The following is a 43165-nucleotide window of genomic DNA, read 5'->3' as shown; positions in this document are numbered from 1 at the left end:
ATCATCGACGTCTTCAATACAGAAGATATCAGTGCGGAATGCGTTGGAAAGTAAACCATTGCCGAGCCCTGGGCATTCTTGGCTGTGTTCGAACAAGCAACCCAACATATATATCTGAATTTGGATGTGAGGGGCGCTTTGTTTTTGGGTGCCCTTACAAGAAAGCGTGACTTGGGGATGGGATGGGCACTTTGCTTTTTAGTGCCCTGAGATGGGGGCGAGACTTTGGAATGAGAGGCTAACTTAGGTGAAGAGGGGCTGTATGGCTGATAGGTAGTCTTTGGCTACGTCGGCTTTGTCTGCTTGGAAGTTGTGCCAGGCCCACCATTGGACCATTCCTACGAAGCTTGAGGCTATGTGGTGTAGTAGGAAACTGCGGTCCATGGTGCCGGCGGGGACTGCGGGGTCGACGGGGACGGTTTCGGCTGCGCGCGACATGATGGTCTTGCGGAGACAGTCGGCGAAGACGCGTGAGCCGGCGCCGGCTACGAGGGCTCGAACGCCCTGGCGGCGTTCCCAGAGATTGTTGAGGATATGCTCGACCTGCACGAGTGGGTCGTCGAGCGGTGTGCCATCGTCGTCAAGAGCGTGGGTGCAGATGTCGCTCACGAGTTCGGACAGTAGGTCGTCTTTGCTCTTAAAGAGACCGTAGAATGTCGCGCGGCCTACGTGAGCGCGAGCGATGATGTCGCCGACGGTGATCTTGCCGTAATCTTCCTCGCGCAGGAGCTCGGAGAACGCCGCAACGATGGCGGCGCGGCTTTTTGCCTTGCGGGCATCCATGGCTATGCGTCCGCGTGAACGAGCAGGCAGCGGAGCGTGCCGGAGCAACCCTCGTAGGGGCGTTTGCCGGCGCCGTAGCCGACAGCTTCGATGCGGTAGCGTGAGGGCAGTTGGTCGGACGTACGCAGGGCGGTGACGATGGCGGCGCCTGTGGGCGTTACGAGCTCGCCAGCGACCGGTGCAGGCGTGAGAGCGATATTGCCCGCCTGGCACAGGTTGACGACAGCGGGGACGGGAATGGGCATGAGGCCGTGTGCACAGCGGATGGTTCCGTGGCCCTCGGAGAGCGACTCGACCACGATGTCCTCAATGCCCAGGTCATCGAGGCAGATGGCGACAGAGCAGACGTCGACGATGGAGTCGATGGCGCCCACCTCGTGGAACATGACGGTCTCGGGCGTTTTGCCGTGAGCCTTGGCCTCGGCAGCGGCGAGTGCGGTAAAGATGGCGAGGGCGCGACGCTTGGCGCCATCGCTTAGCTGCGAGCCATCGATAATGGCGGTGACGTCCGCCAAAGACCGGTGGTGATGGTGGTGGGCGTGATGATGCCCCTCGTGGCCATGGCCGTGGATCTCATGGTCATGGTCGTGTGTGTGCTCGTGCTCATGCTCGTCATGGTCATGATGATGGTGGTGCTCATGCTCATGCATATGCTCGACAGCTGCTTCGTTGCCGTAGAGCCAGGCCATATCGTGGTCGTGGTTCTCGAGCTCCTCTGCCAGCTGAACGTCAAAGTCGCAGGCGTCGATGCCGTGCTTGTTTACGCGCGTGACGGCGATCGAAAAGCCATCGACCGGCAGCGTGGCGAGCTGTTCGCGCAGCTGCTCCTCACTGGCATCCAGGTCGAGCAGGGCCGCAACGGTCATATCGCCGCTGATGCCCGAGGTGCCGTCGATGATAAGCGTGTGCTGATGGTTGGACATGGGATGCTCCTTAGCGGGCGCAGGGCGTGCCGGCGCTCAGATGATTGATAAGACTTGCCTGGTAGGCGGCACCAAAGCCGTTGTCGATATTGACGACCGAGACGCCGCTGGCGCAGGAGTTGAGCATGGCGAGCAGCGCGGCCACGCCACCAAAGTTCGCGCCGTAGCCCACGCTGGTGGGAACGGCGATGACCGGGCAACTCACCAGGCCGCCGATGACGCTCGCCAGGGCGCCTTCCATGCCGGCGATGGCGATGACCACCTGCGCCTGGGCAAGTTCATCGGCATGCGCAAGCAGGCGGTGCAGCCCGGCGACGCCCACGTCGTAAAGGCGATCGACTTCGTTGCCATAGAACTCGGCCGTCAACGCGGCTTCCTCGGCGACGGGCAGGTCGCTCGTGCCGGCGCAGGCGACAACGATGCGTCCGTTGCCGGTAGGGGAGGGCTTGCCGCCCACGAGGGCGAGCTGCGCGTCCGGGACATATCCCAGGTCGATGCCGTTGCCGAGAAGCTCCGAGGTGCGGGCGGCCTTTTTGGCGTCCAGGCGCGTGACCAGGATGCGCTCCTGGCCGGCATCGCGCAGCGCTTTGATAATGGCGGCAATCTGATCGGCGGTTTTACCGGCACCGTAGACAACCTCGCCGGCTCCCTGGCGCACCCCGCGCGAAAGATCGAGCTGCGCAAAGCCCAAATCGGCGGTCGGAGCCGTCTGGATGCGCGTGAGGGCGACGGCCGGGGTGACTGCCCCGCCGGCAACATCGCTCAGTAACTGCTCAAGATCTCGCTTATCCATATATGTTCCCTTCGACGGCGCAAAGTCTAGCACTCAAAGGGTATGTTTCCGAACATTAAGACAAAATTGTTCGGAAACTATAGGACAGACTGATTCAATTGTTAGACGGATCGACTAGTCACGCAGGATGATGTCCATGGCGAGCATCAGATTGCGCTCGTCGATGGCAAACGGGGCGGCCTCGCGCGTCTTGGGCTTGGCACAAAACGCGATGCCCGTGCCCGCGGCCTGAATCATGGGGATGTCGTTGGCACCGTCGCCGATCGCGACGGTGTGGGCCATGTCGACGCCGCACTCAACTGCCCAGTCCAGCAGCTGGATGAGCTTGGACTCCTTGGTCACAATGTCGGCAGCCAACTTACCGGTGAGCTTGCCGCCTACGACCTCCAGACGGTTGGCCAGGCAAAAGTCGATTCCCGCGGCGGCCACGATCTTGTCGGCAACCTCGTGGAAGCCGCCACTTACGACGCCGACCTTCCAGCCCTTGCTGTGCGCCGAGCGCACAAGCTCCAGCGCGCCGGGGGTAAACGTCACGCGCTCAAAGGTGCGCTCGAACACGCTCTCGTCCAAGCCGGCAAGCAGCCCCACGCGCTCCTCGAGCGCTTGCTTAAAGTCAAGCTCGCCGCGCATGGCGCGCTCGGTGATCTGCGCCACTTGCTTGCCCACGCCGGCTTCCTCGCCCAACAGGTCGATGACCTCCTGGTTGATGAGCGTGGAGTCGATATCCATAACGATGAGGCGTGCAGTCATGGCGGGCCTTTCCAAGTGCAGTTGTATTGGGGCACATTGTCGCACGTGACGAGCGCGGGCGGGTGTCACGGCGCGTCAATTGTTTCGTCTCCGTCAAGTCTTTGGGCAGGAGCCACTTTTTCGCGGCACATCGACGCGAGTGCGATAAGATAGAACGCCATGTCTGGCTGCGCGGTTTACGCAGGCTGGGCAAATCTGTACGACGCCGCCCGGAACGACACGGGGCGGCACAGATCCATAAAGGAGGATCACTGGTATGAGCCAGACCCGTCCCATCGATGAGCATTCCATGCACACCCGTACCTGCGGCGAGCTTCGCTTCGAGAACGTGGGCGAAGAGGTCACCCTCACCGGTTGGGTGAGCCGTCGCCGCGACCACGGCGGCCTTATCTTCTGCGACCTTCGCGACCGTGAGGGCATCACGCAGCTCACCTTCGACCCCGAGCACTCCGACGGCGACGCCTTTAAGATCGCCGAGACCATGCGTCCCGAGTGGCCCATCAAGATTCACGGCGTCGTGCGCGCCCGTGGCGAGGAGACCACCAACACCAAGCTCGCGACTGGCGAGATCGAGGTCCTGACCGACCACGCCGAGGTGCTCAACACGTCCGTCACCCCGCCGTTCCAGATCGAGGACGGCATCGAGACCAGCGAGGACACCCGCCTGCGCTATCGCTATCTGGACCTTCGTCGTCCCGAGATGATGGCCAACCTCAAGCTGCGCTCCGACTTTACCTTTGCCATTCGCGAGGCGCTGCACAACCGTGAGTTCATGGAGGTCGAGACGCCCTCCCTGTTCAAGTCCACGCCCGAGGGCGCCCGCGACTTCATCGTCCCCAGCCGCATCCAGCCGGGCAACTTCTACGCCCTGCCGCAGTCCCCGCAGCTCCTGAAGCAGCTGCTTATGGTCGGTGGCGTCGAGCGCTACTATCAGGTTGCCAAGTGCTTCCGCGACGAGGACTTGCGTGCCGACCGTCAGCCCGAGTTCACCCAGGTCGATATCGAGATGTCCTTCGTGGACCAGAACGACGTTATGAGCGCGCTCGAAGAGGTTCTTGCCGATGCCTTCGGCCGCATGGGTGTCGAGATGCCCACGCCGCTGCGTCGCATGAACTACTGGGAGGCCATGGACACCTATGGCTCCGACAAGCCCGATACCCGCTATGGCATGCACTTGGTCGACCTGACCGACATCTTCGCCAACTCCAAGTTCAAGGTCTTTGCGACTGCCGCGAACGAGGAGGGCTCTGTCGTCAAGGCCATCAACGCCAAGGGCGCCGGTGCCTGGGCTCGCGCCAAGATCGATAAGCTTGCCGGCGTGGCTTCCACGTTTGGCGCCAAGGGCCTTGCCTGGATCGCCTTCCGCGAGGACGGCTCCATCAACAGCCCCATCGTCAAGTTCTTCTCGGACGAGGAGATGGCTGCCCTGCGCGAGCGCATGGACGTCGAGCCCGGCGACCTTGTGATGTTCGCCGCCGGCCCGCGCCTGCTCTCCGACGAGATCCTGGGCGGCATGCGTTCCCACATGGCTAACGCGCTCGAGATCAAGCGCGAGGGCCACGACTTCTTGTGGGTCGTCAACTTCCCGCTGTTCCACTGGGACGAGGACCGCAAGGCTTACGCTGCCGAGCACCAGCCCTTCACCCTGCCGACCGAGACCGACATCGCCAAGATCGAGGCCGACCCGCTGGCAGCCGGTTCCTGCACCTACGACTTTGTCATGGACGGCTTTGAGGCCGGCGGCGGCGGTATGCGTATCCACAACGCCGAAATGCAGATGTCCATGCTCAAGCTCCTGGGCTTTACCGAGGAGCGCGCCGAGTCGCAGTTCGGCTTCCTCATGGAGGCTCTCAAGTTTGGTGCGCCCCCGATGGGCGGCTTCGCCCTGGGCCTGGACCGCGTGTGCATGCTGCTCACCGGCTCCGACTCCATCCGCGACGTCATGGCGTTCCCCAAGACGGCCAGCGGCTCCGACCTCATGTCGGGCGCCCCGAGTGCCGTTTCCGGCGCCCAGCTCAAGGACGTCAGCCTGCGCCTGATGTAGGCAAGCGGCTACATATTGCCCGTAACGAGGGAAGGACACGTGCCTTCCCTCGTTTTTTATACGTCGAGATTGTGAGGGCATGGGATGACCGGGCGTTGCGGAAAGTGCGTCCCGGAATCTGCGTCCAGAACGGGTCGCGCTTTCCCAAAGGGGGTCCTCTGGGAAAGCGCGACCCAGAATTCGGCAAAATAATGGGGCACAGTTTCCGCTTGAGCGGTCTAACGGAAACTGTGCCCCAGAATGAGCGCTCAAAACGGGGCAGGCTTTCCGCAACAACTGTCTGGCGAAAAGCCCGGCCCAGTTTCCTACAGCGAGTCTCTCTGAACGAGCTGCATGTGCATCACGGAGGTGGTGGGCTCGGCGCCCTTGATCATGTCGAGCGCAATGTTGGCGGCCATGTGGCCTTCTTCGCGCAGGGGCTGGCGGACGGTCGTGAGTGCGGGGACGCAGCGCGCCGCAATCTCGTGATCGTCGAAGCCGACGACAGAAACGTCCGCCGGAACGGATAGGCCTGCCTCGTTGAGTGCGGTGATGACGCCAGCCGCGATACGGTCCGATCCGCAGAGCACGCCATCGAAAGCAATCTCGCGCGCGAGGATCTGGTGCATGGCCTGATAGCCGTCTCCGCTGTTCCAGCCGGTATAGATAACGTTTGCGTCTGGGAGGTCTTCGCCCAAGACGGCGCGGTAGCCGCGCAGGCGGTCGACAACAGCGGGGTTGTCTTGCGGTCCCAACACGGCGACGATATCTTTGCGCCCGCGCTCCTTCATGGCGAGTGCCGCAAAGCGTCCGCCCTCTTCGTCGTCAGAGTAGACCGTCGAGAACACATCGCGATAGGGGTGACCCTCGAGCTGGCCGCACAACACGGTGGGCACGCCCAGCTCGCGCAGTACCTCGAGCAGTTCGCTGCCCTTGTAGGGGGAGACGTTGATTACGGCGTCGAACGAGCGGCGCTCAAAGTGCTCGCGTGCGCGGTTGCGCTCATGCGTAGAAGACGCCTGCAAGATAACGGGCAGATAGGATGACTCCGACAGTTCTTCGGTAATGCCGCTCAAAAACTCGCTATAGGTGGGGTCGCTGAAGAGTTCACTCAGGGGCTCGGTCACGAGCACGGCGATGATTTCCGTGCGTCCGACAGCGAGCGCTCGGCCACGAGCGTTGGGGACAAAATTGACTTCCTTGGCCGCTGCGCGGACGCGCTTTTTGGTTTCCTCGCTAATGCGGGGCGAATCGTTGAGGGCGCGCGATGCCGTGGAGCGCGACACGCCGGCAGCTGCGGCAACCTCGGCAAGCGTAGGTGCGGTGCGAACTGGTTGGGTCATGGCGTCTCCTGGAAAATGCGGTCGATGTTGTCATTGATACGGGCTGGTGCGGATACAGCTTACTATAGTGCGCCTGAACAGCGTTCATGATATCCGGCCACTGGTGGCATTTCACGTTCAAGCTGCTGTTGAACATGGCTTGCACGGGTGGGGCATAGATGGGCGCGGCCGTTGTCAGCCGCCTGGGAATGCTGTTTTGCGCTGAGTTTCGATACTCAGGGTGACATAAGTGTCGTGGTTGTACAACCGGTTGCACCGTTAATCCGACAAAATCGACCGTTCGGCGGACAACCGGTTGCACAGATTTTTGTACCGCCCGTAAGATAAGGACAACCGGTTGCACAAAGAAGCACTACGATGACGAAGGAGCATCACCATGGACGCCATTAACGATTGGGAAAACCAAGCGCTCACCCACAGGAACCGCCTGGCACCCCATGCGTACTTTATGGGTTATGAGGCCGCCGATCTCGCCGCTACGTACAGCCGCGAGCTGTCGCGCGGATTTGTCCAGCTGTCCGGCTCGTGGCAGTTCCGCCTTTTTGAGGGCCCCGCGGCCGTCTCCAACGAAGCACTTTGCACGTACAAGCCCGAGTGGGATCACGTGGAGGTTCCGCACCTGTGGCAGGTAGACGGCTATGGCAACCTTGCCTACACCGACGAGGGTTTTCCGTTCCCGGTGGATCAGCCGTTCGTTCCCTCCGACGACCCTACGGGCGTCTACCAGCGCATCGTCAAACTTCCCGCCGTGCCTGCCGGCGCTCGCGAGATTATTCGCTTCGACGGTATCGAGAGCTACGGCGAGCTGTATGTCAACGGCAAGTTTATCGGCATGACCAAGGGTTCGCGCCTGTCCGCCGAGTTTGACGTGACCGACGCGCTCGTCGAGGGCGACAACCTGTTTGCGGTCAAGGTTCTGCAGTACAGCGATGGTAGCTACATCGAGGACCAGGACATGTGGTGGGCATCGGGCATCTTCCGCGATGTGTACCTCATGCAGCGTCCCGCCGCGCATCTGGTCGACTTTAGGTTCCGCACGCACCGCGAGGGCGATGCCGCTCTGATCACGCTCGATACGGTTGCCGAGGGCGCAAGTCGCGTCGTGTATACGCTCAGCGATGGCCAGAATGTGGTCGCTACGGGCGAGTGCGTCGACGGCCATGCCGAGTGCAGCGTTGCCGATGCCCACTTCTGGAACCCCGAGGACCCCTTCCTCTATGACCTTACGCTTGAGGTCTACGACGGCGACGAGGTCAGCGAGTACGTTCCGCATCGCCAAGGCCTTGCCGAGGTGACGGTCGAGGGCAATCATATCTACCTCAACGGCACCTACTTTAAGATGCATGGCGTCAACCGCCACGACCACGACGATCACAAGGGCCGCGCCGTGGGTCTCGAGCGCATGCGCCGCGACCTGGAGCTCATGAAGCAGCACAACATCAACGCGGTGCGCACGTCCCACTACGCCAACGATCCGCGCTTCTACGAGCTGTGCGACGAGTACGGCATCATGCTGGTCGCCGAGACAGATATGGAGAGCCACGGCTTCGAGAATATCGGCAATATCGCCCTGGTCACCGACGACCCTGCCTGGGAGCCGGCTTACGTTGACCGTGTTGAGCGCCTGGTGATGCAGGAACGCAACCACGCGTGCATCATCATGTGGTCGATGGGCAACGAGAGCGGCTATGGCTGCAACATCCGCGCGATGTACGCCAAAGCTCACGAGCTCGACGGTCGTCCGGTCCACTACGAGGAGGATCGCAACGCCGATACCGTCGACGTCATTTCCACCATGTACTCCCGCGTGTCGCAGATGAACGACTTTGGCGAGCATCCGTTCCCCAAGCCGCGCATCAACTGCGAGTACGGCCACTCCATGGGTAATGGTCCCGGAGGCCTGTCCGAGTACCAGGAGGTCTTCGATCGCTGGGATTGCATCCAAGGCCAGTTTATTTGGGAATGGTGCGACCACGGTTTGGCTGCTGTGACCGAGGACGGCGTTGCCTACGACATGTATGGCGGCGACAACGGCGATTACCCCAACAACAGCAACTTCTGCATCGACGGCATGGTGTTCCCCTGGCAGCAGCCGAGCCCGGGCCTTACCGAGTACGGCCAGGTCATCTGCCCGGTTCGCATGGCCTACGATGCCGAGGCGGGCGAGCTGACCGTCACCAACAAGCGTTGGTTTACCACCCTCGAGGATGTCTGCCTGTCGGCGGAGACCCTGGTGGACGGCGACGTGGTCTGCCGCAAGACGCTCATGCCCGGTGCGGTTGCCCCCGGCGAGTCCGTCCAGCTTCCGCTGGTGATTCGCGAGGCCGCAGTGGGCGAGACCCTGCTGACCGTGCACGCCTACACCATGGCGGCTCACGCCTGGTGCGAGCCGATGTTCCAACTGGGTGCAAGCCAGTTTGCCATCGCAAACCATCCGGCGCCGGCAATTGCCGCCCCCACTCGTCCTGAGCTTACGGTCGAGGAGACCGAGCAGGAGATTCGTATTCGCTCCCTCAACGGCGAGCTGACCTTCAGCAAGGTCAACGGTACCGTGAGCGAGTGGAAGGCATCCGGTCGCGACGTCATGACCTCCGGTCCCCAGGTTGGTTTTTGGCATCCGCTCGTCGATAACCACGCCCAGGAGTACGACTCCCTGTGGAAGGATAACTTCATCGATGTGATGCAGACGTCTACCCGCAATGTTTCTTGGAAGCAGGACGACAATGCGGTTGTCGTTACCGTGAGCCAGCGTATCGCTCCTCCCGTCCGCGCGTTCGGCATGCGCGTCGAGCTCGTCTATACCGTGCTTCCGAGTGGCCGCGTCGACCTCAAGGTTTCCGGCGAGCCCTACGGCGACTATTCGGACATTATCCCGCGCATCGGCATCTCCTTCGAGGTCCCCGGTTGTGATCGTGCCGTCGAGTGGTATGGCCACGGCCCGGGCGAGAACTATCCGGACTCGCTGCGCGCCAACCCGGTCGGTCATTACCGCACTACGGTCGACGACATGTTCACGCCCTACGTTATGCCCCAGGACTGCGCCAACCGCGAGGGTACCCGCTGGGTCGCCCTGCGCTCCAGCCACGGTGACGGTCTGGTCGTGACGCGTCCGAGCGACGCCGCTTCCAATCCGTTCTCGTTCTCCGCATGGCCCTATAGCTGCGAGGCTATCGATAATGCCAAGCATGTCTACGATCTTGTCCCGGGCGACACGGTTACGGTCAACATCAACGACCAGCTGCTCGGCCTTGGCTCGAACTCTTGGGGTTCCGAGGTGCTCGATTCCTATCGCACCCGTTTTGAGAGCTTCAGCTTTGAGGTGTCCCTGCGACCGCTGACGTCTGCCGATCTGGCTCAGGCGCTGGCACCCATTAAGGAGGCATAAGTCATGCATATCTTTAACTCGCGTGCCGATTTCGACGCCCAGATGAAGTCCGTCAAGAAGTGGATGCGTACCGGTCAGGCACTCGACGGCGTTTCTGAACTGCAGCACGATGTGGCGTACTCTATCGGCGACTCGCTGGTGTATTGGTGGGTGAACGCCCACGAGGCGGCTACTGCCGATCTGGTCGGTCACCGTCGCTACCATGCCGTGCTCGCCCCGCTCGACGGCAATCTGACCGTTGAGGTGGCTTCCAAGGCCGATCTTACCTGTACGCGCGCCTACAGCGATATCGATGATCGCGAGCGCTTTGAGGGTACGGGGGAGACCGTGACGATTCCCACCGGCGGCGTTGCCGTCGTCGAAATTGACGAGGCCTACCGTGTCGTGGCCGATGCCGCGGATCCCCGCGTCGTGGTGCTGCACGTGACAGTCGAAGGTTATTCCTTCCCCAACAAGTAGTATTCGTCCGCCTGGACGTTTGCTTCGCGCCGTTAAGGGGGATGGCTTTGTTGACTCCCTTTTCCCCATTCCCCTTAGCAGGTGCGCCGTCCGTGTTTGCACTTGCAGCTCGGACGGTTTTAGATGACATTTAACAGATGATTGGGAGGGCTTATGAGCTCTGAAAAACGAGGAACGATTGGTTCGTTCGCTCTGCTGGGCATGACGGTCGCCGCCGTGTTCGGTATCAAGAACATCATCAACAACAACGCGGCCATCGGCTTGGCAGCTGCGCCGTCGTTCTTCTTCGCCACGCTTTTGTACTTTGTCCCCTATACCCTGGTTACCGCCGAGTTCGTCGGCCTCAACAAGGACTCCGAGTCTGGCGTGTACGCATGGGTTAAGACCTCGATGGGTGGTCGCTGGGCGTTCCTGACGGCATTTAGCTACTGGTTCGTTAACCTGTTCTTCTTTGCGTCCGTCCTGCCCAACGTCATCATCTACGCGAGCTACGTGTTCTTTGGTGCCAACGCCGAGCTTTCGCAGCTGTGGATCACCATTATCGAGATCGTCGTCTTTGCTATCGCCACGTGGGTTTCGACCAAGGGCGCTAAGTGGATCGGCTCCATTTCCTCCTTCGGTTCGACCGCGGCTCTCGGCCTGACCGCCGTGTTCATCCTGCTGTCCCTGGCTGCTGCCTTTGGCGGCGTTGAGTTCGCTACGGCTCCTACTCCCGCTAACATGGCTCCCGACATGAGCAACTTCGCAACTGCGTGGGGCTTCTTCGGTACGCTTGCCTGGATCATCCAGGGCGTTGGCGGCGCTGAGTCTGTCGGCGTGTTCCTTAACGACCTTAAGGGTGGCGTCAAGGCCTTCGTGCGCACCGTCGTTATCGCCGGCCTGACCATCGGCCTTCTGTATGCAGGCGCTTCGCTGCTGGTTAACCTGTTCATCCCCGAGGGCGGCGTTGCCATCTCCACCGGTATCTTCGACGTATTCGGCGCTGTCTTTGCCCACTTTGGCATTCCCATGGAAGTGTCTACGCGCGCCATCGGCTTGATCCTTCTCGCCGCCACGCTGGGCTCCCTCATGATGTGGACCTCTGCTCCCATCAAGGTTTTCTTCACCGAGATCCCCAAGGGCGTCTTTGGTAGCAAGATCGTCGAGCTCAACGAGCATGGCATTCCTGCCCGCGCTGCTTGGCTGCAGTTCGCCATCGTCGTCCCCATCCTGATCATTCCGGCCCTGGGCTCCGGTAACCTCGACGACCTGCTCATGATCGTTACCAACATGACTGCTGCCACCGCTCTGCTCCCACCGCTGCTGATTTTGCTTGCCTACTTTATGCTGCGCAAGAACTTTGACGCCGCTCCCCGTGGCTTCCGCATGGGTTCGCGCCGCTTTGGCCTGGTCGTTGCCGCATTCCTGCTTGTGGTCTTCTGCTTCGTGCTTATCTGCGGCACCATTCCGCTCGATCAGCCGCTGTGGCTGACGCTGGTCTACAACGTTGGCGGCGTGGTTGTCTTCTTGGGCCTTGCCGTGATGTGGTACAACCGCTACATCAACCGCCTGCGCGAGACCGATCCCGAGGCCGCCGAGAACGAGCTTCGCCCTTCCGTCCTCGATATGATGGAGTAGCGGCTAGGATTAATCTACGGCTGTGGAATAAATCGATTCCCTTTCCTAAGGAGGGGCCTTACGAGGCCCCTCCTTTTGTGTTTTGGGGCATGGTTTTGGCCCCCGTGGTCAAAAAATGCCAAATATGAGTACTGTTGCAAAAGAAGTGCCATATTTTTCGGCCTGCTCTGAGCGAAAATGGGCTCAAAATCGATTTATCTAACTCCCTTTAAAGGGCGTTTGACGGCTTTCAACCTCTTCGAATCGCTCAAGCTAGGCAATTTGCTCTCGATTTTGCTGCTACTAAATTTGTGACAGTACTCATATTTGCCACTTTTTGACCACGGGGTATCCGGAGGGGCCCTCGATAAGCATCTAACGCTACAATAACTACCACGTGGCTGGGTTTGCCGGCCGAATGTGTGATGTCGTGGGAGGGGACATGGTCGAGTTTACAAAGACGATTAAAGATCCGTTGGGACTACACGCCCGCCCGGTTGCGCTGCTCTATGACATCATTGCCAAGCACCGTAGCGACGTGTCGGTCAGCATCGGCGACCGCCATACCGACGGTCGCGATGTCATGGGCCTCATGGCTCTCTACGGCGAGTGCGGCGAGGACATCATCTTTCGCGTTTCGGGCGTAGACGAGGCTTCCTGCGTTACGTCGATCAGAAACCTCTCGCTCTAAGCATGACAGGGCGCGGCAAAGGACAGCTCTTTGCCGCGCCTTTTTGTTTCATATAGGAAACTTTTTCGAAATCTGAATAGGGACCCTTTCCAAAAAGTTAACCACGTGCTAGTTTACTAAAGCGAACATAGACGTGGTTAACTTTTATCGCGTCGATGTTGAGGACGAACTGACGTTAGGAGCCACTCATGTCTTGCGGACCGCAGATGCCGGCCATGCCGCTTTCGATGGTAAAAGCGGGCGAAACCGTGCGCGTGTCTCGTGTAAAGGGCAATGAGGACATGAAGCACCACCTCAAGGACCTCGGCTTTGTCGAGGGCAACGAAATCCACGTGGTGAGCTCGAGTGGCGCCAATATCATCGTCACGGTGCTGGGCGCACGCTTTGGCATCGATTCCAAGGTTGCCATGCACATCATGACCGTCGGTTAGTCCGCAGCATTTCATAAAAACTGAAAGGGGGACAAGAGGATGAAGACGTTGGGTGACGTTAAGGTGGGCGAGAGCTCTACCATCGTCAAGCTTCACGGTGAGGGTGCGCTTCGCCGTCACCTTATGGACCTGGGGCTCATCAAGGGCACTTCGTTCAAGGTCGTGAAGGTTGCACCGCTCGGTGATCCGGTCGAGATCAACGTGCGCGGCTACGAGCTTTCCATCCGCAAGGAGGAGGCTGCCGTCGTCGAGGTCCAGTAAGGGCTCGCGGCGCATATATCTGCAGATAAAGTTAGGTTTTTCTAACTTAATGCAGCATCTTTGAAGCACATTATCCAGCCTGCGCGGAGAAAGCAGCGCAGGCACACAAGGAAGAAGGATTGAATGGCGGATTCTCAGATCCATGTCGCGCTGGCGGGTAACCCCAACTGCGGCAAGACCACGCTTTTCAACCTGATCACCGGCGCCAACGGCTACGTTGGCAACTGGCCCGGCGTCACGGTTGAGAAAAAGGAGGCCAAGCTCCTAAGCGACAAGAACGTTACCATCACGGACCTCCCTGGCATCTACTCGCTTTCCCCCTACAGCCCTGAGGAGCAGTGCTCGCGCGATTACCTCATGAGCGGCGAGCCCGATGTCGTCGTCCAGGTGGTCGACGCCACCAACCTCGAGCGTAACCTGTACCTGGCGCTTCAGGTTATCGAGACCGGCCTGCCCGTGGTCGTTGCCCTCAACATGGCCGACCTGGTCGAGAAGAACGGCGATAAGATCGACACGGACAAGCTCTCCAAGAAGCTCGGTTGTCCGGTCATGATGATCTCGGCCCTTAAGAACAAGGGCATCAAGGAGCTGTTCGAGCAGGTCAAGAAGTCCGCTGCTTCCAAGGGCCAGGTGCCGGAGCACAAGTTCGATTCCTCCATCGAGGACGTTCTGGACCACATCGAGAACAATCTGCCGGCGAGCGTTCCCGCCAACAAGCGCCGCTACTACGCTGTCAAGCTGTTCGAGCGCGATGCGGACGCCTGCAAGCTCATCAACCTCACCAAGGAGAAGGCCGCTCGCGTCGAAGGTCTGGTCGCTCAGTGCGAGCAGGACTGCGACGATGACGCCGAGTCCATCATCACCGGCGAGCGTTACGGCGTGATTGCCCACATCATTGACGAGTGCCTCACCAAGGCTCCGGCAAAGATGAGCACCTCCGAGAAGATCGACCGCGTGGTTACCAACCGTATCCTGGGCCTGCCGATCTTTGTGGTCATCATGTTCTGCGTGTACTACATCGCCGTTTCTACCTTGGGCGGCACGGTGACCGACTTCACCAACGACCAGCTCTTCGGTACCGACGGTTGGTACGTGCTCGGTCAGGGCCGCGACGCCTACGACGCGGCCGTCGAGGCTGCGGGCGACAATGCCGACTCGGTCGACCCGGCACAGTACGGCCCCTATGTTCCTGGTATTACCACCATGGTCCACGACGCCCTTGTGGCGGGCGGCACCGAGGACGGTGGCCTGGTCGATTCGCTGGTCTGCGACGGCATCGTCGGCGGCCTGGGCGCCATCTTCGGCTTTGTCCCGCAGATGTTCCTGCTGTTCGTCATGCTGTCCTTCCTGGAGGACTGCGGCTATATGGCCCGCGTCGCCTTCATCATGGACCGCGTGTTCCGTCGCTTTGGCCTGTCCGGTAAGTCGTTCATCCCCATGCTCGTATCCTCGGGCTGCGGCGTCCCCGGCGTCATGGCCACCAAGACCATCGAGAACGAGAAGGACCGCCGCATGACGGTCATGACCACCACGTTTATTCCCTGTGGCGCTAAGCTGCCGATCATCGCCCTGCTCATGGGTTCCATCATCGGCGATTCTTCCACCACCGCCGCGTGGATCAGCCCGCTCTTCTACTTCCTGGGCGTCTTTGCCGTCATCGCTTCGGGCCTCATGCTCAAGAAGACCAAGCTCTTCGCCGGCCGCCCGACGCCGTTCGTTATGGAGCTTCCCGCCTACCACTTCCCGGCGATCCGCTCTTGGGCGCTGCACGTGTGGGAGCGCTGCTGGGCCTTTATCAAGAAGGCCGGCACGGTCATCTTCGCGTCCACCGTCGTTGTTTGGTTCCTGTCCAACTTTGGTAGCTACAACGGCACGTTTGGCTTCCTGCCTGCTATGGAGGGCATCCCCGAGGAGTTCATGGACTACTCCGTGCTTGCCATGCTGGGCAACCTGGTCGCCTGGATCTTCGCCCCGCTCGGCTTTAGCACCTGGCAGGCAACTGCGCTGACCGTCTCGGGCCTTGTCGCTAAGGAGAACGTCGTCGCCACCGCCGGTTCGCTGCTGTCCGTCGCCGACGCCGGCGAGACCGACCCGAGCCTGTGGACCGCGTTCGCCGGCATGTTCCCGACTATGGGCGCTTGCGTTGCCTTTGGTGCGTTCAACCTGCTGTGCGCTCCGTGCTTTGCCGCCATGGGCACTATCCGCAACCAGATGGATTCCGGCAAGTGGACCGCCATCGCGATCGGTTACGAGTGCGCCTTTGCTTGGGTCATTGGTCTGTTCATCAACCAGTTCTACAACCTGTTCGTTCTTGGACAGTTTGGTATCTGGACGGTTGTGGCCATCGTGCTGCTGGTTGCGATGCTCTTCCAGATCTTCCGTCCCATGCCTAAACATGCTTGGACCGACGAGGACGAGACCAACACTGCTTCCGCCGCAGTTTCCGCTTAAGTCCGAATAAGGATTAGCCCCTTTCCATGAGCCCGGGTGTCCCAGCGACACTCGGGCTTTTTGGTGCAATGGGGGACAGATTGCTTTGCTCCAGAAGTAAGATGTGGCGTTTCCGCAGATAAAACCGACCAAAACAAACCTGTCCCTTTTTGGCAGGTGGAAGATGGGGTAAAGTAAGTGGTGGTTAACTAGAGGAGGCTTACTATGGCACCTATCGATATTGTTGTGTTGGCTGTTATCGGCATTGCGTTTGTCGCCGTGTGCGTGCGTATCTACCGAAAGGGCACCTGCGCCGACTGCGCCCAGGGTGGCGTTTGTACGGGGCATTGCTCCAACAAAAAGACCTGCGCCGCACTTAAGGGCGTAGACAAAATCGCCGAAGACTTGGGCCGCGGTATCAAATAAAGGTCCAGGCACCCAAGCGCCTCGCGAGCATCCGTTCGCGGGGCGCTTTGCACATTTGGGGGAGAGTGTGGCGAGTTGAAGAGTATTTTTGGGTATCGCTAACTATGTGGTCAACGGCCCGCTCACCGTGGTCCATGCCGTAGCGAGCGCCAATCTCGCCGTCGAAGGCATGACCAACTACCTGGGCCTCTAACTCCATCCCGCCCATCAGTTGCGGTGAAATACAGACTGTTTTGGCCGTCAAAGGCCTTATCTACTCCGTATTCCACCGCAACTTTTTTGTGGGGTGGGCTAGAGACGCTGCATGCGGTACCCGACACCCATGTGCGTCTGAATCATCTTGGGGTGAGAGGGGTCTGCCTCGATCTTCTTGCGCAGGGTGCGCATGAACACGCGCAGGCTCGCCAGATCGCTGTCCCAGCTCGTGCCCCATATCTCGCGGGTGATGAAGGTGTGGGTGAGCACCTTGTCGACGTTTTTCGCCAGAAGGACGAGCAATTTGTACTCGGTTGGGGTGAGCGAGAGCTCGCGTCCGTCTTTCGTCGCGTATCCCGCGGCGTAGTCGATATGCAGCGGACCGTTGTCGAACGTGCTCGCTTCTGTCGATTCGCTTGACGCCATCGAGGAGCGCCTCAAATTCGCACGGACGCGCGCGAGCAACTCATCCACAGAAAAGGGCTTGGTGAGGTAGTCGTCTGCCCCTGCGTCAAGTGCTGCAATCTTGTCGGAATCTTCGGTGCGCGCCGAAATGACGATAATGGGGACTGCCGACCAGCTTCGGATCTTCGTGATGACCTCGATACCGTCAATGTCGGGAAGGCCGAGGTCGAGCATGATGAGGCTGGGGCCGTGCGACACCGCATCCATGATGGCGGCCTGGCCGTTGCAAACCTTGCTCACGACATAGCCGTGGAGGTCAAGCGCGGTCGAAACGAGGTTTTGAACGGTCAGGTCATCTTCGACCAGGAGGATGCGTGGCTTAGCGGCATTATTCATGAATCTCGATCTCCTCGGCGGGCAGGGTAAAACGGAAGACGGCCCCATGGGGGTGGTTGTCGCGAGCTTCGATGACGCCGCCATGCGCCTCCACGATGGAGCGGCAGAGCGACAGCCCAAGGCCGATGCTTCGACGCGAATCCACGGGCCGCGTATTGCGTGAGGTGAAGAAGCGCTCAAAGATATGAGGCTTGTCGCAGTCTGCCACACCCGGCCCATCGTCTGCGACGTCCACCACGACGAACGCACCCTCGCGACGTGCGCTGATGGTGACAGTCGAGTCCTCGGGCGTGTATTTGAAGGCGTTCATGATGAGATTCGTAAGCACCTGCATGATGAGATGGACGTCGATGCGTACCAGCAGGATGTCGTCAGTGTGCTCGATGGTGACGGTACGTCCATGCGATGCTTGGGCGACATGGCTGAGGGCGGCCTCGATGACCTCGTCGATGAGCTCGGATGTGAAGTTGAGGCAAATGGTGCCATCCTCGACGCGTGTGATGGCGAGGAGGTTCTCCACGGTATCGATAAGCCAGAGGGAGTCGTCGTAGATGGCATCGGCAAGATCGCAGCGTTGTTCGAGGCTGAGCTTCTCGTCGCTCTTCCGAAGGATTGCCGCAGATCCGGATATAGCCGTGAGTGGTGTCCTCAAATCGTGGCCGATGGAGCGCAAAAGGTTGGCGCGCAGCTGCTCGTTTTTCGCCAAGACCGCAGCCTCTTCGCGCTCTTGCGCCGCCCGGTCGCTTTCGAGCGCCAAGGCGCATTCGCCTACGATAGATAGGACGATCGAATGCTCGAAGGCTTCGATCTCGCGCCCCTCCAGGTCGATGCCGATGACACCGAATACCTTGTCGCCGGTGCGAACCGCGAGGTAGAGGCAGCGCGCCTCGGGCAGGGTCCGCGTGCTTGCGCCCGCGCGTTTGTTGTTGGTGTAGGTCCAGGTTGCAACAGCGCGCTCGTAGTCGGTGAGCAGCGACGCGGATCGGTTTTCGGTGCCAGCGGACTCATAGAGCGTCTTGCCGAGCGTGCCGTGTTCGGCGGTGTAGAAGACCACGTCGAGTTTTAGCAGTTTGATGAGTTGGTTCATGGCGACGCGGGCACACTCCTCCGCGCTATGGGCTTGCTGCAAGAGCTGGTTCGTTTCGAGGAGTACGCGCGTTTTGAATGCGTTCTCGGCGGAGGTACGGGCGTTGTCGGCGATGCGCGCAGTTAACTCGCCGGCGACCATAGCGGTAGCGAACATGATGCCGAACGTGACCAGATAGCTTCGGTCGTAGCTGGCGAGCGAAAACAGAGGCGTTACGAAGCAGAAGTTGTAAAGCACTACAGAGAGCACGCTCGATACGATCGTGCAGATACGCCCCGTCGTGGTGACGGCGGTCAGCAGGGCCGTGAGGATATAGAGGGATATGATGCTGGAATCGGCAAATCCCAGATGGCGGAAAGCCGTGCCGATCGCTGTGGCGACAAGAGAGAGGGCCAGCGTGCGAAGCACGTTTCGGCTGCTGGGCGGCTGCAGGGCGAGCGCATGGCGGCGTCCTTTGGGTCGGGAGGGCGGAGTCGACTGGTCTGGAATGATGTAAATGTCGAGGTTCGGGGCGAATGTTATGAGCTGTTCTACGAGAGATTTGCGGCCAAAGAGGGCCTGACGGACGCTGCTGTGCTCGCCCGTGCGCCCCATGACGATCTTCGAAATACCCGACAGGCGTGCGAACTCGGAGATCTGAAACGCGACGTCGTCGCCATAGACGGTTTCCATATGTGCTCCGAGCTGCTCGGCTAGGGCGATATTGTCTGCAAGCTTGGCGCGCTCATCATCGCTCATGGCTTGCGTGCGCGGGCTCTCTACGAACAGGGCGACGAGCTCGCTGCGAAACGCTTTCGCCATGCGTGCGGCGGCACGGACGATGCGGGGATTGGTCGGCGCCGGGGAGACACAGACTAAGATACGCTCCCTGGTGTAGTAGTCACGGTTTCCCAGCACGCGTGCGGCGTCTGTGAGGTGGCCGGTGCGATCGGCGCAGCGGCGCAGCGCGATTTCTCGGAGTGCGGTGAGGTTCTCGACGGTAAAAAAATGCTGTTGCGCTCGCTCGGCTTGTGCGGGACGGTAGACGAGGCCGGCGCGAAGGCGCTCAAGTAGGTCTTCGGGCTCTATGTCAACGAGCTCGACCTGGTCGGCATCATCGAAGATGCGGTCGGGGATTCGTTCGCTCACGACAACGCCGGTGATGGATGCAACCATGTCGTTTAGGCTCTCGATATGCTGAACGTTCACAGTCGTATAGACGTCGATGCCTGCATGTAGAAGTTCCTCGACGTCTTGATAACGTTTGTCGTGGCGAGACCCCGGCGCATTCGTATGGGCGAGCTCGTCGACAAGGATGAGCTGAGGGGCGCGTTCGATAGCCGCATCTAGATCGAACTCGCTGAGCGCAATGCCGTTGTGCTCAGCGAGTTTACAGGGCACGTTCTCAAGCCCTTGTGCAAGATGGGCAGTTGCCGGACGTTCGTGCGGCTCGATGTATCCCGCGACGACGTCGACACCTCGCCGCTTGGCGGCGTGGGCGGCTTGAAGCATCGCATAGGTTTTGCCTGCACCAGCAGCGTAGCCAAAGAAAATCTTGAGGTGTCCCCGGCTGGTTCGAGCGTCATCGGCGGCCTCGTCTTTCTCAATTGCCTTGAGGATGAGGTCTGGATTGACGCGAGTGTCCGATGCGTCGCGCTGCATAGCGTAGCCTTTCTGAAACGTTGCCCATGCGTGCATACGCGGTGAGGACGCCACTGTATGCTCGCGAGGTCGAGTATAGGCGCACTGCAGCCGCAATAGTGCTTTCTACCTGCATCTTTACGGCATCTTAAGGTCGTGAGCCCCGGCCCTCACGCCTCTTTAATCTCTAGAAGCGTTTACTGTCCCCAGGCGCTTGCGAGAGCAGGCGTCCGAGACATCGGACCGCGCGTGAAAGGGGCGGTAAATGAACATCCTCATTCCCATCATCGGAGTCGTCTGCATTGGACTCCTTATCTATTACATCTACATTCTGATGAGGAGTGATTCGTAAACTATGGACGCTGCGATTCAGTACATCTTGTACTTTGCCGTGCTCGTCGTCCTGGCCGTTCCGCTCGGTCGGTTCATGGCCCATATCATGGATGGTGAGCATACGTTCCTGTCGCCTGTGATTGCTCCTGTGGAGCGTGGCGTCTATCGTCTGCTTCGCATCGACGCGGCAGAGCAGATGGGGTGTAGGCGCTACCTGGCGAGCGTGCTGGTCTTTTCGGGGATCGGCCTCGTGGTCCTTGTGGCACTTCAAGCGCTTCAGTCCTTCTTGCCAGGCAATCCCCAGCACCTGCCGGGTGTGCCATGGGACCTGTCGTTCAATACGGCTGCTTCCTTCATAACCAACACCAACTGGCAGTCCTACTCCGGCGAGACCACCCTGTCCTACCTTGTGCAGTTCATGGGTCTCACCGTGCAGAACTTCGTTTCCGCTGGCACCGGTATCGCGGTCATGTTCGCGCTGATTCGTGGCTTCCGTCAGGTCAAGGAGCAGAGCTTGGGTTCCTTCTGGGTCGACCTCACCCGCACCGTCCTGTATGTGCTCATCCCGCTGAACCTCGTGTTCGGCATCTGCCTGGCTGCCGGTGGCGTCATCTCCAACTTCCAGCCGGCTCAGAAGGCTGAGCTCGTAGAGCCCGTCGCCGTCCAGCCTAATGCAGACGGCGGCTGGAGCGTCCTCGACGGCGCCCAGATCGAGGGCGACACGGTCAAGGTCGACGGCAAGGTTGTCGAGGGCGCGCGCGTGGTCACCGAGCAGTTCCTGCCCCAGGGTCCTGCGGCTCCTCAGGTCGCCATCAAGCAGTCCGGAACCAACGGCGGCGGCTTCTTCGGCGTGAACTCCGCCCATCCGTATGAGAACCCCAGTGCCTTCACCAACATCATCGAGATGACCAGCCTGCTGCTGATCCCGGCTGCCTGCTGCTTCACCTTCGGTATCGGCGTCAAGAACACCAAGCAGGGCAAGGCCATCTTTGCCGCCATGTTCATCCTGCTGGTGATCTTCACCGGCATCATCGCCGTCAACGAGCATGCGGGCACCCCGCAGCTGGCCGATGGCGGAGCGGTCAATATCGAGATGACCGACGGCCAAGCCGGCGGCAACATGGAGGGCAAGGAGAGCCGCTTCGGTATCGTCACCTCCTCCACGTGGTCGGCTTACACCACCGCCGCTTCCAACGGCTCGGTTAACTCCATGCACGACTCCTACACCCCGCTGGGCGGTTTTGTCCAGATGCTCCAGATGGCTCTGGGCGAGGTTGTCTTCGGCGGCGTGGGCTGCGGCCTGTACGGCATGATCGGCTTCGCCATCCTCACAGTGTTCATCGCCGGCCTTATGGTCGGCCGCACGCCCGAGTTCCTGGGCAAGAAGATCGAGCCGGGCGAGATGCGCTGGGCAGTTGTCCTGTGCCTGGCAACTCCGTTTGCCATTCTGGTGTGCTCGGCCATCGCCTGCATGGTGCCCGGTCTTGCCGACCAGCTCAACAATGGTGGCGCGCACGGCTTCTCCGAGGTGCTGTATGCCTTCACCTCATGCGGCGGCAACAACGGCTCGGCGTTTGCAGGTATGAACTGCAACATTCCCTGGATCAACGTCATGCTCGGCCTCGAGATGCTGTTCGCCCGCTTCATGCCCATCATCGGTACGCTGGCTATCGCCGGCTCGCTGGCCAAGAAGGGTAAGGTCGCCGAGAGCGCCGGTACCCTGTCTACCACCAACGGCATGTTCGTATTCCTGCTCGTGTTCATCGTTCTGCTGATCGGTGCCCTGAGCTTCTTCCCGGCCCTGGCGCTTGGCCCCGTTGCCGAGTTCTTCCAGATGATTGCGTAAAGGAGGGCGCAGATTTATGACTATGCAAAAAGACATGATGGGCCGCGCGGTCCGCGACTCGTTTGCCAAGCTGGACCCTCGCGTCCAGATTCAAAACCCGGTCATGTTCCTGGTGTGGCTTTCAGCCGTCATGACCTCCGTCCTGGTCGTCGCTTCCATCTTCGGTGTGCGGGACGCGGGTGTGCCCACCTACTATGTGGTCGCCATCGCGGTCATCCTGTGGCTCACCGACCTGTTCTCGAACTTCGCCGAGGCGCTTGCCGAGGGCCGCGGTAAGGCTCAGGCTGATTCTCTGCGTGCGGCCAAGAAGGATGTCGAGGCCCATCGCATCGAGTCCGTTGAGGACAAGGAGCACTTCACCGTCGTTCCCGGCACCGAGCTCACGCGCGGCGACCTGGTGATCGTACGCGCCGGCGAGCAGATTCCCGGCGACGGCGACGTCATCGAGGGCGCTGCCTCCGTTGACGAGTCCGCCATCACCGGCGAGTCCGCCCCCGTGGTCCGCGAGGCCGGCGGCGACCGCTCTGCCGTTACCGGCGGTACCACGGTGCTGTCCGACTGGATCATCGTCAAGATCTCCAGTGAGCCCGGCCAGAGCTTCCTGGACAAGATGATCGCGATGGTCGAGGGTGCCGCGCGCAAGAAGACCCCTAACGAGATCGCTCTGGAGATCTTCCTGGTGGCCCTTTCCATCGTCTTTATTCTGGTCACGCTGGCCCTGTATTGTTACTCCTGCTTCTCGGTCGGTCTTAACGACATGGTCAACCCCACGGCCGTGACCACGCTCGTGGCGCTGCTCGTGTGCCTGGCTCCCACTACCATCGGCGCCCTTCTGTCCGCCATCGGCATCGCCGGCATGAGCCGTCTGAACGAGGCCAACGTGCTGGCCATGTCCGGCCGCGCCATCGAGGCCGCCGGCGACGTCGACATCCTCATGCTCGACAAGACCGGCACCATCACCCTGGGTAACCGCCAAGCCGCCGAGTTCATCCCGGTCGACGGCGTCGATCCCGCGGAGCTGGCCGATGCCGCCCAGCTTTCCTCGCTGGCCGACGAGACCCCCGAGGGCCGTTCCATCGTCGTGCTCGCCAAGGAGCAGTTCGGTCTGCGCGGCCGCACGCTCGAGGATAAGGGCATGGAGTTCATCCCGTTCACCGCGGCAACGCGTATGTCCGGCGTGAACTACGAGGGCAATGAGATCCGCAAGGGCGCTGCCGATTCCGTGCGCACCTATCTGGAGGCAGCCGGCGGCGTGTTCTCCCAGGAGTGCGAAGAGGCCGTCGAACGCATCGCCAAGGCCGGCGGCACCCCGCTGGTCGTGACCAAGAACTGCCGCGTGCTGGGCGTTGTGTACCTCAAGGACATCATCAAGTCCGGCGTTAAGGAGAAGTTCGCCGACCTGCGCAAGATGGGCATCAAGACCATCATGGTGACGGGCGACAATCCGCTCACCGCCGCGGCAATCGCCGCCGAGGCCGGCGTTGACGACTTCCTGGCCGAGGCCACCCCTGAAGGCAAACTCGAGAAGATCCGCGAGTTCCAGCGTGAGGGTCACCTGGTCGCCATGACCGGCGACGGCACCAACGACGCGCCCGCTCTGGCCCAGGCCGACGTCGCCGTGGCCATGAACACGGGCACCCAGGCTGCCAAGGAGGCCGGCAACATGGTCGACCTCGACTCCAGCCCCACCAAGCTCATCGAGGTCGTGCGTATTGGCAAGCAGCTGCTCATGACCCGCGGCTCGCTCACGACCTTCTCGGTGGCCAACGACGTGGCGAAGTACTTCGCTATCATCCCGGCCCTGTTCTCGCCGATCTATTCGGGACTGGGCGCCCTCAACATCCTGAGCCTCACCAACCCGTTGACGGCCGTGCTGTCCGCCATCATCTACAACGCGCTGGTCATCGTCGCGCTAATTCCGGCGGCTCTCAAGGGCGTCAAGTACCGCGAGGTTCCATCCGGCCAGCTGTTGACCCATAACCTGCTGGTGTGGGGTCTGGGCGGCATCGTGGCGCCGTTCGTATTCATCAAGATTATCGACATGCTGCTGGCCTTGTTCGGCATTGGCATGATGTAGACGGAGGTTTGTATGTTCAAAGGTATCGCATCGCGCGCACTTGGCGTGTTCGCGCTGTTTACCATCGTCTGCGGCCTGGGATACACGCTCGTGGTGACCGGCGTCGTGCAGCTTGCGTTTCCGTACCAGGCGAACGGATCGCTTATTACGGTCGACGGCAAGGTTGTGGGTTCCGAGCTCATCGGCCAGAACTTCGATGACGAAGCCCACATGTGGGGTCGTATCCAGAACGTGTCAATTGTCGAAGGCGAAGACGGCGAGCTCATGGCGTATGGTGCCCCGTCCAACCTGTCCCCGGCGAGTGAGAAGTATCGGCAGCTTGTGGATGCGCGCGTGAAGAAGATTCGCGCCGCCAACTCCGATGCCGATATGGACGCTGTGCCCGTCGACCTGGTGACGTGTTCGGGGTCCGGCCTCGACCCGGAGATCTCTCCGGATGCCGCCGAGTACCAGGTCCCGCGCCTTGCCAAGGCCACGGGCAAGAGCGAAGACGAGGTGCGCGAGATCATCGCCCAGTGCACCAAGGGCCGTTTCCTCGGCGTGTTCGGCGAGCCCACGGTTAACGTGCTCAAGGTGAACCTTATGCTGGACGGCGCGCTGTAAGTGAGGGAGTGGCGGATGAGGGCATGACTGACTATCTGAGCCCTCAATTCCACCCCGCCCATCGGTTGCGGTGAAATACGGACTGTTTTGGCTGTCAAAAGTCTCATCTACTCCGTATTCCACCGCAACTTTTTTGTGAGGGTCGGGATTGAAGGTGGGGAGTGCGAGCGAGTGCGAATGCGGCGGATACTGATACGATAAGTACGTTAGTAACTGCCGCCGAGCGGCTCAAACGAAAGGAAGCCTGCATGGAGTCTTCTGCCTATCCAATGCTCTTTAGCCCGATCAAGGTCGGTACGACCGAGGTCAAGAACCGCGTCTTTATGCCGCCAGTGTCAACCAACCTGGCCGATCATGGCTATGTGACCGACGACTTGGTCGATCATTACCGCGCCCGCGCCAAGGGCGGCGTGGGCCTCATCATCACCGAGGTCGTGACGGTCGAGCCCACCTATACCTATCTGCCGGGTGACATGTGCTGCTACGACGACACGTTTATCCCCGGCTGGGAAAAGCTCGCCGCGGCCGTCCACGAGTACGGCTGCAAGATCATGCCGCAGCTCTTCCACCCCGCCTACATGGCCTTTAACATTCCAGGCACGCCGCGCCTGATCGCCCCGTCCTTTGTGGGCCCGTCCTATGCCCGCGAGGCACCGCGTCCCATCACGGTTGACGAGATCCACGAGCTCACGCATCAGTTCGGCGACGCTGCCGTGCGTATGCAGAAGGCCGGCGTCGATGGCGTCGAGGTCCATGCGGCGCACGCCCACGGTATGCTCGGCGGCTTTTTGACTCCGCTCTACAACAAGCGTACCGACGAGTACGGCGGCTCGCTCGACGCCCGCATGCGCTTCCTGCTCGAGGTCATCGCCGAGATTCGCGAGCGCTGCGGCAAGGACTTCATTATCGACGTCCGTATCTCGGGCGACGAGTACACCGATGGCGGCCTGACCCTCAACGACATGATCTACGTCTCGCGTCGCCTGGAGAAGGCCGGCGTCGACATGATTCATGTGTCGGGCGGCACCACCATCAAGCGTGGCTCCGCAATTCCCGCCGCCGGTACGCAGCAGGCCTCGCATGCCGCCTGCTCGCGCGAGATTAAGAAGCACGTCAACATTCCCGTTGCCACGGTCGGCCGCATCAACGAGGCCTGGATCGCCGAGGAGCTGATCGAGGACGGCGCCGCCGACATCTGCATGATGGGCCGCGCCAATCTGTGCGATGCCGAGTTCTGCAATAAGGCGGCTGCCGGCAACGCCGACGAGATCCGTCCCTGCATCGGCTGCCTGCGCTGCCTGAACGGCATCATGTTTGGCAAGCGCATCTCCTGCACCGTCAACCCGGACGTCGAGCGCGACGAGGCCGGCTACGAGCCTGCCGCCGAGGCCAAGAACGTGCTCGTCGTGGGCGCCGGTCCCGCTGGCATGGAGGCGGCCTACATTGCCGCCAAGCGCGGCCATAACGTGGTGCTCGTGGATAAGCAGGACGAACCGGGCGGCGAGATGCGCATCGCGGCCGTTCCGCCGGCAAAGCAGGAGCTCACTCGTGTGATCAAGTACCAGTACCGTCGCCTGGCCGAGGCCGGCGTCACGTGCGTATTTGGCACTGAGCTTACTGCCGAGGACATTCAGCGTGACTACGCCGGCTACGAGGTCGTCCTAGCTTATGGCGCCGAGCCCATCGCTCCGGCCTTCATGCAGGGCTTTAAGCAGGTTATGACGGCTGACGACCTGTTGGGCGGCAAGGCTTTTCCGGGCAAGAAGATCGTCATCGTGGGCGGCGGCACCGTCGGCTGCGAGACGGCCGATTACCTGGCCCCGTTGGTCAACGACCTGTCGCCGGCCAATCGCGATGTCACCGTCATCGAGATGACCAAGACGCTCGCCGCCAACGAGGGCGGTGCCGGCCGCGCGGTGCTCATCACGCGCATGCTCTCCAAGGGTGTCCACGTGCTGACTGAGGCCAAGGTGACCGAGATTACCGAGGATGCTATCAGCTACGAGAAGGACGGCGAGGTCCACACCATCACCGGTGCCGATACGCTGGTGCTTGCCATGGGCTATCGTCCCAATACCAAGCTGGCAGACGACCTGGCTGCAGCCGGTGTTGCCACCCACGTGCTGGGCGATGCCAACAAGTGCGGTAACATTCGCGACGCCATCGGCGATGGCTACAAGGTTGCCTGTGAGCTCTAGTTAACCCTTTGTTGCGTGGGGGCCAGGTTACTTTGCGCTAAGTTGATGCATGTAAACCTGACCCCATTGCACCATTTGATAAAACGCAAGCGCTCGCTGCCTGCGTTTTATCAAAGAAAGATTATTGTCGAGCCTTAAATGCCTTTTGTTTGTGTGCCTTCCGCAATCATATTGCGGTTGTAGACCAGGTGCAGATACATCGCATCGTGAGCGGCGGTGGGGTTGCGCGTCTCAATGGCGTCGGCCACACCGTGGTGCGTGCGGATGGTCTCCTCGACGAACTTTTTTGCCCGTTACGTCGATAAAGAGGGGAACGGATGCCTTGAGCACACCCATCAGACGGGTAACGGCGAGGTTGCCGCCATCCCAGGGCGGCTTCATGGGGTAGCGCCCGTACGCATCGAATTTTTCCTCTCATAGATGTGCGGCACAAAGAGCCCCGAGTTCATACGAGCTCGGGGCTCTTTTCGTTTGGATTTCAGACGTATTGACAGACGAAAACAGTCTGCGTCCGGTATTGAGCCATACGAAAGCGAAATTATGCGTCTTAATTCCGTACGCAAATCAAGACGAAAACAGTTTGCGTCTTATATAAATCAGTACGCAAACGGTTTTCGTCTTATAATACGGTTATGAATGGTACGAAACGAGGGGGTTGTGCATATGGTTGTTAGAGAGAGCCCTACAGTCGAATACAAGGAAAGCGTTACGCCGACGTTTCTTAAAACGGTGAGCGCCTATGCAAACTATGGGACGGGCAAGATTGAGTTTGGCGTTGATGACGAGGGCGTGGTTGTCGGCCTTGCAGATCCGGTCGCAGAGTGTCTCCGCATCGAGAACATGATTAATGACAGCTTGGACCCCGCTCCCCGTTACACGCTCGAGCCCGATGAGAAACACGGGACCGTAATCCTTACGGTTTATGAGGGACAGGACAAACCCTATCGAAGCAAGGGAAATGCCTACAGGCGAAACGATTCGGCAACGGTGGAGGTCGACCGGTTTGAGTATGGCAGGCTGACGCTCGAAGGCAGCAACGTAACGTTCGACGCGCTCACGTCGGCTCGCCAGGACTTGAGCTTTCATACGCTCGAGCATAAGTGTGTTGAACACCTCGGCATTTCCGAGCTAACGTCGGATATCTTGCGTACGCTCCGCTTGCTCGGCAAGGATGGCTATACCAATGCCGCGGCGATTTTAGCGGATAAGAATGATTTTCCAGGCATCGACTGCGTCCGTTTTGGCGATACCGAGGATGTGATCTTGGATCGCGAGGCGGCGACAAATGTATCCGCAATTGAGCAGGCGGACAGGGCGGTGGCTATGTTTGCACGCTACTACCGTTATGAGCGTATCGAAGGGATGGAGCGCGTCCAAACCGATCGAATTCCTCTTGAGGCATTCCGCGAAGCTGTTGCAAACGCTTTAGTGCATCGGACGTGGGACGTTCGAGCGAACGTTCAAATTGCCCTGTACGATGATCGCGTCGTTGTGACCTCCCCCGGATCGCTGCCCGCCGGTTTGACGACGGAACAATACCTGTATGGGCAGATATCCGTGCTCAGAAACCCCATCGTTGCAGAGGCCTTCTTAAAGCTGGATTACATCGAGAAATTTGGTACGGGAATTGCGCGCATTAGACGTGCCTATCGCGATTCGATCAATCAACCAATTTTTGATGTTCGCGGCGGCATGGTGGCCGTCACATTGCCCGTTACCGATGCCTTTGAAGGGTCCGAGGAAGAGGTCCAGGTTCTCAAGGCCTTGTCGGGCGGGCGAATTATGTCGCGAAGCGAGATTGAAAAACAGACGGGGCTGAGCCGCATGCGGACGTTGGCGGCACTCGAATCTCTGCTTGAACGGAATGCAATCGTAAGGCAGGGAACCGGGCGGGCCACGAAATACGAGCGCTCATAGTCCAAAAGAGCCATGGTACAAGACGGACCCCAAGCCAGCGTTGGCTTGGGGTCCGTTATATCCCGGATGGTAATGGGCCGATTATTGTCAAGTTATAGCAAAGTACAGCGACGTACAGCAAAGTATAGTGAGATATAGCAAGCCGTATAGCGCGCCTTGATTTTCAACCCTTGATTATCAACCGTCCGTATTTCACAGCAACTTATAACAGGCTCGGGGTGCCAATTTGGGGTGCAGTAGTGCTGCGCCACGAAAAGGGCCTATCTACTACGTTTAAGCCGCAGGGGTCAACCATAGTCGGTTTTTTCGAAAATCGACAAGCTGTCTACCTGCGGTTTTGTTTTCACGGTTTTCGGTATGGCCGAGGCTATCCGTGTTAACGTAATAGATGGGCCACTTTTGTGGCAAGGGGGGCCGATCTGCGGGCCAGGGTAGCTAAAAGAGCCCCGTCCCAAAAAGACTGATTGGGAGCTGGGGCGTGTCGATGCGATAGTATTACGTGGTGAAATTCGACAAACCGTGAGCTTCATCCGAGGGCTTTATGGAACAACACCAGCATAATCAGAGCCTGCAAGATCAGGCATACAACGCATTGCGCTCCAAGATCATCTATGCCGAGCTCAAGCCCGGCACGCGCCTTTCGGCGATTGGTCTGGAAAAGGAGACGGGAATCGGGCGCACGCCCATTCGCGAGTCTTTTGTGCGCTTGCGTGAGCAGGAGCTGGTGGAAACGCGTCCCAAAAGCGGCACCTATGTCTCAAAAATCAGCATGGAGCGCGCCGAGAACGCCTGTTTCTTGCGCGAGAAACTCGAGAGAAGCGTGCTCATTAAATGCTGCTCTGCCGTCACGCCCGAGCAAAAGCAGCGGCTCGAGCGGATTCTTGCCGAGTCCGAGTCGCTCGACCATAGCGAAACGCGTCGCTTTTTCGATCTGGACAACCTGTTCCATGAGACGTGTTTTGAGATTGCCGGCCGCCACATGTTGTGGGATTGGATGAAGAGCGTCAACACACATTTTGAGCGATACAACTGGTTGCGTATGGTGTCGCAGGATCTGGATTGGGAGCCGATTCGTCGGCAGCATCGCCGAATTCTCGAGGCCATTAAGAAGGGCGATACCGACGCGGCGAGCTACCTGGCAGAGACGCACCTGCATCTGATGCCCGAGGAACAGGGCCCGGTTATCGCCTTGCATCCCGACTACTTTGAGCTGTCGAAAGACTCGTCAATCTAGCCCATCGCCGCATCTGCTCGAGACACAAAAACGATGCTGCTCACCTACAGCGTTTTGCAACCGAGATTTTTAAAAAATGCCTAAAATGGCTCAGATTGCTGACAATTGGGAAACGGGGTGCGCTATGGCGCAGATGAGGATTAAGGACATTGCCGCCGAGGCGGGCGTGAGCCCGGCCACGGTCTCGCGCTATCTCAATAACCGCCCCGGGCAGATGACCGAGGAGACCCGCGCCCGCATCGCGGCTGTTATCGAGCGCACCGGCTATCGCCCACGTGCCGCCGCACGCAATCTGCGCAGCTCGCGCGCCAACCTCATCGGCGTAATCTTGGCCGACATCGCCAACCCGTTCTCCAGCGCCATGCTCGAAGGGCTTTCCGCCAGCGCCGCCGCGCGCGGCTGCTCGCTCATGACGGCCATTAGCGGCAACGACCCCGCCAAGGAAGCGGAGTCGCTCACCAGACTTATCGATGCCGGCGTGGACGGCCTGGTCGTCAACACCTGCGGAGGCAATGACGAGGCGATCGCCGCGGCAGCGGGACGCCTACCCGTTGTGCTGCTCGACCGCGATGTTGCCGATGGCGGCATCGATCTGGTGACATCTAACAACCGTGAGCTGGTCGCCGGCCTGGTAGACGCCTTGGCTGCTGCGGGCAGCGAGCGTCTGTGCCTGCTTACCGAGGCAAGCGATGACAGCCCCGTGCGTCGTGAGCGCGCTGAGGCGTTTGCCGACGAGCTCTCGCGCCGCGGCCTGGCCGGCGAGGTCGTCACCTTGGCGGACGGTGGTGCCGAGGGTGTCAGTCGCCTGGACGAGACCATCCGCGGCTATGCGGGTAAAAAGCTCGGCCTCATTGCCGTCAACGGCCTGGTCTTCCTGCGCCTGACCGAGGCACTGGCGCAGCTGGGTCCCTCGCTGCCGGCGGGCCTTAAGATCGCAACGTTTGACGATTACCCCTGGAACCACGTGCTCTTTGGCGGTGTGACCACGGCCGCGCAAGACACCCACACCATCGCCGAGCGCGTAATCGAGCGTCTGTCCGAGCGCATCGACGTCGTTACCACTACGGTGGGCGACGCCGCAAAGCTCGCCCCCAAGCGCATCGAGATCCCCGGTCACATCGAACACCGCGCTTCGACCTCGCGCTAGTCTGTGTGATATTATATAGACAATGTCATACAGGAGGTATCCATGGCTGCGTCTGTGCTGAGTGTTCGAGTGGACTCGTCAATTAAAGATTCATTTGCCGAGCTGTGCGAAGAACTCGGCATGACTTCGTCCGTTGCGGTCAATATGTTCATGAGGCAGATGTTGCGCGAGCGCTCGCTGCCGTTTGTGCCTTCACTCGGTAAAAGCTCTGCGAGCGAAAGCGCCGCAGCGGGCATTTTGGATACCGCTCAGATTGAGTCCGCCGTCCGCGAGGCAGCCAGCCCGATTCCCGCCATCAAAACCGTGATCCTATTTGGATCGTATGCCCGTGGCGAGGCGCGTGCAGATAGTGATATCGACTTGCGCCTCGAAGTCGATCGCGAGCAGGGCTTTGGTCTTTTTGCGTTGTCGGCGTTTGGCGAGGCAGTGCGCAAGGAAACCGGAAGGCAGGTGGACCTTGTCTCGAGCGATTATCTTGATGACGATCTTGCCGCGGTAATCGAGCGCGAAGGAGTGATCCTTTATGATCGCGCGTAAGTCAGACGGCCTCCGCGCCCAAGAGGTCTTGGAGGCCATCGCTGAAACGAACGAGCGCATCAAGGCTTTTGATATCACCGAGGACCAGTTTCTGCATGCGAATGACGTGCGGACGAGGGCGTTGGCGGACTCCCTTTTGATGTGCGCGCTTAGGGTGACGGAAGAAGCGGGCAAGTTGTCGGAACGCTCGCAGCGGCTTCATCCCGAAATTGAGTGGCGTGGAATTATCGGCATGAGAAATTACCTCGCGCATGATTACGGCAATGTCGACCGATCGGTTGTTTGGGATGCGGTGACGATGGAGTTTCCGGCGCTGGAACGAGCGTGTAGGCAAATTGTTTCCGAATCCGAGCGATAATCACTTGTCATACCAGCCTGTTCACACACGTTTTTTGAGCGCTTGATACGCTTTAACCCTGCGGAAACATTTTTCTGCGATAGTATCTGCGATATAGACCAGTCGAAACCCGCCCGAAAGAAAGGGGAGCGACATGAACCAGCAGAACATCGATTACGTACTCCGCTCCGTAGAGCAGCGTGATATCCGCTTTGTGCGTCTGTGGTTTGTCGACATTCTCGGCCGCCTCAAAAACTTTGCTATTAGCCCCGAGGACCTCGAGGTCGCATTTGAGGAGGGCATTGGCTTTGACGGCTCGGCCATCGAGGGCTTTGCCACGCCCGAGGAAGCCGATATGCTGGCGTTCCCCGATGCCTCGACCTTCCAGATTCTGCCGTGGCGCCCGAGCCACAACGGCGTCGCCCGCGTGTTCTGCGACGTGTGCACTCCCGATCGCAAGCCGTTTGCCGGCGACCCGCGCGATGCCCTGCGCCGCATGTTCCGCAAGGCCGAGAAGGCTGGCTATCTGCTCAACGTGGGCGCTGAGCTGGAGTATTACTACTTCCCCGACGAGCACACGCCCGAGCCGCTCGACAACGTGGGCTACTTCGATCTTTCGGTGAGCGATGCCGCTCGCGACCTGCGTCGTAACACGGTCCTCACGCTCGAGAAGATGTCCGTGCCCGTGGAGTACACCTTCCACGCCGCCGGTCGCTCACAGCACGGCATGAGCCTGCGCCATGCCGAGGCCCTGAGCATGTCCGACGCCATCACCACGGCAAAGCTCATCATTAAGCAGCAGGCCTACGAGAGCGGTTGCCACGCATCCTTTATGCCCAAGCCGTTGGCAGGCGAGGACGGCAGTGCTATGTTCCTGTGCCAGTCGCTGTTCGACCACGACGGCAACAACGTCTTTTGGGGCGAGGACGACGAGAAGTACCATCTTTCCGACATCGCCAAACACTACATGGCCGGTAGCCTGGCGCACGCGCGCGAGATCAGCGCCATCACCAACCCTACGGTCAACTCGTACAAGCGCATTACTACCGGCGGCGACTCCGTGCCGCAGTACGCCACGTGGGGCCTGCGCAACCGCGCGAGCATGATCCGCATTCCGGTCTACAAGCCCGGCAAGCAGCTGTCCACGCGCATCGAGCTTCGCAGCCCCGACCCCATGGCCAATCCGTACCTGGTCAACGCCGTCACGCTGGCGGCTGGACTCGACGGCATCGAACGCAAGCTGGAGCTCCCGCCCGAGGCCACGGCCGAGACACTCAAGCTCACCGACCGCCAGATGCTCGAGGCCGGCTACACGCCGCTGCCGCGCTCGCTTAAAGAGGCACTCGACGTCTTTGAGGACTCGCAGTTTATGAAGGATGCCCTCGGCGAGCACATCCACGGCTTCTTCCTTAAAAAGAAGCGCGACGAGTGGCATAAGTTTGAGTCCACGATCACCGAGTGGGAGATCAAGCATTATCTGGCGAACTCCTAATCGCGCTGGCTTGTTCCAGTACGATTGAGCTCATTTCTTTGGAGGCCGATATGTCCGAAAAGAGTGCCCTGTTCATGGCGCGCACGACGCGCTTCCACGAGTTTGCCCGCAGCTTGACGACCACCCTGGGCGTCGAGGTGAGTCTGGCCACTCCCGATTCGCCGACTGCGGCGCACGACTTTGACCTGCTGATCCTCGATTCCGATGGCATCCGCAGCGACCGCATCGATCAGATTGCCAAGTGGCTTGACGATCGCGGCGGTGTCCCCATGTTTGTGATCGTCGACGATGAGGCGCTCGGTACCCTGCGCCTGCCGAATCACGCGCATGCCGACTTTGTATGCCCCACGGCGACGCCCAACGAGCTTAAGGCTCGCGCGCAGCGCCTGATGGGCGAGGAGGAGACCGTCACCGCCGACGATGTGCTCAACATCGATAACCTCGAGATTAACCTCGCTACCTACCAGGTGACGCTCGATAACGAGCCCATCGACCTGACGCTGATGGAGTACTCGCTGCTGAGCTTTTTGGCGACGCACCCCAACCGCGCCTACAGCCGCGAGGTGCTGCTGCACCGCGTGTGGGGTTTTGAGTACTGCGGCGGCACCCGTACCGTCGACGTGCACATCCGACGCATCCGCTCCAAGGTGGGCCCGCAGATCGCGGCGCACATCACCACCGTCCGCGGCGTTGGCTATCTGTTTAAGGACTAGCAAGTAAATAGAGGGCAATGTGAGGGTACCGGAGATTTCTCCAGTACCCTTTTCTCGTTTAGGGCGAAAAGAAGATCTTTCACCGATTAAAAGTGTGTCAGTAAAAACAATATCAAACGTATAACACTATCTAGCAAATATCATCTAGTTACCGTATCTCCCTACTACACGGATGGAGGAAGAAATGCGTTATTCGAGAAAGGTGATTGTCGGATTCATAGTGTTGCTTGCCGCCCTGATGTCTCCAAGGTTGGTTTTTGGAGACGACGACTTGGTCCGTGTCACACCGCAAATAGCTGTGGAGCAAGCGCAAGCTTTCTTTGATGATGTATCGGATGAGCCGGTGACCGCTTGTGACCCAGTAAAAATGGTGAATTCCGATGGGGAATCAATCGGGTACATCGTTCGTGCGAAGCGGAATGACGTTAACTATGGCTACGTCGTATTTGATTCAGAGCGATCTTGGTGGATCAGCGAATACTGCTTGGCTCCGAACGCTCTTTTACCTATCGAGCGTGCAAGCGAAGAAATTGCACTCCTCGCATCCTCGGATAACGTCGTTGCGTTAAAGATTGACGAGCTAACTGTTGGCGTTGCCGACTTAGATAAAAACATTGCTTTAGACGTAAGTGGGAAAAAAGTACCAAGCAAATTGTCCTCGGGAGGTAATCGTGGCGGATCGCCGGAACAGTTCGATGACGTTTTTGTATCTGCCAAAGATTTGTATAAACAGGGGTACGTTGTTGATGCGAGCAAAACGATTTCGGGAATGATAACGCCAACACAGACAGAAGTTATCAAAGAGACGAAAACCTACGCATGCGCTGTTTCGGCAATGCTTGCAGTTAGCAGTCACTATGTGACTTTGAACCGCCTTAAATTGCCTGATTTATACTCGGAGCTTTGGAAGCTGTCGGGGACATCGGATAAAGGAACGAAATACGATCAAGCGACTGGTCTGTACTTTACTCAAGGCGGGACTTTGCCTGACAGACCCGCTCCGGCTATAAAGGAGTTTTGTGCAAGACGAGGCAAGGAGCTTGAGACGTCATTCGTTTGGTATCCGTCATGGGATTCCTTTAGGATGAATACCGACTCGGGGAATCTGAGTATTTTCTCTGGAAGGCTCCGGTCAAATGGCAGCGGGCACGCAATGGCAGTTGTGGGCTATGTGGCAATGCATAACACATACTCAAATGCCAAGAAGTACCTGCTTGTGGTTTGGAACGGACGGACAAACCAACTGCAGTTTCTTCCATATGACGTATCAATTTACACGTCTCACGATGGCACATATTGCAAGGGGTGATTGTACTCGTGAACGGCGACAAGTTCATTCGAAGGGCAATGCTCCTATTGGTTCTTTCCCTTGCCTTGGTCACTGCGGTGAGTTTGCCCCTGTTGGGGGCGATTAATGGGGGAGAAAACGACACGGTTGTTGCGATCGAAGTTCGCACTCTATCGGATGTTCATAACGGGCAATTTGAGGCGTTGATGCCAAGTGGTTGCCGCAAAAAGATCGATATGCGTCGCAAGTCAAGTTCCGGATATGTTGCAGGGTTGAAGGCAGGTGAAAAATGGATTCTAGTTTTTGTGGAAGATAAGGAACTTGATGGGACTGTTCTGTATCCCCATTCAGCCGAGAAAGCCAAATCAAGTAGACAAGGGGAATGAAGAATGATTGATAGGAAGCAGTTCTTAGGTCTGATAGCAGGAGTTCCCATTTTGATGCGAGCTGGGATGGCGGAAGCCGTGGAGCTGCCGGACGCTCGGAAGCGATTGACGCTCGTGGTTGACACGGTGGTCAGAGATGAAAATGGCAATGAAAAAACGCGAACAAGAAGCAGAGAGAGTATTTTCACGCCAGAGAGCGAAGCCGTGTCTGCTGGCGCTATGGCCGGTAATGTGATAACAATCCAGAGGGAATCAGATGAAACGTTACCGCTGCTGGCTAAGATTGAGCTTACGGTCGCTTTTTATAGCGATAAAACAGAAATTGAGATTCGTTCAGGAAGGTACTCGATAGTTCAAACCGATCCGCTCGTAATGTATGCAAACGCTTGGTATGCGCTCATGCAGAAAGATAAATATGTGATGAACTACTTCACAGAAAGCGAAGCATCATATGAAACGGGGTGGGGGCCAACGCCATACGACGCGGAGAAAGATAAGTGGACGTGCGGATCAGGCATGGGCGCGACGATTACGGACTTCATTAACGATTCAACATATAGCTTTGCTATCGACTGTTATATCGAATAGACATGACGGCATAAAACGAATTGGCCAAGAAGCATGCCATTACTTAAGCAAAGCTGAAATCTTGGCATCTAGTGCTCGGGACCGCCCAGCTTGGGGTACAACTCAACATGAACAATGATGGCCCGCCACATGTTTGGTGGGCCTTTGGTTATTTGACGAAAGGATCGCAGCTATGAGCGAGAACGATTCCCAGCGTCCCCAGGATGTTGGCAATGCCGGCGAGACTCAGCAGCAGCCGCGCGTGCAGGTGGAGTCGACGCCTGCCGACAGCAACATTCCCTATGTGCAGGCCTACGACACGCAGACCGGCCAGCCGCTGGACGGTCAGCAGGTTGTAAACAAGCACACGGTGGTCAAGACCAAGACCAAAAAGCTGCCGATCTTTATTACGGCGCTTGCCGGTTGTGCCTGCGGTGCCCTGCTGGTCATCGCGCTCATTATGAGCGGCACGCTCAACATTGGCGGCGGCAGGAACGCCGTGACGGCGGGTGCTTCGGGTTCGTCGACGCAAAAGATTTCGATCGACTCCGAGGACACCACGCTGGCCGAGGCCGTTTCTGCCAAGGCCCTGCCCTCCGTCGTTTCCATCACCGCCACTTCGAGCGGCAACCAGAATGGCTCGCTTTCTCAGTCTGCTGATGAGTCGAATAGCTCGGGCAGCGTCGGTTCGGGCGTGGTGCTCGATACCGCAGGCCACATCCTCACCAACAACCACGTGGTCGATGGTTACGATCAGTACGTGGTGACCATGGACGACGGCACCACCTACGAGGCCGAGTTTGTGGGCAACGATGCCTCGAGCGACCTGGCCGTCATCAAGCTCAAGGATGCAGACGCCTCCAAGCTCACGCCGATCGAGATTGGTGACTCCTCCAAGCTCAACGTGGGCGAGTGGGTTATGGCGATCGGTTCGCCGTTCGGCAACGAGCAGTCTGTCTCCACGGGCATCGTCTCGGCGCTGTATCGCTCCACGGCCATGAGCTCTACCAGCGGTAACACCATCTATGCCAACATGATCCAGACCGATGCTGCCATCAACCCGGGCAACTCCGGTGGTGCGCTCGTCAACGACAATGGTGAGCTGGTGGGCATTAACTCGCTTATCGAGAGCTATTCGGGCTCCAGCTCGGGCGTGGGCTTTGCTATTCCCGTTAACTACGCCAAGAACATTGCCGACCAGATCATCGACGGCAAGACGCCGGTGCATCCGTACCTGGGCGCCACGCTTTCGAGCGTCAACGCGCTCAACGCCCGCACCAACAAGCTGAGCACCGATAGTGGCGCGTATGTGGCGAGCGTCGTCGAGGACGGCCCCGCCGCCAAGGCCGGTATCCAGGACGGCGACGTCATCACCAAGCTGGGCGATGACGAGATTACGAGCGCCGATGGCCTGATCATCGCGCTGCGCAGCCACGAGGTGGGTGAGAAGGTCGAGATCACGCTCATGCGCGGCAAGGAAGAGAAAAAGGTTACCGTCGAGCTGGGTTCCGATGAGAAGCTGCAGAATCAGCAGCAGGACGACAGCGCGACCGACACCGGCAACGGCGGTATTACCGACGAGCAGCTGCGCCAGTATCTGGAGGAACTGCTGGGCAAGCAAGGGCAGGGCCAGAGTCAAGGCTACGGCCAGGGTTACTAACGAGCCACTCCACACATACCGATGCCAGAGGGGGCCGTCCCGCCAACGCGGGACGGCCCCCTCTTTTCCTATTGATCCGTTCGGGTTTTGTCAATAAGGATAGAGAAAAAAGTAAATTATTTTTATGAGGTTACAACATCGGATTGAATAAGGCGCAGTACCTTGTCGGTAAAGGTTTCCCGGCTGGTCTGGCTGAAATGGAAATAAATATCAAAGGTCGTACCGCCAACGGTCTTTACCATATCGGGTGGCGGTACGTCCGGGGCGGGTGAAGCGTTGCCGCCCGCCATCACGGGCAGGGGGATGGCCTTGCCCTCTCTGCTGGTGCTGTCGCTCCCCTCCGGGGCGGGGATGGTGCTGGTGATCGTCATGCTGGGGTCGTAGGTCATAGGCTCTCCTTTCATCATTCATCAAAGTTAATCCACGTGAGCGCCATTTTGCCGCCCACGTTGGAGTGGGGGAAGGGGAATGTATTAGTCCCCCTTTGAGGACTGTCCACAAGCCCCCTGATTGCAAGGCTTTTCAGCCTCTAAATGTCCACGCCTGCGGCGTTCCCGTTCGCTGGCAGCTTTCTTTCTCCGGCGCACATTGGCGGCGCACTCGTCACAGTATTTGCCCCGATTGGAGCGCGGCACGAACATCGCCCCGCACTCGGCACAGGGCCGCGCCTGTCCTCGGTGGAGCAAGGCGGCACACAACCCCTTGTCTGTTGGCAGGACGGCGGCGCGGAACCATTTACAGACCAGGGAATAGGTGATACTCTGGACGCAGACACAAGGCTCCCAGCCGTCATCAAGAGCAAGACAGTTGCCGCCGTCATAATTGCAGCAGTCATGCACCAGCCGCCGGACGGCTCGGTACTGCTGGTAGGTCAGTCGGGGAATGCCGTTCACCGCTCCACCTCCCGGCGTTTCTGCTGGGTCTGCTCCTGCTGGTGTATGGCAGCATCGGCGTTCCGCTTCACCTGTTGAAGCCGCCGCAAATCGTCTTGGATAGGCTTGTACTGCTCATACTCGGCTGTGTACTCCTGGTGAAGCCTCGCCTGTTCCTGTTCCCACGCATGAACGGGGATTTTACCAGCAGGGGAACGGTGCTTGTCCAGCTTCCGGCGGGCCATGTGGAACGTCCTCAACTCGTTCTCATGCTCCCTCTCGAATTTTTCCCGCTTGCCCTTCCACTTGATACCCTGCAACTCGTCATAGACGGGCTTGGTGTCTCGGTAGAGGTCAACAAGGCGAAGCAGTTCCTTCAATTCGTTCAGACGGTCACGCTTCGCTTTCATGGATGTGTTGATGGCCTCCGTTCGTTCACTCTGGGCGGCGATATGGGTCTCTAAATCTTCCAGCGTAGCGATGCCCCTCTCGGTCAGAAAATTGATGGCCTCGGCAAAACCTTTAAGATTTCCAATCCTGGCGTTGCGGCTCCATGCTCCGGCGTTCCGGCCCTCATAGTAGTCGGTCAGCAGGGCGGCAAGGGTCGGGGCCTGGGGCTTGCTCAATTCTTCTTTTATGGCCTTAATCCAATCCGTCAGGCCGGCGATTTTCTTCCGAATATCCCACAGAATGTTGTTGGCCTTTTTTATCCAGCGGTTCAGATCGCCCTTGTCGGTGGGGATGCCCTTGGCCTCCATCTGGCGGACGGCCACGCCCTCATGGACGGTGGGCAGCAGGTCAAGGCCCTGACGCTCATAGGAGCGGTGGTCGATGCGGCAGGTCAGCCCCTTTTCCTCAAACTTGGCGTTCACCATAGCGGCCCACGCCTCCCGCCAATGTTCCAGTGTTTCCGGGCTTCCCCAGTCGGTAGTGGGAACAGCGTCAAAGAGGGGCTTGCCGTCCTCTCCCATAATGCGGTTCCCGTCCTCGTCCAGACGGTAGCGGCGGCGCTGCTTGCACCCCCATTTGCCGTCTGGCTCAATGGGCCGGATGGGGCAGAGAACATGAAAGTGCGGGTTAGGAATACCGCCGTCCTCCTTGTCCGGCTGGTGGATGGCAAAGTCGGCAATCATGCCCCGGCCCACAAGCTGCTCCGAAACAAATTGCCTTGCAAGAGCGATGTTTTCCTCCAATGAAAACTCGTTCTGCAAGGCAATGTCAAAGCTATATGCAAGCTGGGCTTTCTTGCCGCGCTCGGCCTTCTCCACGGCGTTCCAGAGGGTGGCGCGGTCTTGGTACTGGTTGGGGGCCTGGGGCGGCAGGAGAATGTCTGTGCAGACCACGCCGCCCTTGTGGGCGTAGTCGCTGACCTCGCCATAGTATTCGCTATACAATTTCTCCCCGGCTCGGTAGGCGGCGGACGTGACAACAGACTGTCCCGCGCTCCGTTTGACCTGGGTAACGTGGAGATGGAACAGGGCCAATTATCCGCTTTCCTGCTGGTCAGTGGCTTGGCTCACCAGGGCGGCAACTTCCGGCAGGGAAAAGACCTTTTCCATCAAAAGAAAAAAGGCCCTTTCGCTCATGCCGCGCACCTCCGGGGCGATACTCTCCACCGCTCCGCCACGGGTGATAAGTCGGTGGTTTCGCTTCTTCCTTTCGCCTTGGGTGTAGTAGCGGATGCGGTTCTCATACCGCTGGCCTCTGTGCTGGTACTGCTCCAACTTAGCGGTGGCCTCAGCATACTCTTTCTCTAATTCTTCGCGTGACTTGTCCATCGTGTTTGACCTCCTTCTTGGCAAAACAAAAGACCGTCTACCTGCTGTGTCGGGTAAACGGTCAAGGGTAACGGTATTCGGTTTTAGCCTCGCTGGAAAGGTGCAGACGCAGAGCGGATGTACCTTTCCAGCGAGGGCGCAGGGATAGCCGCAAAGCGGCGCAAGGGGCGCAGCCCCTTGTACGGAGCGGAGCGACGCAAACGGCCCGGACTTTCGGAAGTCCGGGCCGTTTGCGTCGCAGAGCGCACGATACATGGTCGCAGACCATGTATAGAAGTGCGCCCTTTGTTCCAAAGGGATTTTATAAGTCCATCATTGATGGGAGAATTTTGTTGAACATATGGCGCACCTTATCAATCCGGGTGTTTGGGCGGCGTGGCTGAAAAACTGGTTCGCCGCTGGCGATTTGATACCCCTTCAATTCTGTTAAACAAACGCTTCTCCCGTTTGTATAAAAGGTGAGGTCATTGCGGTACTCTTGCACACAGCGGGCAGGGATTTCGCCAGTAAAAATCACCTCGCTGTTTTTAACCTGGGTCGTTTCAATACTCGCGCAATATTTTGGTGCGTCATGATAAGCTCTGGAGAGATATTCCTGCGGCGCATAGAGTGTAAAAGAAAGATATGGTTCCAATAGCTGCGTCCCCGCCTTTTTCAACACCTGCTCCAATACAATAGGTGCCAATGACCGAAAGTCTGCGGGAGTGCTGACCGGACTATAATAAAGCCCATACTCAAAACAGATTTTACAGTCCGTTACCTTCCATCCATACACGCCTTGTTCCAGACCGTAGCGGATACCATCCAATACAGCGTTTTGAAAACTCTGATTCAAGTATCCAACGGAAACTTTGCTCTCATACTGCACTCCGGTGCCAAGGGGGAGAGGGGTGACGGACAGCCCGATGGACGCCCAGAATGGATTGGGCGGCACTTCGATATGAATGGTGTGACTTACCGCTTTCAATGGCCTCTCCATATAGATGATGGTAGGTTCTTTTGCAGTTGTGTTGAGCTGATATTTTTCCACCAGAAGATCAGAGATAATTTCCAATTGTACCCGGCCCAAAAAGGAGAGAATGATCTCATGGGTCACAGCGTCTATTTCATAGCGCAGAAGCGGGTCGGTATCCGCAATTTCTGTCAAGGCGTTTAACAAGCGTTCCCTCTGTTCTGGTTTCTCTGGTGCAATTGTTGTCCGCAGCAAAGGGAGAGGATTGTCGCTCCACGTTTCACGGGGCAGCAGCAGTTTGTTTCCCAGCACATCATTCAGCCGCAAACTGTCGCAGGGTACAATGACGATCTCGCCCGCATGGGCAATCTCTGTTCGGACAATCTCACCCTTTGAGGGGATACGCATTTCCGTAATTTTCAGTTTTTCTTTCCCTGCCAAGGCTACGGAATCCCGCAAATGAAGCGTACCGCTATACAACCGCAGATAGGCAAGGCGTTGGCTCTGGTTTGCGTACTCAACTTTGAACACAGTTCCGCACAATTCAGAGCTGTTCTGCCCGGCGGGTGATTGGAATGTATCTGTGACCGCTTCAATGAGTTGTCGGATTCCCAAGTTTACCTTGGCACTGCCATGATAGACCGGAAACAGAGAGACGCTTTGGATTCTCCTGTTTTCCTCCCGCAGAAGTTCTTCTTTGTCCATTGGTTCTCCGGCAATATATTTCTCCAACAATTCATCACAGTCCGCAATCACGGTATCCCAATTCTCCAGCCCCATGTTTTCCATGATGGATATATCCGGGGAAAGCTGCACGTTCTGCTTAATAATCATATTTGCGGAGAGCTTATCTCGGATAGACTGATACACACCTGGCAGGTCAATCCCGTCCTGGTCGATTTTGTTAATAAAGATAACAGTTGGGATTTTCATTACTTGCAGAGCATGAAACAGAATACGGGTCTGCGCCTGAACGCCGTCTTTTGCAGAAACAACCAAAATCGCTCCGTCAAGAATGGCAAGGGAGCGATAGACCTCCGCTAAGAAATCCATATGCCCAGGAGTATCCACAATGTTGACCTTACAATCGTGCCACTGAAAGGAAGTGACCGCCGTTTGAATGGTGATTCCACGCTGCCGCTCTAAAAACATGGTGTCCGTTCTCGTTGTTCCCTGATCCACACTGCCGGGCGCCTCGATTGCTCCGCTGGTATATAACAGGCTCTCCGTC

Annotated in this window: 36 protein-coding genes; 24 read left to right on the top strand and 12 right to left on the bottom strand. The window is 58.8% G+C overall.

Going from position 1 to position 43165, the window contains the following annotated elements; translation table 11 throughout:
- Positions 1-243: 243 nt before the first annotated feature.
- The 4 genes from DXC18_RS09005 to serB form a co-directional block, all read right to left on the bottom strand.
- Positions 244-783, bottom strand: a complete 540-nt coding sequence (locus DXC18_RS09005) for a TetR/AcrR family transcriptional regulator (RefSeq protein WP_117716932.1) — start codon at positions 781-783, stop codon at positions 244-246.
- A gap of 2 nt (positions 784-785) precedes the next feature.
- Positions 786-1706 (bottom strand): LarC family nickel insertion protein, encoded by a 921-nt coding sequence (locus DXC18_RS09000; protein WP_117583382.1) that lies wholly within the window; start codon positions 1704-1706, stop codon positions 786-788.
- 10 nt (positions 1707-1716) lie between these two features.
- Positions 1717-2499, bottom strand: coding sequence for a nickel pincer cofactor biosynthesis protein LarB (larB, locus tag DXC18_RS08995; protein WP_117716931.1), 783 nt, complete (start codon positions 2497-2499; stop codon positions 1717-1719).
- Between the two features lie 114 nt (positions 2500-2613).
- Positions 2614-3249 (bottom strand): phosphoserine phosphatase SerB, encoded by a 636-nt coding sequence (gene serB, locus DXC18_RS08990; RefSeq protein WP_117583380.1) that lies wholly within the window; start codon positions 3247-3249, stop codon positions 2614-2616.
- A 256-nt stretch (positions 3250-3505) separates the two neighbouring features.
- On the opposite strand from serB, the gene aspS reads away from it, so the two are divergent.
- Positions 3506-5293, top strand: coding sequence for an aspartate--tRNA ligase (gene aspS, locus DXC18_RS08985; protein ID WP_117583379.1), 1788 nt, complete (start codon positions 3506-3508; stop codon positions 5291-5293).
- Between the two features lie 305 nt (positions 5294-5598).
- Here aspS and DXC18_RS08980 read toward each other — a convergent pair whose 3' ends face one another.
- On the bottom strand, positions 5599-6615 hold the full coding sequence (locus DXC18_RS08980; RefSeq protein ID WP_117583378.1) for a LacI family DNA-binding transcriptional regulator: 1017 nt from the start codon (positions 6613-6615) through the stop codon (positions 5599-5601).
- A gap of 376 nt (positions 6616-6991) precedes the next feature.
- On the opposite strand from DXC18_RS08980, the gene DXC18_RS08975 reads away from it, so the two are divergent.
- The 8 genes from DXC18_RS08975 (at position 6992) to DXC18_RS08940 (ending at position 16294) form a co-directional block, all read left to right on the top strand.
- On the top strand, positions 6992-10000 hold the full coding sequence (locus DXC18_RS08975; protein ID WP_117583377.1) for a glycoside hydrolase family 2 TIM barrel-domain containing protein: 3009 nt from the start codon (positions 6992-6994) through the stop codon (positions 9998-10000).
- A gap of 3 nt (positions 10001-10003) precedes the next feature.
- Positions 10004-10459, top strand: coding sequence for a hypothetical protein (locus DXC18_RS08970; protein WP_117563669.1), 456 nt, complete (start codon positions 10004-10006; stop codon positions 10457-10459).
- 153 nt (positions 10460-10612) lie between these two features.
- Entirely contained in the window at positions 10613-12076 is a 1464-nt protein-coding gene (locus DXC18_RS08965) for an amino acid permease (protein ID WP_117583376.1), read from the top strand.
- Positions 12077-12497: 421 nt separating this feature from the next.
- Complete coding sequence (locus DXC18_RS08960; RefSeq protein ID WP_022094361.1) at positions 12498-12746, top strand: HPr family phosphocarrier protein; 249 nt, start codon at positions 12498-12500, stop codon at positions 12744-12746.
- 188 nt (positions 12747-12934) lie between these two features.
- Positions 12935-13177 (top strand): FeoA family protein, encoded by a 243-nt coding sequence (locus DXC18_RS08955; RefSeq protein ID WP_022094360.1) that lies wholly within the window; start codon positions 12935-12937, stop codon positions 13175-13177.
- A 39-nt stretch (positions 13178-13216) separates the two neighbouring features.
- Positions 13217-13438: a FeoA family protein gene (locus DXC18_RS08950; RefSeq protein WP_006234774.1), complete on the top strand. Its 222-nt coding sequence runs from the start codon at positions 13217-13219 to the stop codon at positions 13436-13438.
- 123 nt (positions 13439-13561) lie between these two features.
- The gene (locus DXC18_RS08945; RefSeq protein ID WP_117628963.1) at positions 13562-15889 is read left to right on the top strand and encodes a ferrous iron transporter B; all 2328 of its coding nucleotides are present in this window, start codon (positions 13562-13564) and stop codon (positions 15887-15889) included.
- Positions 15890-16093: 204 nt separating this feature from the next.
- Positions 16094-16294, top strand: a complete 201-nt coding sequence (locus DXC18_RS08940) for a hypothetical protein (RefSeq protein WP_035136858.1) — start codon at positions 16094-16096, stop codon at positions 16292-16294.
- A 291-nt stretch (positions 16295-16585) separates the two neighbouring features.
- Here the strand turns inward: DXC18_RS08940 and DXC18_RS08935 are convergent, their stop codons facing one another.
- On the bottom strand, positions 16586-17290 hold the full coding sequence (locus tag DXC18_RS08935) for a response regulator (RefSeq protein ID WP_117583373.1): 705 nt from the start codon (positions 17288-17290) through the stop codon (positions 16586-16588).
- Positions 17283-20018 (bottom strand): sensor histidine kinase KdpD, encoded by a 2736-nt coding sequence (locus DXC18_RS08930; RefSeq protein ID WP_117583372.1) that lies wholly within the window; start codon positions 20016-20018, stop codon positions 17283-17285. Before DXC18_RS08930 ends, DXC18_RS08935 begins: the two co-directional genes overlap by 8 nt.
- A 334-nt stretch (positions 20019-20352) precedes the next feature.
- Here DXC18_RS08930 and kdpA point away from each other — a divergent pair, with 334 nt between their 5' ends.
- The 15 genes from kdpA (at position 20353) to DXC18_RS08855 (ending at position 38332) form a co-directional block, all read left to right on the top strand.
- Positions 20353-22176 carry a potassium-transporting ATPase subunit KdpA gene (gene kdpA / locus DXC18_RS08925; protein WP_117628962.1) on the top strand — a complete coding sequence of 608 codons (1824 nt, stop codon included), beginning with the start codon at positions 20353-20355 and terminating at the stop codon, positions 22174-22176.
- 16 nt (positions 22177-22192) lie between these two features.
- The gene (gene kdpB / locus DXC18_RS08920; RefSeq protein WP_117583370.1) at positions 22193-24253 is read left to right on the top strand and encodes a potassium-transporting ATPase subunit KdpB; all 2061 of its coding nucleotides are present in this window, start codon (positions 22193-22195) and stop codon (positions 24251-24253) included.
- A gap of 12 nt (positions 24254-24265) precedes the next feature.
- On the top strand, positions 24266-24856 hold the full coding sequence (kdpC, locus tag DXC18_RS08915) for a potassium-transporting ATPase subunit KdpC (RefSeq protein WP_117583369.1): 591 nt from the start codon (positions 24266-24268) through the stop codon (positions 24854-24856).
- A 248-nt stretch (positions 24857-25104) separates the two neighbouring features.
- Positions 25105-27054, top strand: coding sequence for an NAD(P)/FAD-dependent oxidoreductase (locus tag DXC18_RS08910; protein WP_117583368.1), 1950 nt, complete (start codon positions 25105-25107; stop codon positions 27052-27054).
- A gap of 663 nt (positions 27055-27717) precedes the next feature.
- Positions 27718-28971 carry an ATP-binding protein gene (locus DXC18_RS08905; protein ID WP_117716930.1) on the top strand — a complete coding sequence of 418 codons (1254 nt, stop codon included), beginning with the start codon at positions 27718-27720 and terminating at the stop codon, positions 28969-28971.
- 541 nt (positions 28972-29512) lie between these two features.
- The gene (locus DXC18_RS08900; RefSeq protein ID WP_117583366.1) at positions 29513-30205 is read left to right on the top strand and encodes a GntR family transcriptional regulator; all 693 of its coding nucleotides are present in this window, start codon (positions 29513-29515) and stop codon (positions 30203-30205) included.
- 124 nt (positions 30206-30329) lie between these two features.
- Positions 30330-31352 carry a LacI family DNA-binding transcriptional regulator gene (locus DXC18_RS08895; RefSeq protein WP_158549297.1) on the top strand — a complete coding sequence of 341 codons (1023 nt, stop codon included), beginning with the start codon at positions 30330-30332 and terminating at the stop codon, positions 31350-31352.
- A 42-nt stretch (positions 31353-31394) separates the two neighbouring features.
- Positions 31395-31889 (top strand): type II toxin-antitoxin system RelB/DinJ family antitoxin, encoded by a 495-nt coding sequence (locus DXC18_RS08890; RefSeq protein ID WP_117583364.1) that lies wholly within the window; start codon positions 31395-31397, stop codon positions 31887-31889.
- Positions 31876-32247: a DUF86 domain-containing protein gene (locus tag DXC18_RS08885; protein WP_117628961.1), complete on the top strand. Its 372-nt coding sequence runs from the start codon at positions 31876-31878 to the stop codon at positions 32245-32247. The genes DXC18_RS08890 and DXC18_RS08885 overlap by 14 nt, the downstream gene beginning before the upstream one ends.
- Positions 32248-32380: 133 nt before the next feature.
- Positions 32381-33718, top strand: a complete 1338-nt coding sequence (locus DXC18_RS08880) for a glutamine synthetase family protein (RefSeq protein WP_117716929.1) — start codon at positions 32381-32383, stop codon at positions 33716-33718.
- A gap of 50 nt (positions 33719-33768) precedes the next feature.
- Positions 33769-34431 (top strand): response regulator transcription factor, encoded by a 663-nt coding sequence (locus DXC18_RS08875; RefSeq protein WP_117716928.1) that lies wholly within the window; start codon positions 33769-33771, stop codon positions 34429-34431.
- Positions 34432-34603: 172 nt separating this feature from the next.
- Entirely contained in the window at positions 34604-35740 is a 1137-nt protein-coding gene (locus DXC18_RS08870) for a hypothetical protein (protein WP_199412253.1), read from the top strand.
- Positions 35741-35748: 8 nt separating this feature from the next.
- On the top strand, positions 35749-36105 hold the full coding sequence (locus tag DXC18_RS08865; RefSeq protein WP_117716926.1) for a hypothetical protein: 357 nt from the start codon (positions 35749-35751) through the stop codon (positions 36103-36105).
- Positions 36106-36108: 3 nt separating this feature from the next.
- Entirely contained in the window at positions 36109-36693 is a 585-nt protein-coding gene (locus DXC18_RS08860) for a hypothetical protein (protein WP_117716925.1), read from the top strand.
- A gap of 172 nt (positions 36694-36865) precedes the next feature.
- Positions 36866-38332: a S1C family serine protease gene (locus DXC18_RS08855; protein WP_117716924.1), complete on the top strand. Its 1467-nt coding sequence runs from the start codon at positions 36866-36868 to the stop codon at positions 38330-38332.
- Between the two features lie 122 nt (positions 38333-38454).
- On the opposite strand, the gene DXC18_RS10610 is transcribed toward DXC18_RS08855, so the two are convergent.
- The 5 genes from DXC18_RS10610 to tet all read right to left on the bottom strand — a co-directional run.
- Complete coding sequence (locus DXC18_RS10610) at positions 38455-38721, bottom strand: transposon-encoded TnpW family protein (protein ID WP_035300361.1); 267 nt, start codon at positions 38719-38721, stop codon at positions 38455-38457.
- An 84-nt stretch (positions 38722-38805) separates the two neighbouring features.
- Positions 38806-39225, bottom strand: coding sequence for a cysteine-rich VLP domain-containing protein (locus DXC18_RS08845; RefSeq protein ID WP_021631987.1), 420 nt, complete (start codon positions 39223-39225; stop codon positions 38806-38808).
- Entirely contained in the window at positions 39222-40688 is a 1467-nt protein-coding gene (gene mobQ, locus DXC18_RS08840; RefSeq protein WP_117716923.1) for a MobQ family relaxase, read from the bottom strand. Before mobQ ends, DXC18_RS08845 begins: the two co-directional genes overlap by 4 nt.
- Positions 40689-40982, bottom strand: coding sequence for a DUF3847 domain-containing protein (locus DXC18_RS10485; RefSeq protein ID WP_021631985.1), 294 nt, complete (start codon positions 40980-40982; stop codon positions 40689-40691). It lies immediately after the preceding gene.
- 301 nt (positions 40983-41283) lie between these two features.
- The coding region (tet, locus tag DXC18_RS08830; RefSeq protein WP_117716921.1) for a TetM/TetW/TetO/TetS family tetracycline resistance ribosomal protection protein at positions 41284-43165 on the bottom strand (1882 nt) is incomplete at its 5' end.

The sequence above is a fragment of the Collinsella sp. OM08-14AT genome, from assembly GCF_003438115.1.
Lineage (GTDB): Bacteria > Actinomycetota > Coriobacteriia > Coriobacteriales > Coriobacteriaceae > Collinsella.
This window is presented reverse-complemented; position numbering and strand designations above follow the sequence as displayed.

What these genes read in the sequence shown, in the direction of transcription:
- DXC18_RS09005 (WP_117716932.1), bottom strand. Translation starts at nt 783, where the DNA reads ATGGATGCCCGCAAGGCAAAAAGCCGCGCCGCCATCGTTGCGGCGTTC.
- DXC18_RS09000 (WP_117583382.1), bottom strand. Translation starts at nt 1,706, where the DNA reads ATGTCCAACCATCAGCACACGCTTATCATCGACGGCACCTCGGGCATC.
- larB (WP_117716931.1), bottom strand. Translation starts at nt 2,499, where the DNA reads ATGGATAAGCGAGATCTTGAGCAGTTACTGAGCGATGTTGCCGGCGGG.
- serB (WP_117583380.1), bottom strand. Translation starts at nt 3,249, where the DNA reads ATGACTGCACGCCTCATCGTTATGGATATCGACTCCACGCTCATCAAC.
- aspS (WP_117583379.1), top strand. Translation starts at nt 3,506, where the DNA reads ATGAGCCAGACCCGTCCCATCGATGAGCATTCCATGCACACCCGTACC.
- DXC18_RS08980 (WP_117583378.1), bottom strand. Translation starts at nt 6,615, where the DNA reads ATGACCCAACCAGTTCGCACCGCACCTACGCTTGCCGAGGTTGCCGCA.
- DXC18_RS08975 (WP_117583377.1), top strand. Translation starts at nt 6,992, where the DNA reads ATGGACGCCATTAACGATTGGGAAAACCAAGCGCTCACCCACAGGAAC.
- DXC18_RS08970 (WP_117563669.1), top strand. Translation starts at nt 10,004, where the DNA reads ATGCATATCTTTAACTCGCGTGCCGATTTCGACGCCCAGATGAAGTCC.
- DXC18_RS08965 (WP_117583376.1), top strand. Translation starts at nt 10,613, where the DNA reads ATGAGCTCTGAAAAACGAGGAACGATTGGTTCGTTCGCTCTGCTGGGC.
- DXC18_RS08960 (WP_022094361.1), top strand. Translation starts at nt 12,498, where the DNA reads ATGGTCGAGTTTACAAAGACGATTAAAGATCCGTTGGGACTACACGCC.
- DXC18_RS08955 (WP_022094360.1), top strand. Translation starts at nt 12,935, where the DNA reads ATGTCTTGCGGACCGCAGATGCCGGCCATGCCGCTTTCGATGGTAAAA.
- DXC18_RS08950 (WP_006234774.1), top strand. Translation starts at nt 13,217, where the DNA reads ATGAAGACGTTGGGTGACGTTAAGGTGGGCGAGAGCTCTACCATCGTC.
- DXC18_RS08945 (WP_117628963.1), top strand. Translation starts at nt 13,562, where the DNA reads ATGGCGGATTCTCAGATCCATGTCGCGCTGGCGGGTAACCCCAACTGC.
- DXC18_RS08940 (WP_035136858.1), top strand. Translation starts at nt 16,094, where the DNA reads ATGGCACCTATCGATATTGTTGTGTTGGCTGTTATCGGCATTGCGTTT.
- DXC18_RS08935 (WP_117583373.1), bottom strand. Translation starts at nt 17,290, where the DNA reads ATGAATAATGCCGCTAAGCCACGCATCCTCCTGGTCGAAGATGACCTG.
- DXC18_RS08930 (WP_117583372.1), bottom strand. Translation starts at nt 20,018, where the DNA reads ATGCAGCGCGACGCATCGGACACTCGCGTCAATCCAGACCTCATCCTC.
- kdpA (WP_117628962.1), top strand. Translation starts at nt 20,353, where the DNA reads ATGGACGCTGCGATTCAGTACATCTTGTACTTTGCCGTGCTCGTCGTC.
- kdpB (WP_117583370.1), top strand. Translation starts at nt 22,193, where the DNA reads ATGACTATGCAAAAAGACATGATGGGCCGCGCGGTCCGCGACTCGTTT.
- kdpC (WP_117583369.1), top strand. Translation starts at nt 24,266, where the DNA reads ATGTTCAAAGGTATCGCATCGCGCGCACTTGGCGTGTTCGCGCTGTTT.
- DXC18_RS08910 (WP_117583368.1), top strand. Translation starts at nt 25,105, where the DNA reads ATGGAGTCTTCTGCCTATCCAATGCTCTTTAGCCCGATCAAGGTCGGT.
- DXC18_RS08905 (WP_117716930.1), top strand. Translation starts at nt 27,718, where the DNA reads ATGGTTGTTAGAGAGAGCCCTACAGTCGAATACAAGGAAAGCGTTACG.
- DXC18_RS08900 (WP_117583366.1), top strand. Translation starts at nt 29,513, where the DNA reads ATGGAACAACACCAGCATAATCAGAGCCTGCAAGATCAGGCATACAAC.
- DXC18_RS08895 (WP_158549297.1), top strand. Translation starts at nt 30,330, where the DNA reads ATGGCGCAGATGAGGATTAAGGACATTGCCGCCGAGGCGGGCGTGAGC.
- DXC18_RS08890 (WP_117583364.1), top strand. Translation starts at nt 31,395, where the DNA reads ATGGCTGCGTCTGTGCTGAGTGTTCGAGTGGACTCGTCAATTAAAGAT.
- DXC18_RS08885 (WP_117628961.1), top strand. Translation starts at nt 31,876, where the DNA reads ATGATCGCGCGTAAGTCAGACGGCCTCCGCGCCCAAGAGGTCTTGGAG.
- DXC18_RS08880 (WP_117716929.1), top strand. Translation starts at nt 32,381, where the DNA reads ATGAACCAGCAGAACATCGATTACGTACTCCGCTCCGTAGAGCAGCGT.
- DXC18_RS08875 (WP_117716928.1), top strand. Translation starts at nt 33,769, where the DNA reads ATGTCCGAAAAGAGTGCCCTGTTCATGGCGCGCACGACGCGCTTCCAC.
- DXC18_RS08870 (WP_199412253.1), top strand. Translation starts at nt 34,604, where the DNA reads ATGGAGGAAGAAATGCGTTATTCGAGAAAGGTGATTGTCGGATTCATA.
- DXC18_RS08860 (WP_117716925.1), top strand. Translation starts at nt 36,109, where the DNA reads ATGATTGATAGGAAGCAGTTCTTAGGTCTGATAGCAGGAGTTCCCATT.
- DXC18_RS08855 (WP_117716924.1), top strand. Translation starts at nt 36,866, where the DNA reads ATGAGCGAGAACGATTCCCAGCGTCCCCAGGATGTTGGCAATGCCGGC.
- DXC18_RS10610 (WP_035300361.1), bottom strand. Translation starts at nt 38,721, where the DNA reads ATGACCTACGACCCCAGCATGACGATCACCAGCACCATCCCCGCCCCG.
- DXC18_RS10485 (WP_021631985.1), bottom strand. Translation starts at nt 40,982, where the DNA reads ATGGACAAGTCACGCGAAGAATTAGAGAAAGAGTATGCTGAGGCCACC.